This is a genomic window from Candidatus Sodalis endolongispinus, from assembly GCF_018777395.1.
Lineage (GTDB): Bacteria > Pseudomonadota > Gammaproteobacteria > Enterobacterales > Enterobacteriaceae > Sodalis_B > Sodalis_B endolongispinus.
Genome location: NZ_JAFJYC010000001.1, coordinates 57,672 through 115,342, shown reverse-complemented (window position 1 = coordinate 115,342; position 57,671 = coordinate 57,672). Strand labels below are relative to the sequence as shown.

Annotated in this window: 44 protein-coding genes, 1 tRNA gene and 12 pseudogenes (1 of these 57 only partly in view); 28 read left to right on the top strand and 29 right to left on the bottom strand. The window is 53.6% G+C overall.

The annotated features are described in order from the left end of the window. From JZM24_RS00555 to JZM24_RS00530, 6 genes and pseudogenes are all read left to right on the top strand, one after another. On the top strand, nucleotides 1–114 hold the 3' end of the coding sequence (locus JZM24_RS00555) for an aldo/keto reductase (RefSeq protein ID WP_215668217.1). The gene continues 825 nt to the left of window position 1, outside the view; 114 of the gene's 939 nt are visible here — the last part of the coding sequence; its start codon lies beyond the left edge, outside the window; it ends in the stop codon at nucleotides 112–114. Between the two features lie 203 nt (nucleotides 115–317). Next, a complete protein-coding gene (locus tag JZM24_RS00550) occupies nucleotides 318–1,622 on the top strand; it encodes an MFS transporter (protein ID WP_215668216.1) in 1,305 nt (434 codons plus the stop codon). A 133-nt stretch (nucleotides 1,623–1,755) separates the two neighbouring features. Continuing rightward, complete coding sequence (locus JZM24_RS00545) at nucleotides 1,756–2,043, top strand: L-rhamnose mutarotase (RefSeq protein ID WP_215668215.1); 288 nt, start codon at nucleotides 1,756–1,758, stop codon at nucleotides 2,041–2,043. Nucleotides 2,044–2,183: 140 nt separating this feature from the next. Next, nucleotides 2,184–3,704 (top strand): annotated as a pseudogene (locus tag JZM24_RS00540) (carbohydrate porin). Nucleotides 3,705–3,978: 274 nt separating this feature from the next. Further along, on the top strand, nucleotides 3,979–4,350 hold the full coding sequence (locus JZM24_RS00535; protein WP_376775500.1) for a hypothetical protein: 372 nt from the start codon (nucleotides 3,979–3,981) through the stop codon (nucleotides 4,348–4,350). Next, nucleotides 4,350–4,913 carry an RNA polymerase sigma factor gene (locus JZM24_RS00530; RefSeq protein WP_215668214.1) on the top strand — a complete coding sequence of 188 codons (564 nt, stop codon included), beginning with the start codon at nucleotides 4,350–4,352 and terminating at the stop codon, nucleotides 4,911–4,913. Before JZM24_RS00535 ends, JZM24_RS00530 begins: the two co-directional genes overlap by 1 nt. A gap of 562 nt (nucleotides 4,914–5,475) precedes the next feature. Here JZM24_RS00530 and JZM24_RS00525 read toward each other — a convergent pair. The 10 genes and pseudogenes from JZM24_RS00525 to JZM24_RS00490 all read right to left on the bottom strand — a co-directional run bounded on the left by JZM24_RS00525 (nucleotide 5,476) and on the right by JZM24_RS00490 (nucleotide 14,839). Further along, complete coding sequence (locus JZM24_RS00525) at nucleotides 5,476–5,655, bottom strand: hypothetical protein (protein WP_215668213.1); 180 nt, start codon at nucleotides 5,653–5,655, stop codon at nucleotides 5,476–5,478. 27 nt (nucleotides 5,656–5,682) lie between these two features. Further along, nucleotides 5,683–6,183, bottom strand: coding sequence for a hypothetical protein (locus JZM24_RS00520; protein WP_215668212.1), 501 nt, complete (start codon nucleotides 6,181–6,183; stop codon nucleotides 5,683–5,685). A gap of 281 nt (nucleotides 6,184–6,464) precedes the next feature. Further along, the gene (locus tag JZM24_RS18155; RefSeq protein ID WP_246579958.1) at nucleotides 6,465–6,653 is read right to left on the bottom strand and encodes a helix-turn-helix transcriptional regulator; all 189 of its coding nucleotides are present in this window, start codon (nucleotides 6,651–6,653) and stop codon (nucleotides 6,465–6,467) included. 50 nt (nucleotides 6,654–6,703) lie between these two features. After that, the gene (locus tag JZM24_RS18150; protein WP_312884851.1) at nucleotides 6,704–7,177 is read right to left on the bottom strand and encodes a PAS domain-containing protein; all 474 of its coding nucleotides are present in this window, start codon (nucleotides 7,175–7,177) and stop codon (nucleotides 6,704–6,706) included. A gap of 318 nt (nucleotides 7,178–7,495) precedes the next feature. Further along, nucleotides 7,496–8,906, bottom strand: a pseudogene (locus JZM24_RS00510) (glycoside hydrolase family 1 protein). Between the two features lie 12 nt (nucleotides 8,907–8,918). Further along, nucleotides 8,919–10,785: pseudogene (bglF, locus tag JZM24_RS00505) on the bottom strand (PTS beta-glucoside transporter subunit IIABC). A 150-nt stretch (nucleotides 10,786–10,935) separates the two neighbouring features. Next, on the bottom strand, nucleotides 10,936–11,769 hold the full coding sequence (gene licT / locus JZM24_RS00500) for a BglG family transcription antiterminator LicT (protein ID WP_215669941.1): 834 nt from the start codon (nucleotides 11,767–11,769) through the stop codon (nucleotides 10,936–10,938). A gap of 52 nt (nucleotides 11,770–11,821) precedes the next feature. Then, nucleotides 11,822–13,048 (bottom strand): annotated as a pseudogene (locus tag JZM24_RS00495) (anaerobic sulfatase maturase). 59 nt (nucleotides 13,049–13,107) lie between these two features. Then, complete coding sequence (locus tag JZM24_RS18140) at nucleotides 13,108–13,512, bottom strand: hypothetical protein (RefSeq protein ID WP_246579827.1); 405 nt, start codon at nucleotides 13,510–13,512, stop codon at nucleotides 13,108–13,110. A 13-nt stretch (nucleotides 13,513–13,525) separates the two neighbouring features. Then, nucleotides 13,526–14,839 (bottom strand): sulfatase family protein, encoded by a 1,314-nt coding sequence (locus JZM24_RS00490; protein WP_246579826.1) that lies wholly within the window; start codon nucleotides 14,837–14,839, stop codon nucleotides 13,526–13,528. Nucleotides 14,840–15,461: 622 nt separating this feature from the next. Here JZM24_RS00490 and JZM24_RS00485 point away from each other — a divergent pair. The 4 genes from JZM24_RS00485 (at nucleotide 15,462) to JZM24_RS00470 (ending at nucleotide 18,521) form a co-directional block, all read left to right on the top strand. Next, nucleotides 15,462–16,361, top strand: a complete 900-nt coding sequence (locus tag JZM24_RS00485; protein WP_215668211.1) for a hypothetical protein — start codon at nucleotides 15,462–15,464, stop codon at nucleotides 16,359–16,361. Between the two features lie 82 nt (nucleotides 16,362–16,443). Next, nucleotides 16,444–16,632, top strand: a complete 189-nt coding sequence (locus JZM24_RS00480) for a hypothetical protein (protein WP_215668210.1) — start codon at nucleotides 16,444–16,446, stop codon at nucleotides 16,630–16,632. Nucleotides 16,633–16,786: 154 nt separating this feature from the next. Further along, nucleotides 16,787–17,440: a sulfatase-like hydrolase/transferase gene (locus JZM24_RS19055; protein WP_215668209.1), complete on the top strand. Its 654-nt coding sequence runs from the start codon at nucleotides 16,787–16,789 to the stop codon at nucleotides 17,438–17,440. Next, nucleotides 17,385–18,521 (top strand): sulfatase-like hydrolase/transferase, encoded by a 1,137-nt coding sequence (locus JZM24_RS00470; RefSeq protein ID WP_215669940.1) that lies wholly within the window; start codon nucleotides 17,385–17,387, stop codon nucleotides 18,519–18,521. Before JZM24_RS19055 ends, JZM24_RS00470 begins: the two co-directional genes overlap by 56 nt. Before the next feature lie 59 nt (nucleotides 18,522–18,580). On the opposite strand, the gene JZM24_RS00465 is transcribed toward JZM24_RS00470, so the two are convergent. After that, entirely contained in the window at nucleotides 18,581–19,501 is a 921-nt protein-coding gene (locus tag JZM24_RS00465) for a LysR family transcriptional regulator (protein ID WP_215668208.1), read from the bottom strand. Nucleotides 19,502–19,658: 157 nt separating this feature from the next. On the opposite strand from JZM24_RS00465, the gene JZM24_RS00460 reads away from it, so the two are divergent. The 5 genes and pseudogenes from JZM24_RS00460 to JZM24_RS00445 all read left to right on the top strand — a co-directional run bounded on the left by JZM24_RS00460 (nucleotide 19,659) and on the right by JZM24_RS00445 (nucleotide 24,533). Next, nucleotides 19,659–21,170: a sulfatase-like hydrolase/transferase gene (locus JZM24_RS00460; protein WP_215668207.1), complete on the top strand. Its 1,512-nt coding sequence runs from the start codon at nucleotides 19,659–19,661 to the stop codon at nucleotides 21,168–21,170. A gap of 127 nt (nucleotides 21,171–21,297) precedes the next feature. Then, entirely contained in the window at nucleotides 21,298–22,233 is a 936-nt protein-coding gene (locus tag JZM24_RS00455) for an MFS transporter (protein WP_312884987.1), read from the top strand. Nucleotides 22,234–22,250: 17 nt separating this feature from the next. Continuing rightward, a complete protein-coding gene (locus JZM24_RS00450) occupies nucleotides 22,251–22,544 on the top strand; it encodes an MFS transporter (protein ID WP_215668205.1) in 294 nt (97 codons plus the stop codon). A gap of 570 nt (nucleotides 22,545–23,114) precedes the next feature. Then, a complete protein-coding gene (locus tag JZM24_RS19570) occupies nucleotides 23,115–23,264 on the top strand; it encodes a DUF333 domain-containing protein (RefSeq protein WP_376775499.1) in 150 nt (49 codons plus the stop codon). Nucleotides 23,265–23,339: 75 nt separating this feature from the next. Next, nucleotides 23,340–24,533 (top strand): annotated as a pseudogene (locus JZM24_RS00445) (IS3 family transposase). Between the two features lie 34 nt (nucleotides 24,534–24,567). On the opposite strand, the gene JZM24_RS00440 reads toward JZM24_RS00445, so the two are convergent. Further along, nucleotides 24,568–24,804, bottom strand: a complete 237-nt coding sequence (locus JZM24_RS00440) for a phosphatase PAP2 family protein (protein WP_215668204.1) — start codon at nucleotides 24,802–24,804, stop codon at nucleotides 24,568–24,570. A gap of 139 nt (nucleotides 24,805–24,943) precedes the next feature. On the opposite strand from JZM24_RS00440, the gene udk reads away from it, so the two are divergent. The 3 genes from udk (at nucleotide 24,944) to asmA (ending at nucleotide 28,077) form a co-directional block, all read left to right on the top strand. Continuing rightward, a complete protein-coding gene (gene udk / locus JZM24_RS00435; RefSeq protein WP_215668203.1) occupies nucleotides 24,944–25,585 on the top strand; it encodes a uridine kinase in 642 nt (213 codons plus the stop codon). Nucleotides 25,586–25,665: 80 nt separating this feature from the next. Then, complete coding sequence (gene dcd / locus JZM24_RS00430) at nucleotides 25,666–26,247, top strand: dCTP deaminase (protein ID WP_215668202.1); 582 nt, start codon at nucleotides 25,666–25,668, stop codon at nucleotides 26,245–26,247. A gap of 45 nt (nucleotides 26,248–26,292) precedes the next feature. Further along, entirely contained in the window at nucleotides 26,293–28,077 is a 1,785-nt protein-coding gene (gene asmA, locus JZM24_RS00425; protein WP_215668201.1) for an outer membrane assembly protein AsmA, read from the top strand. A gap of 1,283 nt (nucleotides 28,078–29,360) precedes the next feature. Here asmA and JZM24_RS00420 read toward each other — a convergent pair. Further along, nucleotides 29,361–30,410 (bottom strand): annotated as a pseudogene (locus JZM24_RS00420) (IS3 family transposase). Nucleotides 30,411–30,510: 100 nt separating this feature from the next. Between JZM24_RS00420 and JZM24_RS00415 the strand changes: the two are divergent. Then, on the top strand, nucleotides 30,511–30,696 hold the full coding sequence (locus JZM24_RS00415) for a hypothetical protein (protein ID WP_246579824.1): 186 nt from the start codon (nucleotides 30,511–30,513) through the stop codon (nucleotides 30,694–30,696). Between the two features lie 164 nt (nucleotides 30,697–30,860). Here JZM24_RS00415 and apbC read toward each other — a convergent pair. Continuing rightward, nucleotides 30,861–31,950 (bottom strand): annotated as a pseudogene (gene apbC, locus JZM24_RS00410) (iron-sulfur cluster carrier protein ApbC). A 184-nt stretch (nucleotides 31,951–32,134) separates the two neighbouring features. Between apbC and metG the strand changes: the two are divergent. Both metG and JZM24_RS00400 read left to right on the top strand, forming a co-directional pair. Further along, entirely contained in the window at nucleotides 32,135–34,174 is a 2,040-nt protein-coding gene (gene metG / locus JZM24_RS00405; protein WP_215668200.1) for a methionine--tRNA ligase, read from the top strand. 189 nt (nucleotides 34,175–34,363) lie between these two features. Next, nucleotides 34,364–35,239: an MFS transporter gene (locus JZM24_RS00400; RefSeq protein WP_215668199.1), complete on the top strand. Its 876-nt coding sequence runs from the start codon at nucleotides 34,364–34,366 to the stop codon at nucleotides 35,237–35,239. 195 nt (nucleotides 35,240–35,434) lie between these two features. Here JZM24_RS00400 and fliT read toward each other — a convergent pair whose 3' ends face one another. The 3 genes and pseudogenes from fliT to fliD all read right to left on the bottom strand — a co-directional run bounded on the left by fliT (nucleotide 35,435) and on the right by fliD (nucleotide 37,794). Then, a complete protein-coding gene (gene fliT, locus JZM24_RS00395) occupies nucleotides 35,435–35,809 on the bottom strand; it encodes a flagellar protein FliT (RefSeq protein ID WP_215668198.1) in 375 nt (124 codons plus the stop codon). A gap of 115 nt (nucleotides 35,810–35,924) precedes the next feature. Then, nucleotides 35,925–36,328: pseudogene (gene fliS, locus JZM24_RS00390) on the bottom strand (flagellar export chaperone FliS). Between the two features lie 47 nt (nucleotides 36,329–36,375). Continuing rightward, the gene (gene fliD / locus JZM24_RS00385) at nucleotides 36,376–37,794 is read right to left on the bottom strand and encodes a flagellar filament capping protein FliD (RefSeq protein ID WP_215668197.1); all 1,419 of its coding nucleotides are present in this window, start codon (nucleotides 37,792–37,794) and stop codon (nucleotides 36,376–36,378) included. 298 nt (nucleotides 37,795–38,092) lie between these two features. Between fliD and JZM24_RS00380 the strand changes: the two genes are divergently transcribed. Together JZM24_RS00380 and JZM24_RS00375 are read left to right on the top strand one after the other, a co-directional pair. Beyond that, entirely contained in the window at nucleotides 38,093–39,361 is a 1,269-nt protein-coding gene (locus tag JZM24_RS00380; RefSeq protein ID WP_215668196.1) for a FliC/FljB family flagellin, read from the top strand. Nucleotides 39,362–39,673: 312 nt separating this feature from the next. Next, a complete protein-coding gene (locus tag JZM24_RS00375; RefSeq protein ID WP_215668195.1) occupies nucleotides 39,674–40,399 on the top strand; it encodes an RNA polymerase sigma factor FliA in 726 nt (241 codons plus the stop codon). 178 nt (nucleotides 40,400–40,577) lie between these two features. Here the strand turns inward: JZM24_RS00375 and JZM24_RS00370 are convergent, their stop codons facing one another. Both JZM24_RS00370 and JZM24_RS00365 read right to left on the bottom strand, forming a co-directional pair. Further along, the gene (locus tag JZM24_RS00370; RefSeq protein ID WP_312884849.1) at nucleotides 40,578–41,825 is read right to left on the bottom strand and encodes an HD-GYP domain-containing protein; all 1,248 of its coding nucleotides are present in this window, start codon (nucleotides 41,823–41,825) and stop codon (nucleotides 40,578–40,580) included. Between the two features lie 1,757 nt (nucleotides 41,826–43,582). Next, nucleotides 43,583–43,655, bottom strand: a tRNA-Phe gene (locus JZM24_RS00365). 656 nt (nucleotides 43,656–44,311) lie between these two features. Here JZM24_RS00365 and speC point away from each other — a divergent pair. After that, a pseudogene (gene speC / locus JZM24_RS00360) lies at nucleotides 44,312–46,389 on the top strand (ornithine decarboxylase). Between the two features lie 430 nt (nucleotides 46,390–46,819). On the opposite strand, the gene mltC reads toward speC, so the two are convergent. From mltC to mutY, 3 genes are read right to left on the bottom strand one after another with little or no spacing between them, the layout of a single operon-like run. Then, nucleotides 46,820–47,893 (bottom strand): membrane-bound lytic murein transglycosylase MltC, encoded by a 1,074-nt coding sequence (mltC, locus tag JZM24_RS00355; protein WP_215668194.1) that lies wholly within the window; start codon nucleotides 47,891–47,893, stop codon nucleotides 46,820–46,822. 57 nt (nucleotides 47,894–47,950) lie between these two features. Continuing rightward, complete coding sequence (locus JZM24_RS00350) at nucleotides 47,951–48,223, bottom strand: oxidative damage protection protein (protein WP_215669938.1); 273 nt, start codon at nucleotides 48,221–48,223, stop codon at nucleotides 47,951–47,953. Next, the gene (gene mutY / locus JZM24_RS00345) at nucleotides 48,223–49,314 is read right to left on the bottom strand and encodes an A/G-specific adenine glycosylase (protein ID WP_215668193.1); all 1,092 of its coding nucleotides are present in this window, start codon (nucleotides 49,312–49,314) and stop codon (nucleotides 48,223–48,225) included. Before mutY ends, JZM24_RS00350 begins: the two co-directional genes overlap by 1 nt. Before the next feature lie 168 nt (nucleotides 49,315–49,482). Here mutY and trmB point away from each other — a divergent pair, with 168 nt between their 5' ends. Both trmB and JZM24_RS00335 read left to right on the top strand, forming a co-directional pair. Continuing rightward, nucleotides 49,483–50,202 carry a tRNA (guanosine(46)-N7)-methyltransferase TrmB gene (trmB, locus tag JZM24_RS00340; RefSeq protein WP_215668192.1) on the top strand — a complete coding sequence of 240 codons (720 nt, stop codon included), beginning with the start codon at nucleotides 49,483–49,485 and terminating at the stop codon, nucleotides 50,200–50,202. 56 nt (nucleotides 50,203–50,258) lie between these two features. After that, nucleotides 50,259–50,875: pseudogene (locus JZM24_RS00335) on the top strand (DUF2884 family protein). A 271-nt stretch (nucleotides 50,876–51,146) separates the two neighbouring features. Here JZM24_RS00335 and hemW read toward each other — a convergent pair. The 6 genes and pseudogenes from hemW to JZM24_RS00305 all read right to left on the bottom strand — a co-directional run bounded on the left by hemW (nucleotide 51,147) and on the right by JZM24_RS00305 (nucleotide 55,367). Continuing rightward, nucleotides 51,147–52,277 (bottom strand): radical SAM family heme chaperone HemW, encoded by a 1,131-nt coding sequence (gene hemW, locus JZM24_RS00330; protein ID WP_215669937.1) that lies wholly within the window; start codon nucleotides 52,275–52,277, stop codon nucleotides 51,147–51,149. Beyond that, nucleotides 52,270–52,855: pseudogene (gene rdgB / locus JZM24_RS00325) on the bottom strand (RdgB/HAM1 family non-canonical purine NTP pyrophosphatase). The gene hemW and the pseudogene rdgB overlap by 8 nt, the downstream one beginning before the upstream one ends. Nucleotides 52,856–52,915: 60 nt before the next feature. Then, on the bottom strand, nucleotides 52,916–53,209 hold the full coding sequence (yggU, locus tag JZM24_RS00320) for a DUF167 family protein YggU (protein ID WP_215668191.1): 294 nt from the start codon (nucleotides 53,207–53,209) through the stop codon (nucleotides 52,916–52,918). Next, complete coding sequence (locus JZM24_RS00315; RefSeq protein ID WP_215668190.1) at nucleotides 53,206–53,760, bottom strand: YggT family protein; 555 nt, start codon at nucleotides 53,758–53,760, stop codon at nucleotides 53,206–53,208. The genes yggU and JZM24_RS00315 overlap by 4 nt, the downstream gene beginning before the upstream one ends. Nucleotides 53,761–53,812: 52 nt before the next feature. Next, entirely contained in the window at nucleotides 53,813–54,634 is an 822-nt protein-coding gene (gene proC, locus JZM24_RS00310; RefSeq protein WP_215668189.1) for a pyrroline-5-carboxylate reductase, read from the bottom strand. Between the two features lie 37 nt (nucleotides 54,635–54,671). Then, the gene (locus JZM24_RS00305) at nucleotides 54,672–55,367 is read right to left on the bottom strand and encodes a YggS family pyridoxal phosphate-dependent enzyme (protein ID WP_215668188.1); all 696 of its coding nucleotides are present in this window, start codon (nucleotides 55,365–55,367) and stop codon (nucleotides 54,672–54,674) included. Nucleotides 55,368–55,383: 16 nt separating this feature from the next. Between JZM24_RS00305 and JZM24_RS00300 the strand changes: the two genes are divergently transcribed. Both JZM24_RS00300 and JZM24_RS00295 read left to right on the top strand, forming a co-directional pair. Then, nucleotides 55,384–56,313, top strand: coding sequence for a type IV pilus twitching motility protein PilT (locus JZM24_RS00300; RefSeq protein WP_215668187.1), 930 nt, complete (start codon nucleotides 55,384–55,386; stop codon nucleotides 56,311–56,313). 68 nt (nucleotides 56,314–56,381) lie between these two features. Beyond that, complete coding sequence (locus tag JZM24_RS00295; RefSeq protein ID WP_215668186.1) at nucleotides 56,382–56,846, top strand: hypothetical protein; 465 nt, start codon at nucleotides 56,382–56,384, stop codon at nucleotides 56,844–56,846. A 44-nt stretch (nucleotides 56,847–56,890) separates the two neighbouring features. Here the strand turns inward: JZM24_RS00295 and JZM24_RS00290 are convergent. Next, nucleotides 56,891–57,600 (bottom strand): annotated as a pseudogene (locus JZM24_RS00290) (AraC family ligand binding domain-containing protein); the annotation flags it as partial. Nucleotides 57,601–57,671: the final 71 nt, after the last annotated feature.

Here is a 57,671-nt window from a genome sequence, read left to right as displayed (position 1 = left end):
AGCGAACAACCGGTGGATACCGCACTATTAGGGCATATCGAATCCATTATGGCGCCGGTACTCAATATCGGCTGGGACGTGCTGCCCTGCAACGGCGGCAAGGCGCAAAAATGATATCGCCCGCGCCTTCGTTCCCGGCGCGCTGCACGGTCAGCGCCCTGTTGCCGCATTCGCGATACGCAAGGCGCCAGCGGCAAATAAGGCCTGCACCTTTGCCCGCGGCGTCAGCGCCGGCAATAAGGGGCCATACCTAACGAAGCGGGATGTCGTTTATTTTCAAATAACACTACAGCATCACAATAATAGAGGAAATAAGCATGTCTGATAATAGTCGGACCATATACCCGGCAAATCCGACCGGACAGAGCGACGCGAGCAACGTCGATCATGCCCTGACCGTCACCAGCGGCAAAAAACGCCTGTTGCTGGCGTCGTTATTTACCAATTTCTTTGTCTTACTGGCGCTCTATTGCGGTGTCATTTCCGTTTTATTGCCCAAGCACATCGCGCAAATAGACCCGGCGAATAAAGCCAACAACCTGGCGATCGTCATGACCTCCGCGCTGCTGTTTACCATTTTCGCGCAGCCGATTGCCGGCGCGCTTTCTGACCGTTGCCGTTCCACCTGGGGCCGCCGTTCGCCGTGGATCGTCGGCGTAGCGCTGATAGGCGGTCCGGCCATTTTCGGCATTTCCATGATGACGACCGTGGCGGGGATCGCCGTGTTCTGGCTGATGGCGGCGGTGTCGCTTAACTGTATGAACGGTCCGTTAGCCACGGTGGTGGCCGATCGTTTTTTACCAGAGAACCGCGGTATCGCTTCAGGCTTTGTGGGGGCGGGCTTCACGGCCGGCGGCACCGTCGGGATTATCGTTGCCGGCTATCTCGCCTGGAATTTACAGCTGGGTTACCTGGTGTTCGGACTGGCTATCGCCGCCTGCTGCCTGGCCTTCGTATTGTTAAATCGCGAACCCTCCACCCGGTCGCTGGCGGTGGAGCCATTTAAATGGGGCCGTTTTTTCAAAAGCTTTTGGGTAAGCCCGCGCCAGTACCCCGATTTTGGCTGGGCCTTCTTTGGACGTTTCGCTATGTTCCTCGGCTATCAAGGCGTGGTGACCTACCAGTTGTATATTTTGCAGGACTATATCGGCTTGAGCGTTGCGCAATCTAATCATGACATCGGTACCATCTCTGTTATAACTCTCGCCACGCTGCTGTTCTCCGGTCTGGTTTCAGGCTATTTATCGGACAAACTCCAGCGACGGAAAATATTTGTCTTTGCCTCCAGCGTATTAATGGCCATCGGCCTGATAATCCCGCTCTTTATGCCTACGCTTACGGGCATGTATCTGTATGCGGCGGTGCTGGGCCTCGGTTATGGCGTCTACACGTCCATTGATATGGCGTTAATGACACAGGTTTTACCCGGCGGCGGCAAACAAGCGGGTAAAGATATGGGGATTTTAACCATCGCCACGGTATTACCGCAATCCTTCAGCCCAATATTATCGGCCTGGCTGTTGGCAGAATTTAATAACGATTATTCCTCGTTATTTATTGCGGCAATCATTTTCGTATTTGCATCATCGTTCTTTGTCTTGACGATTAAATCGGTAAAATAAGACAAGCGCATAAACATAGAGATTCTTACACTCTTTCTGGGTGTAACCGCTCACGCCCAACGTACGCAATTAAAAGACCGAAACTGAATGACCTAATTTCGCGTGCGTGACGTTAAGTAATAGGAGAGCAAGCATGAGTATTGTACGCTGCTTCGGTTGCGTTGTCAGAGTCAAACCGGAGAAAGTAGATTATTACAAGCAGCTCCATGCCAATCCCTGGCCAGAAGTGAATGCCATGATAAAAGCGTGCCATCTGCGTAATTTCTCCATTTATTTTAAGAATGATCTTCTTTTCAGTTACTTGGAATATGTTGGCGATGATTATGATGCCGACCAGAAAAAAATGGTTGCGCATCTGGAAACGCAAGCATGGTGGCGGGAAACGGATCCGTGCCAGCAGCCTCCTGACTGCGAGCCGTAGGTAACGCTGTGGTCGGAAATGGAAGAAATTTATCATCTCGACTAATTTCTGAATATAAAAAATAAACTTGTTGGCGCCCGCCGTTGGGCGCAGGACGCCCTATTTCTTATTTACCTGATAGCGCATTAAACGAGACCACGATGAAAATTACCTCTTCCACACTTATTGGCTTCGGACTCATTAATTTCCTGGCAATATCCCCCGGTATTGCTGCGTCAAAACTCACGGTAGAACAGCGTTTGAATCAGCTGGAATCGCGTTTGCAACAGGCTGAATTACGGGCGTCGATTGCCGAGCAGAAAAATGCGCAATTAACGCGCAGGTACAACACGCCGAGCGGCAGTCGCAGCAGGCTCAGCAAGTTAGTCAGGATCTGGCACAGCGCACCAGCAATATAGAGAAAATAACCCCGGATGATAACGGCTATTTTGAGTTACACGGCTATGCACGCTCGGGGATGATGACATCGCAAAACGCCCGTCATTCACAAGGTGGACCTTATCTGACACCCGCCGGGCAGACCGGTGGTGCAGTGGGCCGTTTGGGCAACGAGCCGGATACCTATGTTGAAGTTTATCTCGAGAAAAAACAGCGGCTGGACAATGGCGCCGCCACGCGATTCATGACCATGATTGCCGACCAGCAAAAAAGCTATAACGACTGGACCGCGGATTCCAGCACCCTTAACGTTAGCCAAGTCTTCGCCGAAATTGCTTCCCTACCCAGCTTTAGCGGCATATTTACCGACAGTACGTTGTGGGCCGGTAAACGCGTTGACCGTGATAATTACGAGATCCCATGGCTGGACTCCAAATTTGTTGCGCTCAATGGAACGGGCGGCGGCATCTATGATATTAAATGGAATAACCAAATCCATAGCAATTTCTCCTTGATAGGCCGCAGTTTTGGCGATGTCGATATCGTCAATAACGACATACAAAACTATATTTTGACCGCCAACAACTATTTCTGACCGGTGCAGTTACTCCTTAGCGGAATGCAGGCCAAAGACAACGACGAGCGTGAAACGCCTAACGGCATACAGGTATTCAAAGCGGCCGATAAGGTTTATACCGCGCTGCTGGGGTATCAGGGCAATAGCTTTTATGGCCTAGCCGCCGGCGAAACCCGCAGCGCCTTATCCCGGGGACAAGGTTTGGGGGCGGATGTGAAAAACATTGGTGCCGATCCCGCATTGCTCTCCCAGGCCAAAACGCTGCGCCTGGCCAGTTATGGCATGGTCAATGTGGCGCCCAATTGGGATTTCGCGCCCTCGCTGTTGGCGCAGCACAGCGCAGACCGGTATATAGAGGGCGATGATTATCGCTGGCTCACCCTTAATGCCCGACTGATGCAGAACATTACCAAAAATTTTGTCCTGGCTTATGAAGCGTCCTGGCAGTACATGGATCTCGATCCTAACGGCTATCAGGAATACCAAAAGGTCCACGGCAATTTTTATAAACTGACCTTGGCACCGACCTTCCGCGCCAGTAATATTTCGCCGTTCTTTACCCGCCCGGAATTGCGCCTGTTTGCCACCTGGATGAATTGGGATAAGGCGCTGGATAAATTACAGCCCGAACGACACGCTGGGGCAAAATGATTTCACCTCGGGCGGGGAGTGGAGTTTTGGCGTACAGATGGAAACCTTCTTCTAAGATATATAACGCTAAAGCCCTGTTGGGACGGGTAAACCAAGCCGGTAGCGCACGGTTGCAAGCCCTTTCAGAGGGCAGGTTGCAGGCGCCGCATCCCGTTATGGCCTCCCCCCTTAGGGTATCTCAGGCAGTAAAAACGGCGATGGCGCTCGCGGTGCAGCGCCACTTTTAACCAACGGCGCTCGATCGCTAAACTAAAATATAACCCGCCGTCGCAAATATTTTTGCCGCTGATTCGTCTACCTCAGTAACTGACCATCAAGGAGTAGACACTATGAGAGATCGTAAATTGTGGCGATTAGCGATGGCGGCGGTGGCAATCTGCGCCGTTAGCGCGTTGGTAATGCTATTGTGGAATGCGCTGTTGCCGGATATCTTTGGCGTTAAAAGTATCGGCTTTCTCCAGGCGCTTGGCTTACTTATTCTTAGTAAAATTTTGTTTGGCAGCTTCGGCGGCCGCGGCATGTTTGGACGCCATGGCCGGGCACTACGCGAGCGCTGGATGATGATGAGCCCCGAAGAACGCGAAGCATTTATTCACCACCGCGGCATGGGCCACCGGCATGGCCCCTGGCACGAACGTTGTCGTCGACAGGATCGGGACAATTCCCCCCGTCCCCATTCCGACGATAATGGCCAGGCGTAATGACTAAGGCCACGGACCGGCGCCAAGATCTGCTCACCGCGCTGCGCGGCTGTCAACAACGGCTGCGGGAGTTTATAGCCGGGCGAACAACCAATATCGCCGATGCGGAAGATGTGTATCAGGAAATAACCTATCAGCTATTAAAAGCCGATAGCTATCTACACCCGATCGAACAGGTCGCCGCCTGGCTGTTTCGCGCCGCCCGCAATGAGCTTATCTACCGGTCGCGTAAAAAGCGTGAACGGTTATTCTCCGACGAATTCGATAGCGAATGGCCCGATGGCGAAGAGCTGGCGAAAGTTGTGTTTAATCCGCAAGATGACGCCGAAAATAACTATTTACGCCAATTGATTTTGCAAGAGTTGGATCTGGCGCTAACGGATATGCCCGCGCAACAGCGGGAAGCATTTGAAAAGACCGAGCTGCAAGGCTATTCCTACAAACAGCTTGCCCTTGAAACCGGCATCACCGTAGAAACCTTACTGTCGCGTAAGCATCAGGCGGTGCTATTTTTACGCCTGCGGCTACAAGGGCTGTATGACGCGGTAATTGGCGACGAATAACCATGCCTTTCGCCATAAGGCGCAAAGATACAACGGCAGGCATTGCCTGACGGCAGCGGCGTTGATTATGGTGGGTTCATGCGTTGGCGCTAACGCGGTATAAAATATGGCGTGCAGACGTTGGCCTCTTATATCTGACGGCCCGCGTCGCGGACAGCGGCGGCAATATTCCTTCAAACAGACGGCCACCTTTACCAGCGCCGGTCATAAAAACAACCTACTTACAATTAGCAACGCGGATCATCCCACGCACCGAAACGACAATGCCCGTTTAACCTGACCCTGGCATTGTCATTGGAAGTATTTTCATTTCTCCACCGGAGGCTAAACAAGCTGCTACTGTGCCTGGTATCCCAGGAGAAATACGGCGAAAACACCGTAGATTCTGACCTTAGCAAAGTGCAGCCGGCCTAGCACTATTATCGACAGGCTTAACCTCTTCATTCAGCCAAATCGTTTTTAGCCTTTTCTGGGTTAATTTATCCCGTAACTCCACCCGACCTTTAGAATACATGGCAACCTCGACCACTTCAGTCGAACGACAGGTATTTGGTGTCATATTTTACCGCAAAACAGAGGCCACATCCCTCCCCCAAAAATGGTGTTCGTTATAGGGCGACCCATAATTCATGGCGACAAGGCCATCGAGATGAGAAAGGTACTCCACTTCGACTTTCGCCCGCCCGCGGCTTGCTATCATTTGCGCAACCACCGCCTGACCGGGTTCCAGCGCGACGGTCACCCCGGCGCCGGTCGTGAGGGTGACTGATTACGGCACTTGGCCATTCTCCCCCCAACCGTGAGTATATTCAAATGAGGTTTCGCCTTTAAGCCAACTAACGCCATAGGAGATCGTTTGACCGACGGAAAGGCCATTTTCCACCTGCCATCCCGATGAGACGGTGTTGAGGACTTCCGCCAGCAAATTAACGTTGAATTGACCAGCCACCGCGCTATTATTCACCAATTCAGTTTCCGAGATGATCTCCGGGACAGAACTGAAATCCAAAAATTTGGCACTGATGATCTCCGTGTTTCGGTGAACCTCGCGCCACTGATAACTGCTGTACAGATCCACCCAGGGTGTAGGGCTATGCACAAAGACATCGTCAGGTGTTCTACCATTCAGGGCAGTGATTACCCGTAGGATATCAAGCTCTTCGAGTTTGAATACGCGCTGCTCATCAGGCGTGATGACATCTGACAATACCCCGCTCCCGTTTACGATGCTATCTTCAATACTTTCTCTAAGCTGTATGTTAATTTTCATTTCAACATTCCTCATTGCAGTTAATTCCCGAGTTATTAATAATCACATTACTAGTAATAACACTATATACAGATCATCAACGAGCTGGATACGGGGACGTTAGCAGCGAGTAAATGTTGTGTCAGCTTTCACCACACGACGAATTCGCGATTTAGCATTAATTCAGACTCAGACATCATTACTCATAATCTATTTTTTGACTAAACGCTCGATTAGGTTTACTAATATAACCAGGCTGCAAAGTTACGAGTTAAGGCCAACGGGTATGCGACCGAGAATTTTCACCAGCAGAAGTTAATCCCTTCTCTAATGAGCCTTTTAGGTATGTAATGGCTTAAACCCACATGATGACAATAGTCAATTAATTCGCTAAGGCAATTAACTGCTATTTTTCTATAGATTTTGAGCATACTGTGCTCTACGGTTCTCGGTGAGATAAATAATTTTTCAGCTATGTTCTTTGCGCTCATTTTTTGTGTGGCGAAGAAAATTATTTCTAACTCTCTATCGGTAAACACCGCTACCGGCGGCGTGAGCGTGACAACCGATGGTCGTAATTTATTAAAAAATCGGTTATTGAGACACAACTCAGTTTCTTTGTATAAAAAATGGTGCCTAAAACCTCGCCTGTTTGTGAATATAGAGGGAATTTAGGGCAATAATTAGGTTCAAGAATCTGGTCTTTACCATAATAGGTCATGGTGATAATCTCGGCCCCGCCAGGGGTTTGTTCAGCTTTTCGGTCATGCAGTTGGTAGTATTGTGCGAGAGCCGACCATCGACAAGGAAATTCATCCTCAGTCATTCCCTCAAAATCAAACTTCTCAGGCACATTAAAATACGCCAGGCTTGCTGCGTTCATATACACATAACGCGAGTTTTTATCCTTCATCCCCCAAGGCAAAGATGATCTTTCCATCATTGCCAGTATAGGAATAGCATTCAAAGATTCAAGCGTCAGACATTTACCCTTGTTCATTGGTTTGTTCTCCACAATATCAATCCATGAATTGTTGCCGCTTATGGCATACTCGGGCATGCTGGCGTTATTTACCCATAGCGATCGATGTAAGTATAGAGTACGACACACCAATCCTACGATTAGATTGCAGGCGAACCTTGAGGAGAGAATTACGACCCCGCCCGCCGGACTTGCGTTAAACCTGGCCTAGTTGAGCGGGCCCTGGTTTTTTGACCTCAGGTATCTGCGGGGCTTCTTCTTGAATGAAGACTTTGACAGGCGCTAGATTTAGCACATCGAAGTTAAGAGCAGGGAAATATCATTTTCCTACCCTCATTCCTAAAAGGAGCCTTATAATGCCGACACAGTATCGGTAAGAGAGGCGCCGTGGCTTGCTATCACTTCTTGATACCAATAAAAACTCTTTTTCCGACGGCGGGCTAGCGTTCCCTGCCCCATGTCGTCCCGATCGACATAAATAAAGCCATAGCGTTTCGACATTTCTGCTTTCGAGGCGCTGACCAGATCAATCGGTCCCCAACTGGTAAATCCTATGATATCAACACCATCTTCGATAGCCTCGCGTACCTGAACCAAATGATCGTTAAGGTAGCGGATACGGTAGTCATCCAGGATTTGGCCATCTGCTTCAACCTTATCGACCGCGCCCAATCCAATTTTCCACGATAAACAGCGGCTTCTGATAACGGTCCGCTAATTCGTTCAATAAGGTTCGCAATCCGATCGGGTCAATCTGCCATCCCCATTCCGAACTGGCCAAATGCGGGCTAGGCACCATGCGCAGAATGTTGCCACGCGCCTGTTGATTCCGTTTTTCATCAGCGGTCACGCACCCCGTCATGTAATAGCTGAACGAAACAAAGTCGACGGTGCACGTCATAGCTTACCGGTCCGCAGCCGTTATCTCAAGATGAATGTCGCTGTCGCGGAAATAGCGCTCCATATAGCCCGGATACCTTCCGCGGCACTGCACATCGCCAAAGAATTGCCAGGTTCGATTTTCCTGTAACGCTTTGAAGACATCCGCCGGTTGACAAGTGAGCGGATAGACTAGGCCGCCTAGCAGCATGTTTCCTATCTTCGCGTCCGTGATGATGTCATGGCAGGCTTTCACGGCCAGGGCGCTGGCGACAAGCTGATGGTGAATGGCCTGATAGAGCTGCGCCTTGCTGCTGGTTTCAGGCAACCCTACGCCGGTCATTGGCGCATGCAGAGACATATTAATTTCGTTAAAAGTCAGCCACAATTTCACCTTATTTCGGTAGCGGCTGAATACCGTACGTGCGTAGCGTTCAAAGGACGAGATGACCTTGCGATTGCCCCAGCCGCCATACTGCTTCACCAATCCACACGGCATTTCATAGTGCGATAACGTGACCAGCGGGGTGATAGTGTAGTTTGCCAGCTCATCAAACAGACGATCGTAGAACGCCAGTCCCGCCTCATTAGGTTGCGTTTCGTCGCCATTGGGGACAATTATTGTCCAGGCAATCGAAACCCGCAGGCAGCTAAAGCCCATTTCGGCAAAGAGTTTGATATCGTCTGGATAGCGATGATAAAAATCGATAGCCACATCCTTAATGCCGCTGTCTCCCGCCACACGTTCAACCACCGGCCCAAACACCCCCTTGGGCTGAACATCCGAGGTAGAAAGTCCTTTGCCCTGCTCCAAATAAGCACCCTCGACCTGGTTGGCGGCTACGGCCCCGCCCCATAAAAAGTTTTTCGGGAAAATCTTCATACTTTTCTCCTATTAATCACGATTTACGGTCAGTAATGGCATGCCCGCTTCAACGGAGGTGGACGCTACCGACGTGATGGCGTGATAGTTGTCGCTGTTACTGATGATGATGGGTGTAGCCAGATCAAAACCGGCGGCCAGAATGGTCTTGCGATCAAACTCAAGCAGCAGATCGCCTGCCCGCACCTTATCGCCCACCTTGACATGGGCGGTAAAGGGCTCTCCGTTAAGCTTCACGGTATCGATACCGACATGGATAAGCAGTTCTACGCCGCTCTCGCTCAGTAAACCTACGGCGTGTCCGGTCTGAAAAAGCGAGGCGACTTCACCGTCGAAGGGGGCGATAACCGTTGTGCCGGAAGGAATGATCGCGATGCCTTCGCCTAGCAGGCCGCTGGCGAAGGTGCGATCCGGTACCTGGTCGAGCGCCAGTACCGTGCCGCTCATAGGGGCGAAGATGTCTTTTTCGCCAACGTCGATGTTCACGGCCTGCGATCCGCCAACCGCACGTGCAGGCATACCTGCTACAAGGGTAAGGATGAAGCTTAGGACCATGGCGACCAGCGTCCCCAGGATCCCGCACCAGAGCGTGGCATCGACGCCACCCGGCGGGATCATTTGCGCCAGGGTAAAAATATTGGCAAATCCGAACGAATAGACATGGCTGTTGCTGAACCCCACAATCGCACCGCCTACCGCTCCCGCTACGCAGCCAAAAATAAACGGGCGGCGCAGCGGCAGGTTAACGCCATACACCGCAGGTTCGGTAATTCCGAAAATGCCGGCCGTTGCCGACGATCCCGCCAGTACTTTTTGACGAGGATCGCGGGTGCGCAGGAAAACGCCGAACGCCGCCCCCACCTGCCACATTACCGCCGGTAACAGCATGGGTACCATAGAATCTTGCCCCAGCACTGACAAGTTATTGATCATCAAGGGTACCAACCCCCAGTGCAGACCAAAAATGACGCACACCTGCCAAACGGCGCCCATGGCGGCGCCGGCCAGCCAAGGCGCAACGCCATAGATAGTCTGATAGCCTCCCGCCAGCAATTGGCTCAGCCAGGTGGCGATAAGGACCTATCGCCAAAAAGGTCAATGGCACCGTGACAGCAAGACAAATAAGCGGTGTGAAAAAGTTTTTCACCGCCGGCGGCATGTATGTGTTCCCCAGCTTTTCCAGCCAGCAACTTACCCATGCGGCAAGAATAATCGGAATCACCGAGGCGCTGTAATTGAACCAGGTGACCGGAACAGCCAGAAACGCGTCCTGCGTCGCCCCCGGCAACTGGCTGGCCTGGAAGCTTTGCACCATCAGCGGATGAGTTAATGCGCCACCTATTACCATCGTAATAAAGGGATTGCCGCCAAATTTTTTTCCGGCGGTGTACCCCAGCACTAACGGGAAGAAAAAGAATAACGCATCGCTGGCGGCGAACCAGATTTTATAGGTCCCGCCATCGACGCTCAGCCAATGGCAGACCACGGCAAGCACCAACAATCCTTTCAAGATCCCCGACGCGGCCAGAATGCCAATGAAAGGGGTAAAAATACCGGAGACGACATCAATCAGCCGCCCAAGCAAATTGGTTTTTTCCCCCTGGGCATCGCCCGCTGGCGGCGTGTCATCCGTTAACCCCGCCTCATTGCGTACCGCCTGCCAAACATCATTCACATGGTTGCCAATCACTACCTGAAACTGGCCGCCGCTTTCCACGACCATAATCAAGCCCGGGTTTGCTTTCAGGCCCTCAGCATCCGCTTTATGGTTATCTTTTAGTTTGAAACGCAATCTGGTGGCGCAGTGGACAAGGCTGACGACATTCTCCCGTCCCCCCACATGGCTGAGAATATCCCTCGCCAAAGCTTGGTATTTCATATTCTTTTCCTTCCTTTGATACACATGGGTATCCAGTGGCCCGGTGATAAAAATAAAAAAACCCGAGAACAGCTCTGATAAGAGCTGCGCTCAGGTTTTGCCTGCTGAATGCAGTAACAATCCTTTTTTTTGTGCGATTATCGCGAAGAGCTAACGCCTTTCTTTTCTCACCCGTTCAATATGAATGGCGAGAAACATGATTTCTTCCGTCGTCAGCTCTCGCTGGTAGGCGACCAGCAGGTGCCGGGCAATCTTTTCAGCACATTTCCACAACTTCGCATAATTCTCTTTCACGGCGCTGTGCAGCGTAAGATCATCGTCGGGTACCACTGTTCGGGTGAGCATCCGTTGGGCAAAGAACTTCAGATGCGTCACAAATCGCTGATAGCTTAAAGATTCTTCATTATATTCAAGATGAAATTGGTACTTAACCAATTGCAGGATTTTCTGCATCACTCGCGTCACGTGCATCACTTCCGGCATCTCGCTATTTAGCTGAGCGGTGACCAGATGCAAGGCAATAAACCCGGCTTCATCTTCGGGCAGCGCGACATTCAATCTTTTCGCGATAATCGCCCGCGCGTCCTGACCAATTTCAAATTCTCGGGGGTAGAGACGTTTAATTTCCCAGAGCAAAACATTTTTGATAGTTATGCCTTTCTTGTGACGTTCAATGGCGAACCAGCAGTGGTCAGTTAAAGTGATATAGAGACTTTCTTGTAGTTTACCTAAACGCTGGGACGCCAGCGTGATAATGCGATCACAGGTCGTCATGACCTCCAGCGGGATCTGGCTGAGCAATTCGCCAAGGTGCCGCGCCATCTCATCGCTTTGCAATGAAAAGACCTTTTCGATCTTCTCCTCATCCAGATCATCGCCAGCGTGTTTTTGAAAGGCCAGCCCGCGGCCCATTACCACCTGTTCCCGCTGTCGTTCATCCAAAACAACGACGACATTATTGTTAAGAACTCTGGCGATTTTCATCATGACCCCAAAAAAGCGATCCGTAAACGATTCCGGATTCGCAAAAATATTTTCATCGGTAGTAATTTTGTCTCATCTCCTTGCGAATTTTTCCCGGCGGCGTGCCTGCATTAAGCAAGGATAACAATGTTTTCATTTTCGGCACGACATGGAATAAATGCGTAGCGAAGCCGTCACATAAATAGTTTTTGTCAGGTCTACCGTCACTGGAGAGTTCAAAGCGGTGTTTCGGACAGCCGACATTACATACCGGCCGAACCATGCAATTGAGACAATCCTTGCTGATGCCTCTCTTTTTATTTTGCCCAAAAGAAATATTTTGCGGTGAGTTCACCAGCGTCAAAAGATCATCTTCATTAAGATTACCGATCTTGTTTTCCGGATAGACGAAATGATCGCAAGAATAGACATCACCATTCGCTTCCACGATCAAATTGCTACCGCATGTCTCATTAATGACGCAGGCACTAAGATTACCGCACATTTTTGTCAGGGTTTGCTCGAAATTCATGACAAAAACCTCGCCAATATCGTGCTGAACCCAGCGGTCAAAAATCTGGTTCATAAAGCGTCCCCAGGCCTTACCCGGAACTGACCAGCCGGTGACCAGACATTGCCCGGAAAAGTCTGGCTGGATAAGCGTCAGGCCGTGACTATCAGGATCCGCTGCCGCCCTTTCAACCAAGGGAATGAATTGCATATAACGGCTGCCGATACGCTTGAGAAAATTATAGACATCCAGCGGACGCTTAACATTTTCCGCATTCACCACGGTTAGGGTATTAAATTCAACATTATGACGCTTAAGCGATGCCAGTCCATTCATCACGGTGTCAAAGGTGCTTTTACCCGCACGGGTAAGACGATAAGCGTCATTGCTGATGCGGTCTCCGTCTATGGACAGCCCTACCAGAAAATTATTCTCTTTGAGAAACAGCGCCCACTCATTGTCAATATTGGTGCCATTGGTCTGAAAGTAATTATTTATCTGCTTTGAACCGAGATAGTGGTTCTGTAAGCGGACGGCTTCGCGGAAATAATCCAGCCCCATCAATGTCGGTTCGCCACCCTGCCAAAGGAAATCCACTACGTCATTATCCTGTGCCGCGATATTCTTTTGCACATAGTCTTACAGCGTTGCCGCATCCATTTTCCACCGGCTTTTGCGCTCCGGGTAGAGATGCTCTTTTTCCAGATAAAAGCAGTACGTGCAGTCGAGATTGCAGACAGAACCTGATGGCTTGGCCATCAATTGAAAGTTCGTTATCTTCTGACTCATGACTTACTTCTCCGTGTCAAATCGCCGCTGTTTGAAAAACCGATAAACATTATGTCATTTCACCTGGATAACGGAATTGCTCGTGTTTCACTCTCTTGCCAGCCATAACGTACCGCTTTGATATAGAGCTGGCGTACATCGTCAGGAACCGCCAGCGCGCCGGTATACAATTCCCAGCGTTTCCCATCCAGGCTGTAACCGATCGACGCGCCATCGGTCCGGTTGGCGATAAAAATTTTGTTTGTCTGCGGGTTAATTCCCGCTACCGGGGGAAGCGTAACCCGGGTTTGACCATGTGTATCCTGCAAATCTTTAACCAGCTGTTGTTCCTGAATCACGCCGGTATCGTTGGTTTCATTCCGCCATTGCTCCAACTTTTGTCGGAACAGGGCAATCTTGGTTTTATAGGCAGGCACTGCGGCGATGTTATGCAATTGCCACGGATCCCTTTGTAGATCATACAATTCTTCTGCCTCTTTAGGAGCAAACCACTGTTCCTGAGCGGTATCTAAGCCTGCCTTGCTGGTGCGCTACGTTCAGCGCTTTCGTGGTATCCAGCACATCTCGAAAGGCAATGTTTTCGCCATTTGGCGTTTTATCGATATTTTGGACATACTGATAATTTTTGTCACGTACAAAATAGGAGCGAAGATTTATATCGTCCATGCGACCTCGGGCGGAAAAAATATACTTTCGCTCAGGAGGAGCGTCTCTTGATAAATTAATTCCCTTCATATAAAAAGGTATTTTTGTGCCGCTAAATCCGAGTATTGTCGGCGCCAGGTCCTCAAAGGAAATCAGCCGGTCATCTTTTTCTCCCCGGCCTTTCCAGCCCAATGGTCGGTATTTTTCCGGCACATGCATGATTAAAGGAACGTGCGTTCCCGAATCATATCCTTCACGTTTATGCCTGGGTAAACCGTCGCCATTATCGGCAGCAAAAATGACTATTGTGTTGTCCCAGAGTTTATCCTTCTTAAGCCTGCTGAGGATATTACCGACCTGCTGATCCATGACGTTAATATTCTTATAAAATAACGACAATTCATTACGCACCTCTACCGTATCTTTCCAGTAAGGATCGATATTTAATTTATCGGGGTCGATCTCAGGCAAGGTGTAATGCGCGCGCAGTTTATCCCATAGCGCGAGCAATTCTTTAAAAGCGGGCTCGATTTTAGCCACATTTTGCGCGGTGAAAATGCCTGATTCATGGGTGATTTGCTGGTTGAGATTAATGAAAAAGGGTTTCCCTTCTAAATCATAGTTTTCCCAGGCTGCCGGTACCATTAGGTCCTCAAGATTGGCATAAGATCCATGCTCGGTCCATAGAGAAAAGGGTCCGACATCCGCATGACCATCTGAAAATTGGTAATCCGTTTTCGTATCGTTATAGGTAAAATAACCGTTGGCACGCAACAGCTCCGGATACGCTTTTACGTAAGATGGGGGTACACCCTGATATTTATGTTGGTAGGTGGAGGTTCTCATATGCAGCAAGCCGGTAGCCTGTTGCGGCATCCCGGTAATCAATCCGGCGCGGGAAGGCGCACTGACACCTGCCATAGTAAACGCGCGGGTGAACAACACGGAATCCAGGGCCAGGGCATCAATATTGGGCGTGAGCGCATTCGGATCGCCATAGACCCCCAACCGTGAATTGATATCTTCCGCGAGAATCAACACGATATTGGGGCGCTGACTTTGCACCTGCGCGGAGAAATCCGCTGCTGGCGATGGCTGTGCAATTAGCATTGCCAGCAATCCAGGGGCCAGAATTCGTTTCATCATTTTCGTCCTGCCAGACAAAGAATCCAAAAAACCAGATAAACCTTTCCTTAAATGCAAAGAAAGTTTATCTGGTTTTGCCTGCATCGAAATGCAGTAACAACCCAACTTTCGCCGAGATTAACATGCAAATTCCGCAGGACAATGTCACATATTCAAAACTGTGATAGTGATCTCATTTATTCACAGGTTATATCCCAATACCGTTCGCACTAGCCGATGTTTGAAAAGTGAGTCGTCTCACAGACTGATGTTTATCTAAAAAAACTTGCTAACTAGATTTAATAGCTTTATAAGGACATCAGATTAAGGATTGTCACTGCCAAGAGCAGGCAAAACCTAAATCGGGGAAGGTGTTGTTGGCCTTTTTCGATTTAGGTTTTTTTGCCCTGAGTTCGCCATCATCATTAATAGGAGAAAAGCATCATTCAATGATTCAGTCCTTTTAGCAGGATCCTCACTTTAGCTGTTAAGGAAGACACACGACGAAAAATTAAATTACGCGCATGAATTGTCGCTGTCTCATCACCGTGCCTGCTGCGCGCAATAATGATCACCATTGTTGATTCGGCTGCAGTTGTTATTTCCCATGCAGCCGAAATAACAAAAACTCTGGCAAATTATCATGAATATAAAAATAACACGTTCTCTCCTTGCTTTGACGATCGCCTCTTTGTTCTTTAAAGGGATTGCCTATGCTGATGAAAATAAAGCCAGCATCCGGGATGATGTCGTTGAAAACTACCTCTCCGATAAAAAAGGAAGTACGGTGCCCGCGTTAACCGATTTATCGAAGGATTCACGCTGGTATGCGACATTTCGCCTCAAAGGCTCATACACAAACGAAAATGCCCGCCATGCCGAATACCTTCAATTAAATGGCCGGCTTCGGGGGAAAACTTACTTTGCTGATAAGACCGCATTCGTGGGTGATTTCTGGATGCGTGGACAAGAAAATTATAGTCGCCTGCATGGCAAGACCATCAATGAATTTAACGACTTCGATGACACCGTTAAATGGGAACAGTTCAGGGTGGGGATTTCTCATGACGATCTTGGCGCCTTTATGTACGGTAAACACACTGCAACCTGGAGTTTCTTTGCGGTAGATATGGGATCGCAGGGGCTGCTGGATACTCAGGCCGATGCTGGCGTGAAAAACGCTGGCAAATTCCTCTATAAAAAACAGTTCCCTGATAATCTTTTCCTCGCGGGGAGCTACGACCGGACCTCCAAAATTTTTGGTGTGGATGTCGGCTATCAAACCGACGATCTCTACAGTTTCCGCCCCGGCGATTATGGCGTCTACGCCTCGGTACATAACGGTCAGCCTTCCGTAACGGTAGGCAGCACCAGCATTGTAGGTAACGTCGATATCGCGGCAACAAACCGCGGCGACACCAAAAATGCCGATTCAAGATATGCACGCGACAGCACCTCGTTGCTTACCTGGGCGCTGGCGGGTTATGCCAACGTGGGGGGGCCAATATCGTCTCGTCGGACAAACCGCTTATTCAAAGCGTGATAAGAGTGAGTCCAAGGCATTAATCAAAAAGCGCGGCTGGGCTAAGGGTGGCCTGGGCCATTCGGCAACCATGGGTGCGCAAATGTTTCCCGTAAAGGCGTCGGGGTTCAGTTACATCCTGTATAACACCTATGATGAATTTGGCGGAGTAAGTCTCACGCCACAGCTGGAATACTGGTTTGGCTCACCGAACCTGCGCGCCTGGTTGTCATACACCTGGGAAGAAAACGCTAACGATATCACCCGTATTGAATTCCAGTGGGACATTTAAACTCCGTCCCTATTCTAAGAAGGTATTACCCAATGAGAACACTTATAAGCTCAGTACATAACGACCAGCTGCGACAATTCCGCCACTCGCACGAGAAGGCAGAGAGTGGGCAAATTAACGTACTCCCGCGTTATCCACAGAAAAAAGGCCCGGTATGCTCGCCACCGGCACCGGCACCGGCACCGGCACCGGCACCGCCATCGCCGGGTTGTTAATAACCTCCTGTGCGGCGGCGGTACAAACGCCCGCTAACACAGACCAGAACAAACAGCCCAACGTAATTATGATTGTGTTAGACGACATGGGCTTTGGCGATATTGGCGCGTTTGGCTCTGAAATTAAAACGCCTAATATCGATTTGCTGGCTTACTCAGGGCTGCGCTATAACCGTTTTGATACCAGTTCAATGTTCGCCACCACTCGCGCGGCCCTCATGACAGGACGTAATAATCAAACCGTCAATATGGAAGAATTACCGCCGAAAGGTACCCCGGCACCGTCCCCTGACACTCCCCTGGGCGCCGGTCCGGCCAATAGCGGCGAGATGCCAGTCAATGCACAAAATGTGTCGCAGGCGTTACAAACCGCCGGGTATGCCACCTTTGCCCTGGGTAAATGGCATATGGCCACTGAGTACAAGGATGCGCCGGAACGCAACCAGACATTCTGGCCAAAACAGCGGGGCTTTGATTATTACTATGGATTCCTGGGCGGTCATTCGCCGCAATATCATCCGGATTTGGTAGAAAACAATAAAGAACTTCCCAAACCAGCCTGGCTATCACCTTTCGGTCGATCACGCCATTAATGCGTTCAAACAAAAATCGGATAAACCTAAATTTGTCTATTTAGCCTTTGGCGCGGCGCATTCGCCGCTACAGGTTCCTAAATCCTATATCGAGGCTTACAAAGGCAAATATAGTCAGGGCTGGGATAAGCTGCGGCTCGAACGTTTTGAGCGTCAGAAAAAATTGGGCGTGATCCCGGCAAATACCGTTCTTCCGCCGCGTGAGAAAGGCGATGCCGCATGGGATTCATTGGATGAACAACACAAACGCGTTTTCAGCCGCTTCATGGAAACCTATGCCGGGTTTATCACCCATACCGACGAACAAATCGGCAGACTGGTTGCGTATTTAAAATCGACCCAACAACTTGATAATACCCTGGTGATGTTTATCACCGATAACGGCGCCGTTTCCGAAGGCGGTCCGAACGGTGGTTTCCGTCACGCTTACGGGGACAAGACGACGGTTGCGGAAATGGATGCGCATCTCGATGAAGCGGGCGGCCCTGATACGGATATGCTTTATCAACGTCCGTGGGCCTATGCGGGCAGCACGCCTTTCCGCCGCTATAAATTATGGCCGTATCTGGGCGGCATTCGCACCCCGATGATTGTCTCCTGGCCCAACCACATTCAGACCCCGGGCGCCATTCGCCACCAGTATGTCAGCGTTATTGACCTGGCGCCGACGATCCTGGACGCCGCCGGCACCCAATTTGCCGATGAGGTTCAGGGCGTGAAGCAAATACCGGTAGCCGGTAAATCGTTCCTGCCAACGTTTACTTCCGCTACGGCAAAAACCCGTGATGTCCAGTATTTTGAGCTACGTGGGCAGAGAGCCATCACCCAGGGTGATTGGCGTGCGGTGGCTATGCATCGGATAGGCACCGATTACGCGACTGACCAGTGGCAGTTATTTAATACGGCTAACGATTATTCAGAAGCCAATGACCTCGCGGCCAAGTACCCCGAAAAACTGGCAGAGATGAAAACGTTGTGGCAACAAGAAGCGCAAAAATACAGTAATCCCTCCGTTATCGATCCCGTCCCGTTCTTTTATAAATTCAACCGCATGGAGGATGTCTTGCCCGCACCGCACTAAAGCGGACGACTTCGGATTCGAGGCCAGGCGTCACCGGGCCTCTATTTTCAGCGGCGCGTTCATCGCGCCGTTAATGATTCCTTCTCCCCCTTGAACCTTGCGCTAACCTGCCTCGCGGTGTGGATAAAGTGCCCGATGAGGGTGTTATTTCTACCGTCTCGCCAGGCAATATTGAGTTGCGCGCTGGGAGAATCAATACCGCCAATAGGACGGTAAACCACCCCATGATTGTTATTTTGCGCCACAGACAATGGCAGAAACGCCATTCCCATACCAGCCACGACCAGGCTGAGCAAGGCGTGCAACTGATTCACTTCCTGGACCACTATCGGCAGCATGCCATGACGGGCGAATATGGCATCCCAATTGCTGTAGATATATTTGGCCTTTTGCTTGGAGGTGAAGAGAAATTTTTCTTGGATTAACGCGCGGATATGAATCTCAGGCTGTGCCGCCAGGTCGTGCGCTTCATGCATCGCCACCACGTAAGGTTCCCGCAGCAGGGTCGCGGATCGCATCCATTCCGCCTCGTAAAGCGGCAGCAGCAGTCCAATATCAATGCGGTCATCCTGTAGCGCGTCAAATTGCTCGGCGGAAGTCATCTCATGCAGCACTAATTCGACATCCGGAAAGGTTTTACGAAAATGCATGACCAGCGGCGAAAGCAAACTAAACGGTGCCGCGTCAACATAGGCAATGGCTATTTTTCCTACTTGTCCCCGCGCAGCACGTCGGGCGGTTTCCGCCGCTGTCGCCATATCGTTAATCACTTTCTGCGCTTCCGGCAAGAAAACATGCCCGCATTCTGATAAACGGACGCTACGTTTGGTGCGTTCAAAAAGTTCAACCCACAGCTGTTTTTCGAGGCGGGCGATCTGCTGGCTGAGCGCTGATTGCGTGACGTAAAGCCGTTTTGCCGCGCGGCTGAATTGCAACTCTTCAGCCAGCACGACAAATGACGTTAAACTTTTTTGATCCATAACTGTGACCTTGGTGAAGTTAATACATAAGTAATTAGTAAATCTAATTTGTAGCTCATTTTTTATTACATATCATTTTTAATGGCAACACTGTCACCCGGGGAATCGTTTCCAGAGCCAGCAATAACACCATCATCATCGGAAAGAGTGGAAAAAAATGAGCGAAAACACCACAGAGATGGCGAGCGCGCCAATCAAACGCCCCCATGTACTGTTTATCACGGTGGATCAATGGCCTGGGCACCTGTTTGGCTTTGCAGGTAACCGTTTCATTGAAACGCCCACCATTGATAATTTGGCGCGTTCGGGCGTTCATTTTCCCAATACCTGGTCCCCCTGCCCTATCTGCATCCCGGCGCGCAGAACGATCATGACCGGAGCGACGTCGAGAAAACACGGCGATCGCATCTTCCAGCCTGCTCTGCCAATGCCGGCTATGCCTACGCTTGCGGGCGCGTTTACGCGCGCAGGTTATCAAACCTCCGCCACCGGAAAACTGCATGTTTACCCGACGCGCGATCGTATTGGTTTTGAAGAAGCCTTCATCGCCGAAGAGGGGCGCAGCCATCTGGGCGGCGTGGACGATTATGAAATTTTCCTGGCGGAAAATGGCTTCGCCGGTCAGCAGTTTATGCATGGGATGAGCAACAACGAATACAGCTGGCGGACGTGGCATCTCGACGAAAGGCTGCATATGACCAATTGGATAACCCAAACGGCCGCCAAAAATATTCGGCGCCGGGATCCTACGCGCCCCGCATTCTGGTACGTTTCCTACAGCCAGCCTCATCCGCCTATCGTGCCGCCCAGCGCCTATTTCGATCGCTATCGTCAGCGCAACATTGATGGCCCGCAGCAAAGCGACTGGTCACGGGCGGACGATCTTCCCTATGCGCTCGCCGTTAATCAGCAGCTCAAACCGCCTTTGCCACCGGAACAGTACGACGATATGCGACGCGCGTTTTATGCGCAATGCACCCACATCGACCACCAAATTCGCATCTTGATAGGTTCGCTGCGGGAGGAAGGCATTTTGGATGACACCATCATTGTCTTTACCAGCGATCATGGCGATATGCTTGGCGATCACGGAATGTATGCCAAACGCTATTTTTATCAGGGCTCCGCGCAAATACCGATGATTGTTGTCGATCGGGCGAATTCAACGTCCATTCAACCCGGCAGCGTGGATAACCGTCTGGTGGGATTACAGGACATCATGCCGACGCTGTTGACGCTGTGCGATATCGCCGTGCCGGAGAGTTGTGATGGTCTTCCCATGACAGGCGAGCAGCAGCGCAGCACATTCTATGGCGAGAGCCTGGAAGGCGCGCTGGCCACCCGGATGCTGACCGATGGGCGCTTCAAGCTGCTCTGGTACCCGGCGGGCAATCATTTCCATCTGTTTGATTTAGCCAACGATCCCGGCGAGCAACACAATCTTTACGGACAAGAATCGTTGCAGGATGTCATCGCCGATCTGAGGGCGGCGCTACGGCATGAGCTTTACGGCAGCGATCTGGCATGGATCAAAAATGGCGACTTGGTCGGCTGCGAAACTCCGGAATTCGTCACTCCCGTCAACCGGGGACTTTCTGGTCAGCGGGGTATTCATTTCCCGCCGCTGGCAACAGCGTCTGACCCGGGGCAGGTTGTCGGCTTCGGTTAATACAAAAAAAAAGGTAGAACATCATGTCTCAGGAAACCTCTCTTAAGCCTATGGACACATTAGATACTGATAGCGAAGTGATCAAAAAACATTTAATAAAATTGCCTTACGTTTACTCCCCTTCTTGGTGCTGTGCTATTTCGCCGCCTTCATTGACCGGGTAAATGTCGGGTTCGCCGCCTTAACCATGCGTGAGGATATAGGCTTATCCGCTACCGCTTTCGGTCTCGGCAGCGGTATTTTTTTCATCAGCTATTTTATTTTTGAAGTGCCAAGTAATCTGATGTTAGCTCGAGTGGGCGCCAGACGCTGGATTGCGCGCATCATGATCACTTGGGGGCTTTTATCCGCCTGTACGGCATTTGTTTGGGATGCAAAATCATTCCTTGCCTTGCGTTTCCTATTAGGCGCGGCGGAGGCCGGTTTTTATCCAGGCATCCTTTATTATCTGACGCAGTGGTTCCCGAATAAACGCCGCGCGCAGATCGTCGGATTTCTTTTGCTGTCAAATCCTCTGGCGACCATTATCGGCGGTCCGATATCGGGGCTGATTCTAGCTGGCGGCGCGCATAGTGGGCTGGAAGGATGGCAATGGCTGTTTATTATTGAAGCCTTCCCGGCGCTGATTCTCGGTGTCATTGTGTTATTACGTCTGCCGGAAAAAGTGGAGGATGTAAGCTGGCTGACCCAACAGGAAAAACACATCGCGCGTCGAGCGCTGGATGAGGATTTTAGCGAGTGTAAGCATAAATCCCACATCGGCGTTTCCCGTATTTTTTTACACCCGCTGGTACTCAGTCTGGCACTTATCTTTCTCGGGATCTCGATGGCCAATGCAACGGTCAACTTTTGGCTTCCTCAACTGATTAAGAATGCCGGCTTTTCATTTATCGTCACAGGTTTTCTGTCGGTCATACCTTATATTGCGGCAGTGGTGGCACTGCTGTGGTGGGGAAAACGTTCGGACCGCCGCAACGAGCGCGTCTTCCACATTGTGGCTCCGCTATTGCTGGCAATTGCCGGCATTGCCATTACGGCATTCAGCAAGAGGGAGCGCTGTTAAATGTCGTCGGACTGAAAATGGCATCCGCGGGCCTGTTTGCAGTCTTACCCGTTTTTTTGACCTTTCCCCCTCTGTTTATGGTGGCTCCTGCGGCGGCTGGCGGTATCGCCGTCATCAACTCCATTGGCAACCTGGTGGGCTTTTTTGGCCCAACGGCCATGGGTTATGTCAAAGATCTCACCGGGGATTTTGGCACGGGTTTATTGGTGAACGTCCTGATGTTGTCGATAAGTTTGATCACTATGCTGCTGTTTGCCGCTAAAACCGGCCTGAGGAGAAATGCGACCGAGGAGAATAAACCGGCCTCTTAATCACAAAGGGCCTGTATCAACGTCCAGATTCTGTCTTATCAGGTACTGCGCTTTATTGACCGCGCCGGACGCGTAGGTTGCTCATCACTTTTCCCGGGGTCAAACCCTTGGCCAAATATCGCCGTCAATGATTTGCCCCGGGATACTGGGGCACGTAAAGGTGCTTTATTCAGGCCCTTTTGGATGCGCTGTTCTTTTATCACTGCAGTGGGCTAATTGCCCTGCCACCAAAGTGGCTGAACAAAGAAAGTTATTGTCTCGCGAAGGTTTTTGCCGACGTCATTCACAAAAACAAGCGTAGGTGACTTCTGTACCAGGTCGCCGATACGCACTCTTCAGTGACATTGACTCTCGTCATAACGGGCCGGCAAAGACAGGGGATGTTTACTGACCATCCTCAATACTGATGAAAAAAGGGTATAGTAACGGCTGTGGCAGAATCATACCGTGTGTCTGCGGCAGGATCATCACTCTTGGCAAAAGCCATAGCTGTCAAAGCCAGATAGCGGTGGCGCAAACCGGATCCGGCGGCGGGGTGAGTACGCCACTTTATGTGAATGATGAGGACCTATGAAACGACTAATTACCCTGTCCCTATTTGCCTTATTCATAATAAGCGGCTGTTCAACGGCGGAGAAATCATCGTCAACACCGCCTATAGGAATGGCGAATCCAGCGTCAGTCTATTGCGAGCAATTAGGCGCTGATTTATCCCCCTGAAACACCAGACAGTAGCTGTATCTCCAGATAAGAGATAGGCTTGAATATATGTCTAACACTAACGCCAATTTTGATATGACCGGGATCCTGTTAGGTCAAGAAGTCCGTAAACGTAAAACTCCTCAGGAAAAAATGGCCATTATTCAGCAGAGGATGGAGCCCGGCATGAATGTCTCCCATCTCGCACGACTGCACGGTATCCAGCCCAGCCTGCTGTTTAAGTGGAAAAAGCAATATCAGGAAGGAAGCCTCACCGCCGTGGCTGCCGGGGAGGACGTTGTTCCTGCCTCTGAGCTTGCAGCTGCATTGAAGCAGGTCCGGGAGCTCCAGCGCCTTCTGGGTAAGAAGACGATGGAGGTTGAGATCCTAAAAGAAGCCGTGGAGTACGGCCAGTCACGAAAATGGATAGCGCACGCGCCCTTGTTGCCAAAGGCCGGGGATCGCAAAGTTTCTGTAATAGCACAGGTCAGCCGCGCCATGAGCGTGTCGCGTGCGCCGCTGTCACTGCGGATTAAGCGTTCTGCCGACGGCAGGACAGACGCTGAAATACTGTCGGACATCCTCGACATCATCAGCGATATGCCCAGCTACGGCTATCGGCGGGTGTGGGGAATCCTGCGTAAACAACGTCGCGCAGAGGGACTGCCGCCGGTAAATGCGAAACGACTTTACAGGATCATGTGTGAGCATAACCTGCTGTTATTACATTGAAAACCAGAGCGGCCGAGGCGTGAGCATAAGGGCAGGATCGCGGTGGCAGAAAGCGATATGCGCTGGTGTTCAGATGGCTTCGAGTTCGGCTGCGACAACGGTGAAAAACTGCGGGTCACCTTCGCACTGGACTGCTGCGACAGAGAGGCCATAGACTGGGCTGCGAGCACTGTAGGCTACGACAGTTCGACCGTGCAGGATGTGATGCTGAGGTCGGTAGAAAAGCGCTTCGGCGACAGGTTACCCGATACAGCGGTGCAGTGGTTGACGGACAACGGTTCAGCGTATACCGCGCATGAAACGCAGAGGTTCGCCAGAGAACTGGATCTGGAGCCCTGCACAACAGCGGTGAGCAGCCCGCAGAGCAATGGCATGGCCGAACGGTTCGTGAAGACGATGAAGGAAGACTATATCGAGTTCATGCCAAAACCGGATGCGAGAACAGCCCTGCGAAACCTTGCAGCAGCGTTCACGCATTACAATGAAAACCATCCGCACAGCGCGCTGGGATATCACTCTCCGAGAGAATACCGGCGGCAGCGGGCTTTGTTAACTTAAGATACAAAAGCTGTACGGAGATGGCGGGGCAAGATCACGCCACAATTTGGCCGTTAGTAAGGAAACGAATATGCGTATGCCGACTGAATTGCATCAGCAGGAAAGAAGTACTTATCAGGTAGCCTAACGCCAGACCGGACACGACTTCAGACAGCGAATGCGCCTGAATGACCAACCGTGAAACGCCAATAGCCAACGCCAATAGATAGCCTCCTACCACCGCCGCACCGCGTGGAACAGGACGCGCGCGGCTAAATAGGATCCAGAGCATGACCGGCGGCAAAAAAAATCCCCGCCAGGCTGTCCTGTGTCCGGTAATGCTGGCGTGTGTTTGCCCCGCACCCTATAATTGCCGCGTAAATTGCAGCCTCACCGCAGAGGCATACTCAGATTATCAGGCCTTTGATTGTATGACTGACAAGCCCCACCAGTGCGTTATTATCGGCATTGCCGGCGCATCCGCCTCAGGAAAAAGTCTTATCGCCAGCACGTTGTATCGGGAGTTGTGCGACCAGGTAGGCGATGAGCATATCGGCATCATCCCCGAAGACAGCTATTATAAAGATCAAAGCGGCTTGACCATGACGGAACGGGTCAAAACCAATTATGACCATCCGAGCGCCATGGACCACAGCCTGCTGTTTCAACATATCCAGATGCTGAAGGCGGGCTTGCCGATTGAAATGCCGGTCTACAGTTATGTAGAACATACCCGCCGTCCTGAAACCCTTCACCTGCGGCCTAAGAAAGTCATTATTCTGGAAGGGATCCTGCTGTTGACCGATTTGCGCCTGCGCCAGGAGATGAATTTCTCTATTTTTGTTGATACGCCGCTGGATATTTGCCTGATGCGCCGCATGAAACGCGATGTCAATGAGCGCGGTCGATCGATGGACTCCGTTATCGAGCAATATCAGCGCACCGTGCGGCCGATGTTTTTGCAGTTTATTGAACCGTCGAAACAATACGCCGACATCATTGTCCCGCGCGGCGGTAAAAACCGGATTGCTATCGACATTTTAAAAGCAAAAATCAGTCAGTTTTTCGAATAATTCCCGTGTAGTATTTGAGACCTGGCCGGCTGCCGAACGGGCGGCAACCCTACCATCACGCCCATATGGAGAAACAAGCGATGAGACTGTGTGACCGTGATATTGAGATCTGGCTGGATGAAGGCCGGCTGGACATCGCGCCGCGCCCGCCGAGAGAAAGGATTAACGGGGCGACGGTGGACGTGCGACTGGGTAACCAGTTTCGGGTTTTCCGGGGGCATACTGCGGCGTATATCGATCTCAGCGGGCCAAAAGATGAAGTGACCGCGGCGCTGGACCGGGTGATGAGCGACGAAATCCAACTGGCCGAAGGCGAAGCCTTTTTCCTGCATCCAGGCGAGCTAGCGCTGGCAGTCACCTTGGAATCGGTTACGCTGCCTGATGATCTGGTCGGCTGGCTGGACGGACGCTCCTCACTGGCGCGTCTTGGTCTCATGGTACACGTGACCGCGCATCGGATCGACCCCGGCTGGCAGGGTAGAATCGTGCTGGAGTTCTATAATTCAGGTAAGTTGCCGCTGGCGCTGCGCCCCGGCATGCTGATAGGTGCCCTGAGCTTTGAACCTTTGAGCGGTCCCGCGGCCCGCCCCTATAACCGGCGCGAAGATTCCAAATACCGCAATCAGCAAGGCGCCGTGGCCAGCCGGATCGATAAGGACTGAATCGTCAGAGGCCTGTGGCATCGGGTGATAACGAAAGAGGACCGCATGAGAAGATTACTGACGACGCTGTTCATTTTACTGGTGGTGGTGGTGGCCGGGCTGACGGCTATGGTGGCGCTAATCAATCCCAACGATTTGCGCAGCTATATGATCACGCAAGTAGAACAGCGCAGCGGCTATCATCTGGCGTTGGAGGGCGATTTGCGCTGGCATGCCTGGCCGCAATTAAGCATTCTCGCGGGCCGTATGAAACTCACCGCCCCCGGCGCGTCGGTCCCGCTGGTTAGCGCGGAAAATATGCGCCTGGATGTGGCGCTGTGGCCGCTGTTTTCTCATCAGCTGTCGGTAAAGCAGGTCATGCTGAAAGGGGCGGTGATTACCTTAACGCACGACAGCGCGGCGCGGCGGCCCGATAATGCCCCTATTGCGCCGGCGGGTACGCCGGAGCTGGAGGAGGGCAATGGCTGGTCGTGGAATATTGGCAGTCTGCAGGTCGCCGACAGTTTGCTTATCTGGCAGCGCGATGCTAACGAACAACTTAATTTGCGCGATCTGAATTTGCAAATGAAACAGGACGATGCGCACAAAGCGAGCGTTGAGTTCTCCGGCCGTCTCAATCGCGATCAGCGCGATTTGGCGGTTTCTCTCAACGGTAGTCTGGATCTGAGTCAATACCCGCGTCAGGTCAGCGCCCACATGGATAAGTTCAGCTACAGACTGCGCGCGAGTGGCCTGCCGGAGCAAGGAATCGAGGGTGAGGGGGCGTTCAACGCCGATTTTTCCGCCGTCAATCAAACCTTGACGCTCGCGGGGTTAACCTTCAGCGCCAACGACAGCGAGTTAAGCGGACAGATAAGCGCCCGGCTGGGCAACGAGCCGGTATATCAACTTGATTTATCGGCGAAGACCTTAAATCTCGATACGCTGCTGGGGTTGCAGCCGCCTGCAAATGACAACGGGGCACGTGCACAAAGCCCAAACGCCGGCTCTGGTCGACCGGTTATTTCCAACAGTGCCCTGACGGATAATGCTCTGTCCAATCTGAATGATTTTAGCGGACAACTCAATTTGAGCGCCCAGAACGTCATTTATCACGGCCTGACGATGACCGACCTGCAGGTGAAGGCGGACAACCGCCGCGGGCAGCTCACCTTGAATACCTTTGCCGGTAAGCTTGGCGAGGGGACATTTGATCTGCCCGGTACCTTGGACGCCACAGGGGATCAGCCGGTGTTCCATTTGCAGCCACAGCTTTCCCGGGTAGCCCTTGGCCCGCTGCTGAAAGCCTTCTCATTACCCCAGACGTTGACCGGCCAGTTCTCCTTACAAGGCGAAGTCCAAGGACATAATTTTACCGCGAGCGATTTCGCCCGCGCCTGGCAGGGTGCGGCCGCCATGACATTGGATAACGCCAAATTGGAAGGACTGAATATTTCCCAGTTGATCCAAAGAGCGGTAACGCGTACCCATGGTAATGTGGCGGCCGAAGAGCGTGCCGAGCGTTATTCACAGGTACGCCAGCTTACCGCCAACGCCACTCTTAACCGGGGCAACCTGCGTCTTGACAATTTGGCGGGCGATTCGGAATTGCTGGCGCTGACCGGTGACGGCACCCTAAATTTACCGGCACGGCAGTGCGATGTGAATCTGCAAATTCGTGTGTTAGAGGGGTGGAAAGGGGATCCGCAACTGGTGAGCATGCTCACTTCAACCGCTATCCCGCTGCGGGTGTATGGCTCCTGGGATGGGTTAAACTATCAACTTAATGTGGACCAACTCCTGCGCAAACGCCTGGAGGATGAGGTTAAAAAACGGTTGAAGGAGTGGTAAAGTCAAACCAGGGAAAGGTGAAAAGGCATCGGGTGATGGGGCAAAAAAATCCGCGCGACCTATTGAGCAAGGCAAGAAAAACCTTTTCATGACCCTAGTTAATAAGCGGCCATGGAGTCAATTAAAACAAGGATAGTGATAGCTGAGCCGTCAACAAACGCTGCCCTTTGGCAGCGTTTGAACGTTGTATGCTGAGGTAAAGTCGATAGTGATTAAATAGTAAGATTATCAGAGTTACCACAAGGATTGTCGGTAACCCTTACGCAAGTGGCATAGCCATACATCGGCTTTGCGTCTGATGAGCAAGGGAGCCCCTTGGAAGAGAGCATCATCAGGGAAATGGACAACGCCGATGCAAAATTAGGATAGTTTTGCTCCGAGAGGTCATAGCCGAAATTCGGAGCCTTTTAAGTCAAAGCCACTGGCCAGCAGTAGGACCGGCGTGATACGAGTTTTTATACATTATCAGCCTGCTATGGGAAACTGCCAGAATCAAATGCTGTTTTAACCTCGCATTTAAACGGGTTACTTAGAGAGAGACGCCATGCTGGGAGGGCCATCTGGACGATTTACTTGCCGTCGTAAATTCACATATAAGAGTTTATAGTCCAAGCGCAAGTAAAATCATAACAAAAGTGGGCACCCTCTATTTTTGGTAGTAGCGATTTACGTAGCATGGAGGTGCAACGATCCTATGCCGTTATCTTTGCCAGCTTGTGCAACTACAGGGGATAACCTAACTGAGGCCGTTAGGGCAAACTTCCCATAAATTATCTAAAGAAAACTAACTTAAGTAATTTCATGGTATTGCCTATAGGTGATTCAACCTAATGTTACGGATTCGTGCAAGAAGGGATTCATATCAAGCAAGCCCCCACACTGCCTTTATCCAATTAAGGCTTATGCAGCGGAGAACTGAACGGACTACTTTTCTAAGTATATTATCATGTTACCTGCAAAACATAAACCCGTTAGGTTTGAAAAAGAGTTAACATAATATAGGGTTGGCCATGATCGTTAGAGAATTTTTGGTGTTAAAAACGTCTGAAACGCTAAGCCAGACTTCTCAACCGCCGCAGTAAGTCACTTGGGCTTATATCCCGTTCAAACGCTGTCTCGCTTGTGCAGGCGCTACATCTCTTGCCGGGTAGCGCGGTAAGGCGTCTTGTCTCGCATAGCGGCGATTAATACCTAGTGTCAATTTTCAAGGCTATAAGACTACTTCACGCCGACTTTTCAAGATCATGTGATCTTGCCCACCATCTCCGTACAGCTTTTGTATCTTAAGTTAACGAAGCCCGCTGCCGCCGGTATTCTCTCGGAGAGTGATATCCCAGCGCGCTGTGCGGATGGTTTTCATTGTAATGCGTGAACGCTGCTGCAAGGTTTCGCAGGGCTGCTCACCGCTGTTGTGCAGGGCTCCAGATCCAGTTCTCTGGCGAACCTCTGCGTTTCATGCGCGGTATACGCTGAACCGTTGTCCGTCAACCACTGCACCGCTGTATCGGGTAACCTGTCGCCGAAGCGCTTTTCTACCGACATCAGCATCACATCCTGCACGGTCGAACTGTCGTAGCCTACAGTGCTCGCAGACCAGTCTATGGCCTCTCTGTCGCAGCAGTCCAGTGCGAACGTGACCCGCAGTTTTTCACCGTTGTCGCAGCCGAACTCGAAGCCATCTGAACACCAGCGAATATCGCTTTCTGCCACCGCGATCCTGCCCTTATGCTCACGCCTCGGCCGCTCTGGTTTTCAATGTAATAACAGCAGGTTATGCTCACACATGATCCTGTAAAGTCGTTTCGCATTTACCGGCGTCAGTCCCTCTGCGCGACGTTGTTTACACAGGATGCCCCACACCCGCCGATAGTCGTAGCTGGGCATATCGCTGATGATGTCGAGGATGTCCGACAGTATTCCAGCGTCTGCTTCGTCATTACGCCGGTTACAGCGCCTGTCCTGTGCTATTCCCCGGCCTTTGGCAACAAGGGCGCGTGCGCTATCCATTTTCGTGACTGGCCGTACTCCACGGCTTCTTTTAGGATCTCAACCTCCATCGTCTTCTTACCCAGAAGGCGCTGGAGCTCCCGGACCTGCTTCAATGCAGCTGCAAGCTCAGAGGCAGGAACAACGTCCTCCCCGGCAGCCACGGCGGTGAGGCTGCCTTCCTGATATTGCTTTTTCCACTTAAACAGCAGGCTGGGCTGGATACCGTGCAGTCGTGCGAGATGGGAGACATTCATGCCGGGCTCCATCCTCTGCTGAATAATGGCCATTTTTTCCTGAGGAGTTTTACGTTTACGGACTTCTTGACCTAACAGGATCCCGGTCATATCAAAATTGGCGTTAGTGTTAGACATATATTCAAGCCTATCTCTTATCTGGAGATACAGCTACTGTCTGGTGTTTCAGGGGGCTAAATCAGGCCAAATTGTGTCGATGCTTATTTTGCCGCTGCTGCTGGTCGTGCAGGGCAAAAAGGCGCCGACCCAGAATCTGCTAGAGCAGATAGCCCTTAGCGTGGCGCCGGTGACCAAAGTCTATACCCGCGATGATCTGCACCGACCGTCCCCGGCGCTGAGGCCAGAGCAGGATGCTAGGCCGGCGCCGGCGAGTTAACTTCTCATCTCGCCACGAATTCCTTATGACGCGCCGTGTCTGCACGGCGCGCCATTGCCCTCGTGACTCATTATTCCTGGGCCTCGCCGCAAGACGCCGAGCGCGATATTACCCTGACGGCCTCGGGATGAGCCAATGTCTACCCCGTCTGGCGCGAGGCGCCGTCAAACGGCTTTAAAGGCAATTTCGGTCGGGATCACTTCACCCTGACAGTAAAGCTGCGCCGCCACCTGCCCCGCGAGCTGACGATAAATTTCGGTAAATTCGCTATCCGGTCGGCTGACCACCGTAGGCTCGCCGCGGTCCAGATCCTCGCGCAGGCTGATATGCAGCGGCAGTTACCCCAACAATGCACATTAGAACTGCTCCGCGAGCTTTTCCGCGCCGCCTGTGCCGAAAATCGCTTCGAGATGGCCGCAATGACTGCAGATATGCATGCTCATGTTTTCCACGATACCCAGTACCGGCACCCCGACTTTGGCAAACATCACAATGCCCTTGCGCGCATCCGCCAGGGCGATGTCTTGCGGCGTCGTCACCACCAGCGCGCCGGTCACCGGGATATTCTGCGCTAGCGTCAGTTGGATATCGCCGGTGCCGGGGGGCATATACAGTATCAGATAATCCAGCTCCGGCCATAGCGTATCGGTGAGCAGTTGCAGCAGGGCTTTGCTGGCCATGGGACCGCGCCAGACCATGGCATTGTCTTCGGTCACCATGTAGCCGATGGAGTTTGTCGCCAGACCGTGGGCCATAATCGTCGCCATATGCTGGCCATCCGGCGACGTGGGTCGCTCGTGGGTGGTGCCCAGCATGGTCGGAATCGAGGGGCCGTAAATATCCGCGTCCAGAAGCCCGACGCGCCCGCGCCAGATTGACGGCGGTGCTAGATTTGCCCACGCTGCCTTTGCCGGAGCTGACGGCAATCAGGTTGCGCACGCCGCTGACCCCCGCCTGATCCTTGACCCGTTTCATGGTGGCGATATTATGGTTAAGTTTCCAATCAATGCCGGAGGCGTTAGTCAGGCGCAGCAGCTCCGCGCTAACGCTTTCCTTAAGTTCGGCGAAACCGCTTTGCCAGGCAAATGGCATGACCAGCTCAATGTGCAGCGTGCCGTCAAGCAACGCGCTGTGATGTAACGCTTTCAACACGGTTAAATCGCGTTTCAGCGTCGGATGTTTGAAAGCGCCCAGCACGCGGCTTACTAGCTCGCGCAGCGCTTCAGGGGTGGTTGGTGGCGTTGAAGGATTCATCCCGGCTCCTTTGGGTTCTGTTTAGAGGATGAGTAACCATGGCGTTAGCATAACAGGGCTCATCCGCCACCGCGGAAAAAAAGTTCGCCGCCGTGATGGCGGGCATGCCGCTTGTTTACGTGAGGCATCGCTATCGGTTACCATCGACTGCCCTTATGACACTTAACAAAAGCCTATTCCTACCATGACTCAAGTCGCGAAAAAAATATTGGTAACCTGTGCGTTACCTTACGCAAACGGTTCCATCCATCTCGGCCATATGCTCGAGCATATTCAGGCGGATATCTGGGTCCGTTATCAGCGAATGCGCGGCCATCGGGTTTATTTCATTTGTGCTGATGATGCTCACGGCACGCCAATCATGCTTAAGTCGCAGCAATTAGGGATTGCGCCGGAAGAGATGATCAATGAAATGAATCTGGAGCATCAGACGGATTTTGCCGGCTTTGGCATCAGCTACGACAACTACCATTCGACCCACAGCGAGGATAATCGGCAGCTGTCGACGTTAATTTACCAGCGTTTGAAAGAAAACGGATTTATCAAATCACGCACCATTTCCCAGCTGTTTGATCCCGAAAAGGCCATGTTTTTGCCCGACCGTTTTGTGAAAGGCAGCTGCCCGAAATGCCACTCCCCCGATCAATACGGCGATAACTGTGAAGTCTGCGGCGCCACTTATAACCCGACGGATCTTATCAACCCGAAGTCAGCGGTGTCGGGCGCCACGCCTGTCATGCGGGAATCGGAACACTTTTTCTTTGATCTACCCGCCTTCAGCGAAATGCTGCGCGCCTGGACGCGTTCCGGCGCGCTGCAAGAGCAGGTGGCGAACAAGATGCAGGAGTGGTTCGAGTCAGGGTTGCAGCAGTGGGATATTTCCCGCGATGCGCCTTACTTCGGCTTTGAAGTGCCGGATGCGCCGGGCAAATATTTCTATGTCTGGCTGGATGCGCCCATCGGCTATATGGGGGCGTTCCAGAACCTGTGCCAGAAGCGCAGCGACATCAGCTTTGATGAGTTTTGGGATGTGGATTCCAAGGCTGATCTTTACCATTTCATCGGCAAGGACATCGTTTATTTCCACAGCCTGTTCTGGCCGGCGATGCTGGAAGGCAGCCACTTCCGCAAACCGACCAATTTGTTCGTGCACGGGTATGTGACCGTCAACGGCGCCAAAATGTCGAAATCGCGCGGCACCTTTATCAAAGCCAGCACCTATCTGGCGCACCTGGATGCGGACTGCCTGCGTTATTACTACGCGGCCAAATTGTCGTCACGCATTGATGATATCGACCTTAACCTGGAAGATTTTATCCAGCGGGTCAATGCCGATATCGTCAATAAAGTCGTCAATCTGGCCTCGCGCAACGCCGGCTTTATTAATAAACGCTTTGACGGCCAACTGGCGGCGACGGTGTCCGATCCGGCGCTTTATGCCACTTTCGTTAAAGCCGCAACGTCCATAGGCGATGCATTCAGCAGCCGGGAAACCAGCCGCGTAATCCGCGAAATCATGGCGCTGGCGGATTTGGCCAATCGCTATGTCGATGAGCAAGCGCCCTGGGTGGTGGCGAAACAGGAGGGCCGCGAGGCGGATTTGCGGGCTATCTGTTCGATGGGCATCCAGCTGTTCCGGGTGTTGATGACATATTTAAAACCGGTTCTGCCTTCGTTGGCTGAGCGGGCTGAAGCCTTTCTCGCGGCCCCACTCACCTGGGACACCCTATCAGCGCCGCTGCTGTCGCACCGTATCCGTCCGTTCAAGGCGCTGTTCAGTCGCATTGAGGCAGCCCAGGTAGAGGCCGTTATCGAGGCATCGCACCTGGAAGCGGCGGCAGCCGGCACGCCAGCCGCGACGCCGGCGGGCGCGCTGGCAGAGGACCCTATCGCCCACACGATAAATTTCGATGATTTCGCCAAAGTGGATATGCGGGTGGCGCTGATTAAGCGCGCCGAGTCGGTGGAAGGGTCGGATAAATTGCTGAAACTTACGCTTGATCTCGGTGGCACCAGCCGTCAGGTATTCTCGGGTATCCGCGCGGCCTACCCCGACCCACAGCTGCTGGAAGGCCGCCTGACTATTATGGTAGCCAATCTGGCACCGCGCAAAATGCGCTTTGGGGTATCGGAAGGAATGGTGATGGCCGCAGGCCCCGGCGGTAAGGATATCTTCCTGCTCAGCCCGGATGCCGGTGCGCTGCCCGGCATGCCGGTGAAATAACCCGCACGGTGCGTTCCCGGACGGCGGCCTCTGTTGCCGTCCTGGTATTATCGCTGCCTCTCGTCACCACTTTCCTGCGCGCCATCTTGCGCTCATTTGCCCGGTTTTATTCCTGCCCGCCGCTGTTCAGTTTACCGGAAAGCCGTTATCCTTAATGCCGATACATAATCATCATGGATGTGGGTTGTCATGAAAGGATCTCCCCCGCTGATTAAAGCGTTACTGCTTACCTCGCTGATATTAACCGTTGGACGCGGACTTACGCTGCCGTTCTTGGCTATTTTCCTCTCGCAACAGCGCGGCATGTTACCCGGTCAGACGGGCCTGGTGCTGGGAGCCAGTCTTACGCTGGCCATTCTGCTCAGCCTTTATGGCGGCTACCTGGTGGATAATTTCAATAAGCAGCGCCTGATCTTGTGCGCCATGACGTGCTTTGCGCTCAGCTTTTTTATATTGCCGTTCACCACGCCGATCATATTGCTTATCGTCTTAATGGTGGTGATCAACTTTGCCTATTCGCTGTTTAGCTTGACGCTGAAGGCGACCCTGGCGGAGTGGCTGCCGGTGAGTGAGCGCATTAAAGCGTTCTCCGCCAACTATACGTTGGTCAACGTAGGGTGGGCTATCGGCCCGCCCCTCAGTGTGGCGATGGCGGCTACCCATCCCTTATCGCCTTTTTTATTGGCCGGCATAGTAAGTTTGCTCGCAACAGTGCTGCTCGGCAAAGCGATGCCGGGTTTCGGGCCGCCGCCGGTAAATCTTGAAGATCATCGCCAGGCCGCGGAGCGTCAGGCGCCTGATTTCCGTCAGACCCTGACCATTTTACGTCAAGACCGCAGGCTTATCTGGTTCACCATTGGCGGTACCTTGGGCAGCCTGGTGGCCAGTCAGTTCGCCAGTTGCATTTCGCAATATTTGATGGTGGCCTTCGATCCTGACTTCGTCTATAAGGTGGTGGGGATTATTCTGCCGGTTAACGCGACCATCGTCGTGACGTGGCTAAATCAGGGCAGTTTGTGCTGCGGGACACTTTGTTATGTCTCTCCCTCCGCTACAGCGAAATAAAATAAGCAGTCCACCATCCATAGCCCCAACCACCATGCCCAGAGCCCAGAACCCAGCGTCCAAAGTCTATAGCCGAGAGCCTACAGTCCAGAGTCCACAGCTAGCGGACCAGTGCCGTCATTCAGTTGCGATCGTCCTCTGTAGCGCCGCGGCCACCCGAAGCCGGCTGGACAATGGAACCGGTGCGCGCCACCGCTATTTGATATCGCCCGGCAGTATCGACGCGCTATCGGAAAATTTGGAGTAGGCTGCATTTAACGTATGCTGCTTGCTTGAAACACTAATCATGCCGTGAAGTTCACTGAGCCGCTGCTGCATGAGCCGTTTCACTTCTTCTTCATTTTTGATCAGCTGCTGGAAAACCCTGGCGATGCATTGTTGCTGATGGTCGGATAGCACCGCCGTCATCGCGCCGGTGTGTTCAGCGATTTTCGCTACCGCAAAAACATATTTCTTTTCTTGATCAATCAATAATTCCCATTGTCCTTGCTGTGCCATTTCAAGCATTAATTCGCTAAGCGAACCAACTTGCTGATAATATGACAAGAGGGAAGCGAAAGCATCCAACATAACGGTCCTAATAGGCAAAGTTAACGCGTTTCATATATTCTTTCGATTTCTAAAATGTTTCTTCTGCCGGTACCCGGGCAGAAGAAACAGCGGTAGAAATGATGAATGCCGTTTTTCAATATTGTGGTTGCGGTTGTTCGGATGGAATCTGTTTCCAGCTGTCTGCAATATCCGTTAATAGCGCACGCACCTGTTTAATCTCGCAATGTCTTTTTTTGCATTCGCCCGTATCAGTTGGCGGATAAAATAATCATACAGCGCCGCCAGGTTACGGCTGATTTCATCGCCCTTTTCCATGTCAAGCGCCATCTTGAGACCGTTATAGATAATGTTAATCGCTTTTGAGATGGCATTGCCTTTAGCCGCCATGTTGTTATGTTCGAGATAAATCTCTGCTTTAATCAGAGCGCTGATGGCACCCTCAAACAACAATACAATCAATTGATGTGGGCTGGCGTTCAGCACACTGCCCTGTAAACCTACATTCTCGTAGGCTGCGGTACCGTACATTTTTACCATGATGTCGCGTCCATATACTCGTCCTCCAGTCAGTGCCCTGCGAAGAATCAGGATGAGCTGCTGGTTTTGGAAATGGCTTCAAATTGTTGAGTTAAATAATCACTGGTGCTGTTCAATGACGTTATTAATACATCCAGTTGAGTGAATTGCGACTTATAACGTGCAATATTGGAATCAATACTTCTCTGGACGCTATCATATTTTTTAGACAATTTGGATAAAATGGTATTTATGCTGTCGGTTGCGTTGGCAATCATGCCATCATCGTCAATATAACTGCTGGATAAATTAACCATCTTGGTTGCCAGGCCGGTGGTGGACCCATCGCCAATAAAGAAATCCGCCACGGCGGTAGGATTATCAGCCAAATTCTTCACAAGCGTACTTTCATCAACGGACAGCGTACCGTCTTTATTCAGCGTGACGCCCGAATCGTTAATGACCTGAAAGCTGCTATTACTCTGCGCTGAGATTAATTGACTTTTTAATTGATTCTGGATGGTGCGAAGTGTGCTATCATCAATCAGGGCGCCGTTGCTGTCGCTCTGCTCTTCGCCAGCGCTGACGGCGGTATATTGCGTCAGGCTATTAAAGGTTGATATCAAGCTGTTATAGGCGCTGACCCAATCCTCGACGGCCTTGGCTGAATCAGTGGTACTCTGGCGCAGGATGAGATTTTGCGTGCTGCTGGTGGTGGCATTTAATGTAAGCGTGACCCCCTGCGGGACATCGGTGATGGTATTGGAACTGCGTTCGACGCTGATACCGTTCACCGTCAGCAGCGCGTTTTGCGCCGCCGTGGTTTGCACCATACCGGAGGAACTCTCGGTGTCGCTGCCGTTATAGCCGATGAGGGCATTTAAGGTGTCATCGCCGCTGACCGCGAGCGTCATGGTCGCGTCGCTGCCGGTGCTATTGGCGGTAATGACTAACTGATAACCGCTGTCCCCCGACTGGATAATACTGGCGGTGACGCCGGCATCGGCCTGATTAATGGCATCGCGCAGGCCGCTGAGCGTTGTTTGATCGTCGGTCAAAGGAATGGTGACCGCTTCAGCGCTGCCTACGGAAATACTCAGTTGGCGGTTGCCGCTGCCGCTGGTGCCGATGAGGGAGGTCGTGCTGCTAAAGCTGCTGGTGGAGGCAAGGGATTGTGCCGTCGCCAGCTGCGATACGCTGATGCTATAGTTGCCGCTGACGGCGTCGTCGCCGACGTCGGTCGTGAAGGCATCATGGGTACTGGCCACTTTTTGCGTATACGTAGAGCGGGTGGTCAGCGCGGTTGTCGCCTCGTTAAAACTTTCCAAGGCGCTTTTCAACGTACCGTAAGCCGTCAATTTCGTATTGTAGCTGTCTTGCTTGTCAGTCACCGTGGTGAGACGCGCCTCTTCGGCGGTCTGTAATGAATCCAATAAGCTGCTCAGATCCAGTCCCGAACCGATACCCAATGAACTGATGGTTGACATCGCTTTGCCCTTTGGTTGAACGCGGTAGATAAAGTGTTATCGGCACGAACGTCAAAAAATTTACCTGATTCTTACCTGGGGCAATGGCGGTGAAACGAAGGTGAATAGCGGGTAATTCGGGCAATAGACCCTTTAGCGACGGGGCAGGGTATTCCTATGAAGGACAATAAATTTCCATTTTAGGCTAAAGAATGGAAAAAGAACGCCGATACCATTGAAGACGGTCATTAAAGCCCCTTGGCAAAATGCACGGGTTCACTTTTTCTGTCCCGAGGGACGATTATTTAGGAATACTGCAATGGCACAAGTCATCAATACCAACAGCATCTCGCTGATGGCCCAGAACAATTTGAACAAATCGCAATCTGCGCTGGGTACCGCTATTGAGCGTCTGTCGTCTGGCCTGCGCATCAACAGCGCCAAGGACGATGCCGCCGGTCAGGCGATCAGCAACCGTTTTACGTCTAACATCAACGGCCTGACTCAGGCATCACGTAACGCTAACGACGGCATCTCCCTGGCGCAGACCACGGAAGGCGCGCTGGATGAAATCAACGATAACCTGCAGGCGATCCGTACGCTGACCGTACAGTCACAGACGGGCACCAACTCCACCAGCGACCTGCAGTCCATCCAGGATGAAGTCACGCAGCGTCTGGCCGAAATCGATCGTATTTCCCAGCAGACCGACTTCAACGGCGTCAAGGTATTAAGCTCCGACAAGAGCCTGTCCATCCAGGTCGACGCCAACGATGGCGAAACCATCTCTATCGATCTGAAAAAGATCGACTCCAATTCCTTAAAATTGGGCACCTTTAACGTTAACGGTCCGACCCAGACCGGCGTCACCGTTGCGCCGACCACCAATGTTGGCGCCACCGGCAGCGTCTCGGTCAGCTCCGTCACGCTGTCCGCGGGCACGAACGCCGCCAAGGCCGATATCGAAGCGGGTAGCCTGGTGAAAAACGATGATGGCTACTTTGTAAAAACCAGCGACGGTGATTACTATGCCGCCACGGTGTCCACCGACGGCAGCGGCAAACTGACCGCCACCGTCGCGGCCGATGCCAAAGCGACCACGCCCGGTATCACCGACAGCACCGCGGCGTCCAACGTCGACAGCGCCAAAACCCCGCTAGTGCAAGACAAAAATGGCCACTATTTCATCAAAGATGAAACCGCGGGTTCTACTGATGCGACCGTGAAATACTATGCGGCCAAAGTGACTACCGACGATGACGGCAATGTGACCGCCGCCAGCTACGACTCCAGCAAAGCGCTGACCACCGCCACCAGCGATCCGCTGGCTAATCTAGATGACGCGCTGTCCACCGTTGACACTATGCGTTCCAATCTCGGTGCGGTGCAGAACCGGTTCGAGTCCACCATTAACAACCTGACCAGCAGCACCAGCAACCTGAGCGAAGCGCAATCGCGGATTCAGGACGCTGACTATGCCACCGAAGTCTCCAATATGAGCAAGGCGCAGATCTTGCAGCAGGCGGGTACTTCGGTACTGGCCCAGGCCAATCAGGTACCGCAGACCGTACTGTCTCTTCTGCAGTAAGCCTGCAAACCGTCCCGGCCGCGTCATCTCGGTCGGCAACGTTCGTCGCACACGACGGCCGGGCGCTCCACACCTGGCTTCGCTGCCGCCATTGGCAGTCCAACCCCGCTTCGTCGGGGTTTTTTTATGGTTTGCAGGCAATGGTAGGCGGTAAGGTAACTTCCCCCATTCTGGCGGGCCAATGATAGGGTAGCGCCGTCGCAACAGCGGGTATGAGAGGATAAAAGCGGCTTTTTGCCGACTATTCGGTCGATTGATTGTTGAACGAGTACGGATAATTAGGCGCAGTACCGGGTGAGAAAGGGTTAAAAGATGAGCGATCTGTATACTGCCGCAGGCGTGATGGATAAACAGTCGCTATGGATGCGTTATATTCCGCTGGTGCGTCACGAGGCGCTGCGGCTACAGGTGCGTTTACCCGCCAGCGTGGACCTGGATGATTTATTGCAGGCCGGCAGTATCGGCCTGCTTAGCGCATTGGACCGTTTTGATGCGGTTCAGGGCGCGGCCTTTACCACTTATGCGGTGCAGCGGATCCGCGGCGCGATGCTGGATGAATTGCGCGGCCGCGATTGGCTGCCCCGCAGTACGCGGCGTCATGCCCGGGAAATGGCTCAGGCTATACAGAAAACCGAGCAGGCGTTGGGCAGAACCGCCACCGAGCAGGAGGTGGCCAATACCATGAATATCCCGCTGGCCCACTATCATCAGCTGTTGCAGGATACCAATAGCGGCCAGCTGTTTTCCTATGACGAATGGCGCGAAGAATATGGCGCCGCCGCGGATAATCTGCTGCCGGAACACGAGCCGGCCAATAATTCCCTGCAGCAGTTGCTGGAAAGCGGTCTGCGCGACCGCGTGATTGCGGCCATTGAGGCGTTGCCGGAACGGGAGAAACTGATGCTGACGCTGTATTATCAGGAAGAGCTCAACCTGAAGGAGATCGGTGAAGTGATGAGTATCGGCGAATCTCGGGTCAGCCAGCTGCACAGCCAATCCATCAAACGCCTGCGGGCGAAATTGATGTCTGATTTCTAAACAAGCCTTGCCGCGCCGCCATTGACGCCGGCGCGCCCTCCACCACACCGCCACCCAACGATGCGCCCGCGGCCAGGGCGCTGTTTTGCCGGCACGTCTGCGACAGAGGCAACCCGCGTGGGCTAACCCGCCACCGGCGGTGAGCCCGCCGCTTGACTGCCATCGCCCGCGCTGGCAGTCAGCCTTCCCATTCCCGCTCTTGTTGTCGCTGCGGCGCGTAGCCGGCGCCGTTCCTGCTTAAAGAGACCTCCGGTCCGGGAAACCCGGTGCTGCTCCAGCCAAGCGCCGCGTCAGGGCCGGCGATACTGTCGCCGATGCTTGGTATCGCCAAATCCAGATTGCGCGCCGGCACCGGCTCGTTCGTGAGCAGGGAAAAAAAGACGCGTACTTTGGGATGCAGCAGCGATGCGCCGCTCGCTTCCGTCACCACCGCCAAATGTTCGGAGGCCAGGCGCACCACGGAAACCACCGGATAAATGCCCACTGCCTTGACGAAGGTAAAAAACACCGACTGATCGAAATGCCCTTTCCAGGTGGCCATATTGCGGATGGCGGCGGCGGGATTCCAGGCGGCTTTGTAGCTGCGGCTGGAGGTTAAGGCATCGTAGACATCGCACACGGCGGCCATACGCGCATAGCGGGAGATAGCCGTATCGCGCAGACCAAAGGGGTAACCGCCGCCGTCGATTTTCTCATGATGGTGCAGCAGAATATCCCGTATGGCGGGCGGTGTGGTGTCGGGATCCAGCATGGCGACACCGAGCAGCGGGTGCTGTTTGATTATCGCCGACTCCGCGACGGTGAGCCGGCCGGGCTTGTTCAATATCGACGCCGGGATCAGCGCTTTGCCCAAATCGTGTAACAGGCCCCCCATGCCCAGAAATTGCAGCGTTTCCTGCGGCAGACGATATTGCAGGCAGAGCGCAATCATCAGCGCGCATACCGCCACTGAATGCTGATAGGTATAGTTATCCTGCGTTTTCAGCTGCGCCATACCCAGCAGGACGGTCGGGTTGTCTTCAATGGAGCGGATCACGCTTTCCACCAGAGGCAGGGTCTCCAGGGGATCAAGGATTTTACCCAGCCGCGCGTCGCTGAAGATTTGTTTCATCTGCAGCGTGCCGTCCAGGCAGATTTGACGGGCGTTTTCCAGCGCGCTGTCGATGCCGTCGTCGGCAGCGCTTGCGGGCGGCGCGGAGAGTCCGGGCAACTGGCCGAACCAAGGCCGGGCGTTAACGGCGCGCACGCCTTTCAACTCGTCAATCCAGACGTGTTTGATACCGACGCGATGAATGGCGGTAATTTGTGCTGAGGTGGTCAGCAGAAAACCGTCGCGCAACGTGGTGGAACTGTGGCGCGAAAGCTCCAGCCGCTGGACATACATGATGCCCAGCCGCAGCGCGTTGACGCCTAAACGCTTGATCACTGTCTCTCTCCAGAAAAGAGGGCTTTAGTCATTATCGGCACGGCGCGGCGAAACTTTAGCCTTTGGGCGCAAAATCGCCCCTTTTTTTCGCCCGGGCTATCAAGGTCCTGACGGGGAAGCGGAGACCGCGGCATCGCCTGTTCCCATCTTCACCTTGAACCGCCCCGGCAAGCGTTTAGCGGCTATGCTTCACTATGTGAAGCATTTTTCCGGCCTATTTTATGATTACTCTCACGTAATACCATGCCGTTATGGCGAATCGGCCGGCCTTCGTCAACACTGACGTCATCCTACAACGCAGTGGCTTGTACCTCTGAAGCGAAACCTATCCGATAACGAAAACAGGGCAAAGCCTGATTTGCTCAGGAGATGGCATGAACAATTCCAGTCCTCACTACGCCGCGACGTACCCTGGCGCCAATCCGGCTTTTGAACAATTGAGCATAGATCATTTCCTATTCTTGATAAAACGATATATTAAAAATGCAATTATTGCAATGAGTATGGTAACAAATGATGAATAAAGAAAACTATTTATTTCATTCTTTGTGATAGAAGAGAAATTACAACCTTTCTCCCAGAGATAAATATAGATATTAGATAGAAAGGGTACAAATATTAATAAATAGAATGCCTTATTTGTTGTTTTGCTATTAGTAATGTCAAAAAATAATGCTAAAAGTACATATGTCAAAGGAGTGCCGATGGTAAATTCCATAATCAAGACCGTTAATCAGTTGAACCTGGAAACTATTTAGGGTGGTTTGCAAAAAAATAATTTTCTATAGAAATGCGTTGTCACATGATTGTCGCTGATTAAAACCTCCTTAACACTATGCAGCCCCCTGTAGAGTAATCGAAAAAAGTTAATGCTAAGATTACACTAATCGTGTTATCAGTTTATAATCAGGTTCCTATGGATGTTGTAAGCTTTTTGCAATTGCGGCTGCCGACCATCATACCACCCTACCCAGTTAGATAATTGACTGATGTGTCATTGGGGAGAGTAATTATGGCTAACTTGGAACCGACCTCGCTATTTTTACATCTCGCCGCTTCTATTTATCGTTGTCGGTGCCTCAGTACGCTTTTCTCAACTTGGTTTTATCCGTAATGAGTATTAATGAAGTTGACATTGATCGGCCCCGCCCCACGTATACATGGTATTCAACGCCTTTAACGCATTCAATGCATTCGACGCATATCCACCGGGCAAACCCAATATCGTCAGGCCATAACTCACTGAAATCTGGTTTAAAAAATGCAGGTCTGCTGTGTCAGCAATACTGGATGTTCCTCTTTCATCTGTGCGCCAAATTTAAACATCGTCATCTACGGCTTATGCGGTGAGGGCCGGGGATACACCGCGCCCGCAGGTTTAACACGGCCCAGCGAAAAGAGCCCAGTACGGGTTGCAAGAAACCGCAGGGATCAACGCCAGTTCCATAAGGATACGCCACCGACTGTTTTCGCTGTCAATTCTGCTGGGGTTGCGACAAATGTTTTAGCGCATGGGGTGAGGGGGGGTTGGCTTATCACCGGCGACACGGCGCCAGTCGGTGAATAAGGCGACCAAAAACATCTACGCCCTCAAGCACATTAGGTTGATCAGATGCTGATGCGCTTGCCCGGTAACGTCATTGGTTTACCTTTTCGCCGGATACGGGAAAATAAAACAAAAAGCGTTATGGGGGGTTATCGACTAACTGCTTGAATATTAATGCTGTAGAAAGGTATAAGGGATGACGAGAAGAGGGTGCCCGGACTCGGAATCGAACCAAGGACACGGGGATCTTCAATCCCCTGCTCTACCGACTGAGCTATCCTGGCAACGGGGCGCATATTAAACCGTATTGATCGCATGGCGTCAACGCCTAATTTATCTACGCGGTGCGTTTGCTGCGTTTTCAGGCAGCCGCGAGGGCGTCCAAGGTGCCCATTTGCCGGCGAGGGCAGGCTGCCGGCAAAGGGGCGAGGTAATATTTAGTTATTTCATAATTTAACTAAATATAACTATTAACTTAATTATCATAAAGTTAATAAGATGGCGCGTTATCGCGCTTGGGGGGTTTTTTCTTGAACCCGGCGGGGAAACATGCAATTATTGCGCAAATTTTTTATCACTTCTTATTACGCAGAGGATCACAGGAGGCCGCCGCTATGCATTCAGCACTGTCGCCGCGTCTGGTCACGGGGCAGCCTTGTCCAGTGATGCGGATATCCTGCCCGCATTTTCTCTACCGCGCGTATTCGTCCGTCATCACCATGCGGTGAGGGCTCTTAGGCTCACTGTTAGGCATTAGTAAGAACAGACGTCCGGCTCTGCTTTTACTGATGTCTATTGGCTGCTGCTGATTCCAGTCTCTCCATTAAGTTGCGCTTTCCTTTTTCGGGAAAGTACGGCCGGCATCGGGTGCGGGACGCGTTTGCTCTCCCATTGCGTGCTCAGGCACATCGACTCATCCTTACCTTAGGGCATCGGTGATATGACTTTGTTAAAAATAGCCGCCAGCACCACGCTGGCCGATCGTCTGCACACTCCGCGCGCGATAGTGCCGCTGGACCAGACCGATTTCACGGATGTGGCCGCGCTGGTTGTTTCCGTTGAGGATGCCCGGTCGGGCGTGCTGGCCGTGCTGCGCAATACCTGTTTTTCCATTCCGGCATTCGTCGGCGTTGACGTCGCACGCCGCGACGACGGTGTCGCGCTGCAGGCCGGCGTCGAACCGCTGTGGCTTGATGATGCGGCCCCCGCGGCCGCGCGGTTGGAAGCGGCCGCGGATGGCTATCAGCAGGCGCTGCTGCCGCCGTTTTTCGATACGCTGACGCGCTATGTCGCCATGGGCAACAGTACCTTCGCCTGTCCGGGGCATCAGGGCGGGCAATTCTTTCGCAAGCACCCCGCCGGGCGGGCGTTTTATGATTTCTTCGGCGAAAATGTTTTCCGCCAAGGTGTTCAACGCCGATAAAACCTACTTTGTGCTTAACGGGACCTCTTCGGCTAATAAAGTCGTGACCAATGCTTTGCTGACCCGCGGCGATCTGGTGCTCTTTGACCGTAATAATCACAAGTCGGTGCACCATGGCGCGCTGTTGCAGGCCGGCGCCACCCCAGTGTATCTGGAAACGGCGCGCAATCCGTTCGGCTTGATTGGCGGCATTGATGCCCATTGCTTCGACGATGCCTACCTGCGCCAGCGGGTGGCAGAGGTTGCGCCGCAGCGGGCGGGCGATGCGCGGCCGTTCCGTTTGGCGGTGATCCAGCTGGGTACTTATGATGGCACCATCTATAACGCCAGGCAGGTGGTGGATAAAATTGGCCACCTGTGCGATTACATCCTGTTTGACTCCGCCTGGGTGGGGTATGAGCAGTTTATCCCCATGATGGAGCAATGTTCGCCGCTGTTGCTGGATTTAAATGAGAACGATCCGGGGATCTTTGTCACCCAATCGGTGCACAAACAGCAGGCGGGGTTTTCGCAAACTTCGCAGATTCATAAAAAAGACATCCATATCAAAGGGCAAAAACGGTTCTGCAATCATAAGCGGTTTAACAATGCCTATATGCTGCATGCGTCCACCAGCCCGTTTTATCCGTTGTTCGCGGCCATTGAGATCAACGCCAAGATCCACGAAGGGGCCAGCGGCCGGCGGATGTGGATGGCGTGCGTCAAACTGGGTATTGAGACCCGCAAGCAGCTTTTGGCGGAGTGCCGCCTCATTAAGCCGTTCGTGCCGGACTACGTTGACGGCCGGCGCTGGCAGGATCATGCCACCGAGGACATGGCGCATGAAAAGCGCTTCTTCAATTTTGTTCCCGGCGATCGCTGGCATGGCTTTGATGGCTATACCCGCGATCAGTATTTTGTCGATCCCTGTAAACTGCTGCTGACCACGCCGGGAATCGACGCCGCCAGCGGACGCTATACTGCATTTGGTATTCCGGCCACGATTCTGGCGACCTATTTGCGCGAGAACGGCATTGTGCCGGAGAAATGCGATCTTAATTCCATCCTGTTCCTGCTCACCCCCGCCGAAGATGCGGCGAAGATGCGCCGGCTGGTGGAGGTGCTCAAGCAGTTTGAACGCTATATTGAGCAAGATGCGCCGCTAACAGCGGTGTTGCCCAGCATTTGCGAGAAATACCCCTGGCGTTATCAAGACTATACCCTGCGCCGTTTGTGTCAGGAAATGCATGACTTGTATGTCAGTTTTGACGCCAAGCATCTACAGCAGGATATGTTTCGCCAGCCCCATCTGCCGCGTATGGCGCTAAACCCGCAGGAGGCTAATAGGGCTTTTCTGCGCGGCGAGATAGAGCTGGTTCCTCTGTCCAGGGCAGAGGGACGTATTGCCGCCGAGGTGGCGTTGCCTTATCCGCCGGCCGGGGGTGCTGTGCGTTGTGCCCGGCGAGGTCTGGGGCGGGCCGGCGTGGCGCTATTTCCTGGCGTAGGAAGAGGAATTGAACCTGCTGCCCGGCTTCCAGCCGTAGCTGCAAGGGGTGTATGTCCAGCAAGATGACTGCGGCACCCGGCGGCTGTATGGCCATGTGGTCTGCCGCTGACGGCTACGGTTAGCCGCATGCCGTTTACTGCCGCGACGGCACGCGCGCCATGGCTGCCGCTTTGCCGGCCATGGTGGATTGTGCCTCCCGCGCTTGGACCTGGGGCATTTGAGGTGGCGACATATGTGCGCCGCGCAGGCATTGTCGCACTTATGCCAGCCATGATCGCGGAACCCTCACGCGCTTGGACATAGGGCGTTGAGGTGGTGATACCGTCGCGCAGCGCGCGCAATTATCGCACTGTTGCCGGCCACGGTCGCGGCACTCTCTCGCGTTATGGCCTAGGGAGGGGTGGTGGCGATATCGGCGCGCAGCGCGCGCAATTATCGCATTACTGCCGGCCATGGTCGCGGCACCCTCTTGCGTTATGGCCTAGGGCGTGGTGGTGGCGACATCAGCGCGCCGCGCGCGCCGATGTCGTCCGCCGCCGTCAGCGCCGGTAGTTCTTTTGCAGATTATTCACTTTATACAAGTAGCGACGCGATTCCGCCGACGGATGCTGCGTGGACAGCGTTTGATAAACCTGATCCGGCGGCATGCCGTTAATTATCTGGAACGCCCGGTTTTGATCGCGCGAGAACACCAGCAGCACGCTGCCGGCGCCGCCGTTATAGGCGGTGATCACCGCATAACGCCGCGATGTCGGATTGACGATGCCGCCCAAATAGCTGTTTTGCAGCATCGCCAGATAGGCGGTGCCGGTATCGATATTATTTTCCGGATCGAACAGGTAGCTGCGGCTCGGCTGGCCCCATTTGCCTTTCATTTTAAACACGTCGCGTCCAGCGCTGTGCTGCACCACCTGCATGAGACCCAGCGCGTCGGCGTGGCTCACCGCATAGGGGTTGAAGCTCGATTCCGTCTGCATAATCGCCAGGATCAGCGATTGATCAACGCCATACTGCTGCGAAGCTTTGCGCACCATGCCAAGGTATTTATGGGCGCGTTTGTCCACATGGTTCGGCACCAGCTGAATAGTGATGGACCAAATTTGCCGCAGGCCGGTGGTGCGGGTTTGTAAGCGGGTTTGCAGCAAATAATCGGCAAAATGGGCGGCGCGCCACTCCCAGCGGATCGGCTCACCGTTATTATCCAGCACCTGACCATAGAGGAAAGGATCTTTGCTGATAGGAATATCGTCCGCATCCGAGTACAGATCGATCGTGCCGGGATCGTTACCCATTAATAGCGTACTGATGATGGCCTGGCGCAAATGCGCGCTGGGGTTGTCGCCAGCGATGGTTTCGACGGTAATGGTTCCGGCATCAAAATTGATGTGGCTGCGGGTTTCGTATTGATCGGTGTATTTTACGTAGTCTTTCGGCCCGGCAATCAGAACTTCATTCAGCCCCCAAAGATTTTCAATGTTGTGGGCGAACTGCCCCATCAAAATATCGAAACCGTTAGTGTCTTTTATGTAGGCTTCATTTTCGGCATTGTTTTTACTGCTGGAACAGGAGATCAATAACGGGGCAATGATCACTAAAGGTAATATTTTCTTCATGTTACGGGACGTGTCAGGACTGGAAATTTCCGGGGCGCCAGGCACCCCGAAAAGGCGTTATTCGCTCGGCGGGGTATACCCATGGATATGCACATCCTGACCTTCAAACAGGAAATTGATCATCTCCTGCTCCAGCACCTTACGATCGGCGACATTCATCATGCTGAGTTTTTTTTCGTTTATTAGCATCGTTTGCTTGGTCTGCCATTGCGCCCAGGCTTCTTTAGAAATGTTGTCAAAAATACGTTTTCCCAGTTCCCCTGGGTAAAACTGGAAATCCTTCCCTTCGGCTTCACGTTTTAAAAAAGTACAGTAAATCGTTCTGCTCATCATTCTTCCTCTTTGTTGGCAGCCGCTGGCAATAAAGCAGCTTGTCGAGGCTGACGTAGTTGGCTTAGTAAACGCTCGACCGGCGCCGCCAGTCCGACCGCCGGCGGCTGGGCTAAGTTATACCAGAGTCCGCTGCCTTCATCCATGCAGCGTTTCGTTGTGCCGACCTGTTGCCACATCGGCACAATATCCAGATGGAAATGGCTGAAGGTATGGCGAAACGCCGTCATTTGTTCAAGGTGGCCGTCCGGCAAACCGCGCTCGGTCAGCCAGAGCGACAGCGCCTGCGGGTCGGCAAACTGCGGGAAACAAAACAGCCCGCCCCACAAACCTGCCGCCGGGCGTTGCTCAAGCCACACGCGGTTGCCATCCTGCAGCAGCAGAAACCAGGCGGTTTTTTCCGGCAGGATCTGCTTCGGTTTTTTGCCCGGATAGCTGGCCCAGCTATGGGTGGCGTAGGCTTGGCAGCCTAAGTGCAGCGGGCAAAGCTCGCATTTCGGCCGCGAGCGGGTGCACACCATCGCCCCCAGATCCATCATGGCCTGATTGAATTGTGCTACCCCCTGCGCCGGGGTGACCTGTTCACTGTGCCGCCACAGACGCTGCTCCGACTCTTTTTTCCCGGGCCAGCCGGCAATGGCATAATAGCGGGCGAGCACCCGTTTGACGTTACCGTCAAGAATAGGATAGTGCCTGTCCAGCGCCAGCGACAATATGGCGCCTGCGGTGGAGCGGCCAATGCCGGGCAGGGCGCAAATGGCGTCAAAGTCTTCTGGAAATTCGCCGTCGTGCCGCTCGCTAATAAGCTGGGCCGCTTTATGCAGATTACGTGCATGGGCGTAATAGCCCAGGCCGGTCCATAAATGCAACACTTCATCCAGCGGCGCCGCCGCGAGTTGGCAGACGGTAGGGAATTTGGCCATGAAGCGTTGAAAATAGGGGATGACGGTCATCACCTGCGTTTGTTGCAGCATGACCTCCGATAACCAGACCTTGTACGGCGTTTTTTCCAACTGCCAGGGCAGCGTTTTGCGGCCGAACCGCTGGTACCAATCCAGCACGAGTTGCGCGAACTGTGGCGCTTGCGTCATTGTGAAATCATTACCTGTGGGCGAAAATCCGCATCATTATCCTAGTGCGCGATTGCAGCATAGTGCGAACAACCTGTAAACAGGAACTTTCCTCTGTTGCGCGCTTGCTAAACAGCGCTATCTTTGCATAATGCGCGTTTGCCAACCACTTTCACATTGCGGAACTTTATGAGCAACAATGTCATTTCCCCCGAATTCGACGAACAGGGACGCGCGCTGCGGCGGATCCGTAGTTTTGTCCGGCGTCAGGGCCGTCTGACCAAGGGGCAGCAGCATGCGCTGGATACGCTTTGGCCGGCAATGGGAACGGACTATCAGGCGCAGCCGCTCGACCTTACTGCGCTGTTCGGCCGCGCCGCGCCGGTGACGCTGGAGATTGGTTTTGGCATGGGGGCGTCACTGGTGACCATGGCGGCGGCGCATCCCGAGCAGAATTTTATCGGAATCGAGGTGCACTTGCCGGGCGTCGGCGCCTGCCTTGCCAGCGCGCAGGAAGCGGGCGTCAGCAACTTGCGTGTCATGTGTCACGATGCGGTGGAAGTGCTGGAGCAGATGATCCCGGATGCGTCTTTGGCGCTGGTGCAGCTGTTTTTCCCTGATCCTTGGCATAAGGCGCGGCACAATAAACGCCGTATCATACAGGCGCCGTTTGTCGAGCTGGTCGGACGCAAACTCGCCGCCGGCGGTGTTTTACATATGGCGACCGATTGGCAACCTTATGCCGAACATATGTTGGCGGTGATGTCCGATGCCGCGTTTTTCCGTAATCTATCCTCAATAGGCGACTATGTGCCGCGGCCGGCGAGCTGCCCGTTAACCAAATTTGAACAGCGCGGTCAGCGATTAGGTCATGGCGTTTGGGATTTAATGTTTGCCAAAACGGTCTGAGCCATAGGCAGGAGCAATCCTCGTTTTCTTCACGCAGGTCATCATCAGGAGAAGGTATGTTGCGCAAAGCAATGCTCGGATTATTGCTCATGACCGCCTGGCAGGCGCAGGCGGAGTATCAGTGCCCGGTCAAACCCCAGGACGACATTATCATTGCGCCGCAAACGGTGCAGGTGATAGGCCAAAGCGGCACCTTGACCATCACCCCGGCGGGGGAGGTTCAGCGTGACGGGACGCCGGACAGCGCCAGCAGGCCCAGGCTTATCAGAGCGCCCTGCGGCGGGATCTACCCTGGATTGACGAGGGCGCCCGTGCGCACCTGGAAAAAGGCCGTCAGGCGCTGGATAGGATTATCGTGCAGCAGCTCGGCCGCGACAGTAATGTGCGCAATCGGCTGACCACCCTGGACAGTCAGCTTAAGCAGCAGATGAACCGTATTATCGAGTATCGCAGCGACGGCCTCACTTTCCATCATCAGGCCGTGAGTCAGGTAGAGCAGGACGGCCGTCATATTGTGGAACAGAGCATGGGCGGCGTGGGCGGCCTGCAACAGGCGCTACAGACGGAATGGAATAATCAGGAACAGGATTTCCAGCAATTCGGGCGGGATGTCTGCCAGCGGGTAACCGCCCTTGAGCAGCAGCGCCGCGATCTGGTCAAGGCGCTGCCCTGAACGGCGTTGGTGAAGCTGACAAATTGAACCTTGCCGAAGTGCGGCTAACGCCTCAGGTGCCGCCGAATTGAACCTTACCGCAGCGCGGCTAACGCCTCAGGTGCCGCCGAATAGAACCTTGCCGCAGCGCGAGATAAAGCCTGAGGTGCCGACGTGAGCTGCGGGGCCTGGAGTGGGCGGCCAGTGAGAAGACAGGCGATGAGCCCGGGCGCGTGGCGATAGGCACTACGATTATGGCCAACGCGCTCACCGCCTGCATGGCATCCGCGCCTTACATAAACAGCTCCAGCAGCGAGTTGAGGAATAATTTTCCTTTCTCTGTCACCTGCCAGTGGCTGGCGCTCTCGGTGATATACTCGCCGGCCAGCGCGCGCTCCAGCGCGGGGCGCACCGCGTCTTCCGTCAGCCCGGTGAAGGCGGTGAACTCGGCGCGCGGCGCCGCTTCCAGTAACCTGAAACGGTTCATGAAATATTCAAACGGTAACTCAGCCGGCGCCACCGGATAGCGTTTAGCCAGATAATTGCCCTGCATATAACCGCGCGGATGGCGGGTTTTCACCGTGCGTAATACCGCGACGTCCGGCTGGGTCAGCTTGCCGTGGGCGCCGCAGCCGATGCCAAGGTAATCGCCAAAGCGCCAATAGTTGAGATTATGGCGGCACTGGAAGCCGGGACGGGCGTAGGCGGAGGTTTCATACTGGCGGTAACCCGCCGCCTTCAGCAGCGAGTCGCCGCGCTGGTAGATGTCCCAAAGCGCATCATCATCCGGCAGCGCCGGCGGCCGCGAGCCAAATAACGTATTCGGCTCGATGGTCAATTGATACCAGGAGAGATGCGGCGGCGCCAGGGCAATCGCCTCGGTCAAATCATCAAGCGCGCCCGCAAGCGACTGATCCGGCAGGCCGTGCATCAAATCAAGATTAAAACTGCGCAGGCCCAGTGACGCCGCCAGCCGCGCCGCGCGTCGGGCCTCCTCCGCGCCATGGATGCGGCCAAGGCGGGCAAGCTTATCCGCCGCAAAGCTTTGTACGCCGATGGAAATACGGTTGATCCCCGCCAACTGGTAGCCCGAGAAACGATCCGCCTCGACCGTGCCAGGATTGGCTTCCATGGTAATTTCGGCGTCCGGCGCCAGCGGCAGACGCTGGCGGACGCCGTCAAGCAGCGACTGCATGGCGCTGGCCGAAAGCAGACTGGGGGTGCCGCCGCCGATAAATATGGTGTTGACGGTGCGACCCGATGTCAGCGGTAGGTCATGATCCAAATCCGCCAGCAGATGATCGACATATTCCTGATGCGGCACTTCGCCCTTTAGCGCATGGGAATTGAAATCGCAGTAAGGGCATTTTTGCACACACCAGGGAATATGCAGGTACAGGATGAGCGGCGGCAAATTAGGCATGGCGCAGCGCATACAGCAGGCCAGCCAGCGCCCGGCCGCGGTGGGAAAGCGCCTGCTTTTCTTGCGCGCTGAGCATGGCGGCGGTGCGGCCTTGTTCAGGCAGCAGGAAGACGGGATCGTAGCCGAAACCGCCGGCGCCGGAGGGCGATGATGCCGGCCCAGCTGCCATGGCACACCAGCGGCGTCGGATCGTCGGCATGGCGCAGATAGACCAATACGCAATGGAATTGCGCGGCGCGCTGGCCGTCCGGTACCGAGGCCAGCGCCGCCAGCAGCTTGTCCAGATTCTGCCGGTCGCTGGCCTGCTCGCCCGCATAACGGGCCGAGTAAATGCCCGGTGCGCCGGCAAGCGCATCCACCGCTAAGCCTGAATCATCGGCGATGGCCGGCAAGCCGGTGACCCGGGCCGTGTGACGGGCCTTTATCAGCGCGTTTTCAATAAACGTCAGACCGGTTTCTTCCACCGATGTTACACCCAGCGCGCTCTGCGCCACTATCTCCATGCCGAAATCCGCCAGCGCGCCGGCGAGTTCGCGTACTTTACCGGCGTTGCCGGTGGCCAGGACTACTTTTTGCATAGGAATAACCATCATTATCGTGCGCCGCACGGTGTCACCGCGGGCATTTATTCAGGAGGGTCAGGCGTCCAGCAGTCGTGCAATGACCTCGGGCAACTGCCGGGGCTGGTCGATTCTGAGCTGTTTATGGCGCCCCAGTTCCCCTTTTTCAAGGATCACCCGGCTCTTTGCCACACCAAATTCTTTCGCCAGGAAACGAATCAAATGGCTGTTCGCCTGGCCATCCACCGGCGGCGCCGTGATGGCGACCTTGATTTCATCGCCGTGGGCGACGGCGATATGGTCGCGGCTGGCCATGGGCTGAATATACAGCCGCAGCACCAGCGCGTCGCCCTCGCGCCAAACGCCGATCACAGGCGATACCAAATTCCCGGGAACAAATCCATGCCAAGATAATTCAGGGCGTACAGGATAAGGATCACGATTATCGCCGAAAAATCGATGCCGCCCATGGCCGGCAAAATGCGGTGGATAGGGTACATCAGCGGTTCGCTTAATTGATAAAGTACCGCGTCCATTGGGCTGCGTCCCTGGCTGACCCAGCTAAGCAGTGAGCGGATAATCACCACCCAGAACACCAGTTCCCCGGCCGCTTTCAACAGCGCCAGCAGGCCGACCAGCACGTAAATGGGATCGAGGATCAGGACATGCATCTCAATCAGCGTCAGCAGCGGGAATTTGATCATCGCTAGAATAAATGCCAACAGCAGCGAGGCGGTGTCCAGCGGCCCAAGGGCGGGAATAACCCGGCGCAGCGGCCCGATCACTGGTTGGGTGATTTTGACGATAAATTGCGAAAAAGGATTATAAAAGTCGCAGCGCGTCCACTGCATCCAGATGCGCAGCAGCAGCACCATAATATAGAGATCGATAAGCGTTTTGACCAAAAACGTCAGCGTCAGCATAAGAAGGTAATGTCCTTAATCAGGTTAACAAGCGCCGCGTCGGCGACAATACTCAAAATAATTTTTCCATCTCTTCGGCGCGCGCGACCGCCGCTTGCATGGCGCTGGCGACGGTACGGGGCAACTGCTGCTGCTCGAAAACCTGCAACGCCGCAGCGGTGGTGCCTCCTTTCGAGGTCACATTTTGCCGCAGTGTGGCAAAGGGGATATCCCCCGCCTCCGCGGCCAGCGCGGCGGCCACGGCGGCGGCTTGCAGCACCAGGGTGCGGGCGGTGCTTTCATCAAAACCCATCGCCTGCGCCTGCTGCTGCATGGCTTCCATAAACAGGAAAAAATAGGCCGGCGCACTGCCGGCGGCGGCGATCACGCCGTTGATATCGCTTTCCTGCTCTAGCCAGCATAGTTTTCCCACCGCGCCCATTAACTGGGCGCTGAAGGCCCTGTCCTCCTCGCGGGTCTGCGGCGGCGCGTACAGGCCGCTCATCCCTTGGCCCAACAGACAGGGGGTATTTGGCATCACTCGCACAATGGCGATATTTTCGCCCAGCAGCGCATAAAACCGGCTCACGGTAACACCTGCGGCAATGGAAAGCACCAGTTTGCCAGAAAAATCTATCTCCCCGCGCAGGGTGTCGCAGACCTGGGCGATAAGCTGCGGCTTGACCGCCATTATCACCACATCCGCCGCGCGCACGCCGCGCAGATTATCGCCGCTGCTTTGCACGCCGTAGCGCTCGGCCAGCGCGTCGCGGTGGGTGGCGGAGTGGGCGCAAACCGTAATCAAATGCGCGGGATAACCGTTATCCACCAGTCCGGCGATGATGGCCTGCGCCATATTGCCGGCGCCGATAAAATTGATGTTACGCTGTTGCATGCTATTCCTCGTTAAGCTGTCTGGTGACGACGGGAGCTTATTCTCTGGCGCCGAAAATCGCGGTGCCAATCCGCACCAGCGTACTGCCGGCGGCGATGGCCGCCGGCATATCGTCCGTCATGCCCAGCGATAACGTATCTACGCCGGGGTGAACGCGTTGTAAGGCCTCATACAGGGCGGACACGCGCTTGAAGACCGCCAACTGGCGCTGGAAATCGCTTTCCGGCGCCGGTATCGCCATCAGACCGCGCAACCGCAGGCGCGGGCACTCGGTGACCAGCGCCGCCAGCGTCAACATCTCCTCGGGCGCGATACCGGCTTTGGTGGCTTCGCCGCTAATGTTGATTTGAATCAGCACGTTGAGCGGCAGCCGTTCCACCGGCCGCTGATCGTTCAACCGCCGGGCCAATTGCGGGCGGTCCAGGGTATGGCACCAGTCGAAATTTTCCGCGACCGACCGGCTTTTATTGGACTGCAACGGACCGATAAAGTGCCAGATAAGACCGGCGCCCTCTGGCCGCTCACGGAACCAGCCGATTTTTTCCACGCCCTCTTGCACATAATTTTCCCCGAAGGCCCGCTGACCGGCTTCGATGGCGGCTTCGATCGCCGTCACAGGTTTGGTTTTACTGACGGCGAGCAAGGTAATCTGCCGGGGATCGCGGCCGCAATCCTGCGCAGCCGTGCGGATTTGCCGATGAACGCGCTGTAGATTTTGCTCGATAATGCTCATGGTTTCAGGAGGTCATATGGAATTGGATAATCTGGTGGGCCATAGTGTAAAGCATAATGCCTCCGATCTGCACCTTTGTCCCGGCCGGCCGCCGATAATTCGCGTGGATGGTCTGCTGCGGCCGCTGGAAGCGCTGGCCTTGACCGAGGGCGCTATCGCCGACTGCGCCCGGCGCTATCTTGACGCCCGCCAGCGACGTTTGCTTGCGCGCGGCGGCCAGCGTCTGCGCGCCCACTTTTTTTTGCAACAGGGCGGTCTGGCCGTAAGCCTGCGGATTATTCCCTCCCGGCCGCCATGCATGGCGGATCTGGGGCTGCCGGAGGCGGCGGTGGAGCTGCTGTCGCAGCCGCGGGGACTGGTGCTGGTGACCGGCCCGGCGGTCAGCGGGAAATCCAGTTCGCTGGCGGCGATGGTGAACCACCTCAACGACAGCCGGTCGCTGCATATCATTACCCTTGAGGATCCCATCGAACACCTGCACGCCTCCAGGCTCTGCCTGATTCACCAGCGGGAAATCGGGCGCCACTGCAGCGGCTTCCGTCAGGGGCTGCGCGCCGCCCTGCGCGAGGATCCCGACGTTATCCTGCTCGGCGAGCTGCGCGATTGCGCAAGTATTGCGCTGGCGCTCACCGCCGCCGAGACCGGCCATCTTTTGCTGTGCACGCTGCACGCCCGCAGCGCCAGCCAGGCGGTTGACAGGCTGGTGGATGCCTTTCCCGCGGCTCAGCAGCATTTTGCCCGCATGTTGCTCGCCGGCATTCTGCTGGGGGTCATGGCGCAGCAGCTGGTGCGTCGCCCTGCGGGAGGGCGGATGGGGCTGTTTGAGCTGCTGACCATGACTCCCGCGGTACGTCATTTGATACGCGAGGGGAAAACCCATCTGCTGCAGGGACTGCTGCCGGGCTGTCGGCGCGCGGGAAACCGGCCTTCGCCCGCGATGTCCTGAAATAAATCGCGCTATCCAGCCTTATTGTTTTACTTGTTGCGGGTATCACGAGACGCCATCACGGCGCCGTGCCGCTGGGGGCCGTGCCGCCGTGGTTTGCTTTGTTATTAGCCATTTTGCCAAGGATTGTTTTGCCTCTTGTCATGCCGTTTCGTATGCTGCTGCTGTCCCAGGCGCTTTATAGCGCTGTGGGAAGGGTAGCGCTATCGCGCTTCACAACAAGGAACTGGTACAAAATGAACATCAAGCCATTGCTTATAGCCGCGGCGTGTCTGGTGACGCCGTTTGCCGGCGTTGCCGGTCAGGCCCATGTTTGTCATTCCTCCACCATGAAAATTGACCTCAGCAAAGGCCCAGGCAGTCATGAATTATCAGACAGCGTTGTTTTTAACTGCCCTGACGCCGGCAGTAAAACCATCCCAGCGCTGGCGCAGGACGGCTGGAAAATTGTCTCGGTGACCGAGCAGGGTGGACCTGATGACGATGCTGACGTGACCAATATGTATTTTGAGCTGGTGATCCAAAAAGATTAAGCCCCGTCGTCTGCCGGCGGCGGCCATTCCGGCCAGCCGCCGCAGTCCACGCCCGCCAGGTCCATCGCCTTGCACAGACGTAACTGGCGCAAATAGTGATGGATGCCCATGCCGGTATGGTGTTTGAACATCACCCGCAGGGTGCGGGCATTCAGACCGTACTGGCGGCAAAAATCCTCCAGGCGGAAGGGCGCGCTGATATTGACGCGCAATGCCATCAAAAGCAAATCGAGTTGTTCGGCGTCGGAAATGTACGGGCTGTACGGTGCGTGACGAAAACGTCTTGCCATGAGCGCCAACTGCAAAAATAGGGTTTCGCTCAACAGCAGCGACAGCGTGTCGGATTTCATACATTCCTTAGACAGCGCATCGACGCTCTGGCGCAAAATCGCCATGCCGTGGGTACTCAAGCGCCAATATTGGCGCTGTTCAGGCCCCGTTACCCGGCCGGGGAGCAACGCCTGCCAATTAACGTTCAAGGTAAGCAGGTCGCGGCGATACAACACATTATCCAAGGCCAAATCGTTGACCGACTCATAACCGTGGCGGTCGCAGGCGTTGATATAGAAGACATCGCCGCAGGTGATGGGGTAGGGCACATCATTGAGGGTATGCAGACCATTGCCGCGCCAGACAAAGACAATTTCGTCAAACTCGTGGCAGTGCTGTGGAAAGGCGGGCTGCGGCCGGCGACGGTAACTGCGGTTTTATCCGTCAAAAAATAATCGGAAACGTGCAGCTTAAGGCCATTCATGCCGTTATCCCCTAAGCTCAAAGGTAATGGGGAATAATGACATAATTCTATAGATAATTATCTGATGATCG

Excerpts from the sequence above, each read along its gene's own strand:
- dcd (WP_215668202.1), top strand. The coding sequence starts at position 25,666 with ATGAGACTGTGTGACCGTGATATTGAGATCTGGCTGGATGAAGGCCGG.
- trmB (WP_215668192.1), top strand. The coding sequence starts at position 49,483 with ATGAGCAACAATGTCATTTCCCCCGAATTCGACGAACAGGGACGCGCG.
- JZM24_RS00550 (WP_215668216.1), top strand. The coding sequence starts at position 318 with ATGTCTGATAATAGTCGGACCATATACCCGGCAAATCCGACCGGACAG.
- fliD (WP_215668197.1), bottom strand. The coding sequence starts at position 37,794 with ATGTCAACCATCAGTTCATTGGGTATCGGTTCGGGACTGGATCTGAGC.
- JZM24_RS00400 (WP_215668199.1), top strand. The coding sequence starts at position 34,364 with ATGAAAGGATCTCCCCCGCTGATTAAAGCGTTACTGCTTACCTCGCTG.
- JZM24_RS00380 (WP_215668196.1), top strand. The coding sequence starts at position 38,093 with ATGGCACAAGTCATCAATACCAACAGCATCTCGCTGATGGCCCAGAAC.
- hemW (WP_215669937.1), bottom strand. The coding sequence starts at position 52,277 with ATGCCTAATTTGCCGCCGCTCATCCTGTACCTGCATATTCCCTGGTGT.
- JZM24_RS00300 (WP_215668187.1), top strand. The coding sequence starts at position 55,384 with ATGGAATTGGATAATCTGGTGGGCCATAGTGTAAAGCATAATGCCTCC.
- JZM24_RS19055 (WP_215668209.1), top strand. The coding sequence starts at position 16,787 with ATGCTCGCCACCGGCACCGGCACCGGCACCGGCACCGGCACCGCCATC.
- JZM24_RS00480 (WP_215668210.1), top strand. The coding sequence starts at position 16,444 with ATGTTTCCCGTAAAGGCGTCGGGGTTCAGTTACATCCTGTATAACACC.
- JZM24_RS00465 (WP_215668208.1), bottom strand. The coding sequence starts at position 19,501 with ATGGATCAAAAAAGTTTAACGTCATTTGTCGTGCTGGCTGAAGAGTTG.
- JZM24_RS00315 (WP_215668190.1), bottom strand. The coding sequence starts at position 53,760 with ATGCTGACGCTGACGTTTTTGGTCAAAACGCTTATCGATCTCTATATT.
- JZM24_RS00520 (WP_215668212.1), bottom strand. The coding sequence starts at position 6,183 with ATGAAAATTAACATACAGCTTAGAGAAAGTATTGAAGATAGCATCGTA.
- mltC (WP_215668194.1), bottom strand. The coding sequence starts at position 47,893 with ATGAAGAAAATATTACCTTTAGTGATCATTGCCCCGTTATTGATCTCC.
- proC (WP_215668189.1), bottom strand. The coding sequence starts at position 54,634 with ATGCAACAGCGTAACATCAATTTTATCGGCGCCGGCAATATGGCGCAG.
- fliT (WP_215668198.1), bottom strand. The coding sequence starts at position 35,809 with ATGTTGGATGCTTTCGCTTCCCTCTTGTCATATTATCAGCAAGTTGGT.
- metG (WP_215668200.1), top strand. The coding sequence starts at position 32,135 with ATGACTCAAGTCGCGAAAAAAATATTGGTAACCTGTGCGTTACCTTAC.
- JZM24_RS00440 (WP_215668204.1), bottom strand. The coding sequence starts at position 24,804 with ATGCTCTGGATCCTATTTAGCCGCGCGCGTCCTGTTCCACGCGGTGCG.
- JZM24_RS00375 (WP_215668195.1), top strand. The coding sequence starts at position 39,674 with ATGAGCGATCTGTATACTGCCGCAGGCGTGATGGATAAACAGTCGCTA.
- JZM24_RS18155 (WP_246579958.1), bottom strand. The coding sequence starts at position 6,653 with ATGAGCGCAAAGAACATAGCTGAAAAATTATTTATCTCACCGAGAACC.
- mutY (WP_215668193.1), bottom strand. The coding sequence starts at position 49,314 with ATGACGCAAGCGCCACAGTTCGCGCAACTCGTGCTGGATTGGTACCAG.
- JZM24_RS19570 (WP_376775499.1), top strand. The coding sequence starts at position 23,115 with ATGAAACGACTAATTACCCTGTCCCTATTTGCCTTATTCATAATAAGC.
- JZM24_RS00485 (WP_215668211.1), top strand. The coding sequence starts at position 15,462 with ATGAATATAAAAATAACACGTTCTCTCCTTGCTTTGACGATCGCCTCT.
- licT (WP_215669941.1), bottom strand. The coding sequence starts at position 11,769 with ATGAAAATCGCCAGAGTTCTTAACAATAATGTCGTCGTTGTTTTGGAT.
- JZM24_RS00350 (WP_215669938.1), bottom strand. The coding sequence starts at position 48,223 with ATGAGCAGAACGATTTACTGTACTTTTTTAAAACGTGAAGCCGAAGGG.
- udk (WP_215668203.1), top strand. The coding sequence starts at position 24,944 with ATGACTGACAAGCCCCACCAGTGCGTTATTATCGGCATTGCCGGCGCA.
- asmA (WP_215668201.1), top strand. The coding sequence starts at position 26,293 with ATGAGAAGATTACTGACGACGCTGTTCATTTTACTGGTGGTGGTGGTG.
- JZM24_RS00450 (WP_215668205.1), top strand. The coding sequence starts at position 22,251 with ATGGCATCCGCGGGCCTGTTTGCAGTCTTACCCGTTTTTTTGACCTTT.
- JZM24_RS00490 (WP_246579826.1), bottom strand. The coding sequence starts at position 14,839 with ATGATGAAACGAATTCTGGCCCCTGGATTGCTGGCAATGCTAATTGCA.
- JZM24_RS00545 (WP_215668215.1), top strand. The coding sequence starts at position 1,756 with ATGAGTATTGTACGCTGCTTCGGTTGCGTTGTCAGAGTCAAACCGGAG.
- JZM24_RS00460 (WP_215668207.1), top strand. The coding sequence starts at position 19,659 with ATGAGCGAAAACACCACAGAGATGGCGAGCGCGCCAATCAAACGCCCC.
- JZM24_RS00535 (WP_376775500.1), top strand. The coding sequence starts at position 3,979 with ATGAGAGATCGTAAATTGTGGCGATTAGCGATGGCGGCGGTGGCAATC.
- JZM24_RS00305 (WP_215668188.1), bottom strand. The coding sequence starts at position 55,367 with ATGAGCATTATCGAGCAAAATCTACAGCGCGTTCATCGGCAAATCCGC.
- JZM24_RS00530 (WP_215668214.1), top strand. The coding sequence starts at position 4,350 with ATGACTAAGGCCACGGACCGGCGCCAAGATCTGCTCACCGCGCTGCGC.